Origin of the sequence: Vibrio sp. 10N.222.54.E6, from assembly GCF_041473955.1 — a bacterium.
GTDB classification, from domain to species: Bacteria; Pseudomonadota; Gammaproteobacteria; order Enterobacterales; family Vibrionaceae; genus Vibrio; species Vibrio tasmaniensis_A.
In genome coordinates this window covers 1-57,671 of record NZ_JBFRTD010000031.1, presented here as the reverse complement: position 1 = coordinate 57,671, position 57,671 = coordinate 1, and the positions used below count along the sequence as shown (strand labels likewise).

The window sequence follows — 57,671 nt, the reverse complement described above, 5'->3', positions numbered from 1 at the left end:
CAAACGGTGTTAGATACTGTGGATCCGTTTACAAATGCTGCTTATCTAGTTGCTTCTGGCTCACCTGTTCTGCCTATTTATATGGGGCAAGTACAAGGTGATAATACAGTACCAAACACAGTGGCAAACGCTCCGTTCGCAGGAACGACACCGTTAGCAACTAAGCTTGGCCTAACAGTCGTTGATTCGAGTAACACGACCCCTGACGGTGCGAAGGACTTTGTTAAGTTCAGTGATGTTGCTGCACACAGTACGTTTGTAATACCGCAAGATACCACTACACCAACACCTTTGGACGCAGGTCATCATGTAAGCATGCAGACACAAGCTGTAGACTTCTTGATCGACAACGCGTTAACTTCAGCATCTATTACTGCTTCTTTCTTGGAATAAGAATAGTTGCAACTAAACAAATGCCAGCCTTACCGCTGGCATTTTTGTTTCTACCCCCAACCAACTATCCCTAGTTAACCGTTTGCATAAAACGTTAAAACACAAATGGTTGATCTCGGCTAAAATTAATCAAGACAGAATACCGTACGACCTCTTTCTTTATTGTAAATAAAGTGGATAATAGCCCCGGTAATTAATACCTAATAAATGTGAGTCCATTATGTCTTCTGAAGCTACTATGCTAGAACGCTGCCAATCTAAATGTGAACTATGTGGTTCTGATTCTTCTCTTACTGCGTACGCAGTACCGCCACACAGCCACGTAACAGTGGATCACGGCATCATGGTATGTGACAAATGCCTTGGTGAGATTGACGAGCCTAAAGATATCAACCACTGGCGCTGCCTAAGCGACAGCATGTGGAGTCAAGAGGCACCAGTTCAAGTAACGGCATGGCGTCAACTTACTCGTCTGAACACTGAAAGCTGGGCTCAAGACGCACTAGACATGATGTACCTTGAAGAAGAAACATCAGTTTGGGCACAAATCGGCATGTCTGCTGATGATAAGCCTCTTGATGTGAACGGCGTTGAGCTTAAAAAAGGTGACGACGTAACAGTAATCAAAGACCTGCCAATCAAAGGCACTAACCAAGTGATTAAGCAAGGTACTGTTATCCGTGGCATCAGCGTTGGTGACGATCCTAAGCTTGTTTCTGGTAAAACAAATGGCGGTCAATCAATGTACGTAATCGCTGAGTTCTGCCGTAAGAAGTAATTCTTCTCTTAGCTGAACAAAATCTCAAAGGCGCTAATGAATAATTAGCGCCTTTTTAATATCTCAAATTTTCACGACTTAAAACTATCAATAAGTTGCTCGCGGTACTCTTTAATAACAGACACCAAAGAGCCTTTGATACCACTGACTTGCTTCGAGTGCGGGCACCACAAAGCGAATCCAAATTTGAATCCTTCCACCATTTGCGCAGAATGAATGGGCTCAATTGAATGTTTTGAAAACTCAGAGTCGGTAAAAAAAGCCTTAGGAAGAAGTGCCCATCCAAAACCCTCTTCAAGCATTTTGATCATTAACGAAAGCTGATCGATCTCTTCATAGTCAGAGCTCACGATAATCTTTTCAGACATACCTTCGTCAATCAGAGACTTCAATACGAACTGTTTAGAGTTCCTAAGTGCGACTAATACTTCGTCTTTATCGATATGTGAGAGTTCTCCCCCTTTTTGTCCGAATGGATAGAACTCAAAATGCCCAAGGAAAGTAGAATCAAAACTATGCATCGCTCGGCTATTGTGAGCATTCACAAGTCCAAAGTGATATTCCCCACTTTGTATTCCTTGTTTAATTTCGTTCTTATTCCTAACCAGAAAGTTCACTCGCATCATTGGGAAATCGTGTTTAAGTCGTTTTCGTATATCGACCAAAACACGTTGTGGAACGAAACTAGAATACGCGATTGTTATTTTCTCTAACCCACCATAAGAGAGGCTCAACGCCACTTTGTCAAAAGTACGAGCTTGCTCAATCGTCTGTTTTGCATAGTGATAAAGGAGGTGCCCGTCCTCCGTTGGTTCAACAGAGCGCCCGACCCTTTCAAAAAAATTCACTGCAAGGTGATCTTCCAAGTTTGTAATCACCTGACCCACGGTCGTTCTGTGCTTGTTAAGCTTTACCGCCGCCTTGCTAAATGACCGCTGTTCATAGACAGTCACAAACGCGAGAAGTTGTTCAATACTAAAGTTCATTTTAATGTACTTACTTTCTTGGTCATGCATACGAGATAGAAAAATATCTACTGCATCAGAATTAATAATGATAAAAAGACTGAACAAACGTGAATACTGATTTGTACCTTTGCTGCCTATCCTTCCTAGTATATACCTAAACCTGTCTGTATTTGATGGATCTGATCCTCTATATACGATTATTAACATCACCGCATTTCCTTTATCGTTACCTTCTTAAAACGATAGAGATAGACCCATGAACACAATGCCACATGAACTCGTGTGGGGTGAGATCTACTTCCCTCCTTTGCTATTGGTTATCGCGTTAGCTTATGTATTGACGATATTGACTGGCTCAATCGCGACAAAACTTGGGCTACATAAATATGTCGCTTTTCCTGCAATTGCCGAATTAAGCCTAATCGTGATTTTCGTCGGCGTTATCGGTCAATTCATTACCATCTTCTGAGGCATTCACCTTGATTAAACGTTATCTCATCACGCTACTACTGGTCGTTGCCGCAAGCTCTGTGGTTTATAGCTATTACCAATCTTATTCGAGTAATCCCTGGACTAGAGATGGTCAGGTCAGCGCATACATAGTTTCTATTACCCCTCGAGTCACCGGGCAAGTAACTAAAGTCCATATTGAAGACAACTCACAGGTAGTTAAAGGGGATCTCCTGTTTGAGATCGACCCAAGTATTTATCAAGCGGCCTACAATAAAGCACTCGCGACACAGAAACAGGCTCGCGCGCTCTTAGCAAAAGCTAAAAACGAAGAGCAACGCGCGTTGAACTTAGAAAAAAGAACGCCTGGCGCGCTGCCAGTGCTGACCTTGAATAACCTGAACAACGCGGTTGAGACGAATGCAGCTAACGTTGCACTAGCAAAGGCCAATGTTGAAGAGGCACATTTAAATCTCAAATACACCAAGGTTTACGCTCCAACGAATGGCTTCATCACGAACTTAAACCTACGAGAAGGCTCTCAAGTTGTCGCCAATACACCGGTAGTTGCATTGATCGATCAAGACAGTTTCTGGATCGAAGGCTATTTCAAAGAAACTGATCTGGTGAATGTTGGCCCTAACGACAAAGCGCTTGTCACTCTTATGATGCACAACAATATTCAATTGGAAGGCCATATCAAAAGCATTGGCTTTGGTATTGCAACACAAGACGGCAGCACAGGTAATGATCTTCTTCCTAACGTGAACCCAAACTTTCAATGGATTCGCCTCGCTCAGCGTATACCAATTAAAGTAGTACTCGATAACGTGCCTGAAGACTTGCAACTTCGTGTCGGCATGACAGCTTCAATCAAAATAATCAAATAGTTGGATGGCATTTATGTTCAGTGTATCGACCAAAGAAGCAATTAAGGCTTCTCTCGCGATTGTTATCTCTATCTGCCTTACTTTGTGGTTTCAGTGGGAAAAACCTTATTGGGCGGCAATTGCGGTTGCTGTCATGGCATTGAACGAGAGTTTTGCCCATTCAATAAACAAAGGCCATAACCGATTAATGGGAACCTTGTTAGGGACTGGTTATGCCTTTTTCTTGATTGCGATGTTTTCTCAGGACCGCTTTCTATTTCTGATGTTTTTCACCTTATTTCTCGGTACATGCATCTTCATGTCGAGTGATGAAAAATACGGTTATGTCTTTTCAATAGGCTTTGCGGTTTGCTCCATCATCTCTTGTATGGGTGGATTCGATAACCAAATTACATTCTATTTTGCAGTGCTTCGAATACAAGAAACTCTATTAGGTGTTATCACCTTCTCGATTGTTTATCGTCTGATCTGGCCTGTAAACACTGAGCAGAACTTTGTACAACGATTTGAAACAAGCAGAGAAACGCTGATAACAGCAATGAGCGATACCAACAACCTTTATATAGAAGCCTTAGAGTCCAATACCGCTAATATTGAAAAGCTCTATCAACTGTTGGATTTGCCGCTCGCTGGGAGTTATCACCTAAAAGAAAATATTCACGCATGGCGTTTACGAATCAACGAAATGGCGCATATTCAAGAGCGTCTGCTTGAACTCGCCTCGGATGAACTTACTCAACCTATTGATTGGCCAATTCTCACAGAAAAACTGGAAAAACTAGAGTTAATGGCGCCACACTTGTCATTGATTAATGATGTGCCGTTTGTGAAGAGTGAGAAGAAAAACGTTCCTTGGCACCATGAGCACCGTACCTTTGTTCAACACCTGGATGAAGATGGGAGAAAAGTCTTACAAGGAGTCTCGATGTTCGTAACGTCGCTACTGGTTTGGATATATCTACCTGTGCCGGGTGGTTTTATTTTTCCGATGATTGCAGGCGTATTTTCTTCCATGTTGCCGACGATGCCACCAAGTGTAATCAAAGATGCATTTTTCGGGTTGATAGGCACAGGTACCATTATTTTACTTCAATACATCTTTATCATGCCGATGATGACTGAGTTGTGGCAATTGGCATTGTTCTATTTCATTAATAGCATGGTGATATGGAAAGTGTTCGCAACGCCTAAACTTATGGTGCACCGAATACTTGGCATTAACCTGCTGGTCGTACTGACGTCTGGCGCGCTTAATCTAACACCGGTTTATCAGATTCAAACACCATTACTGATGTTAACCACACTGCTCATCATTTTGATGATCGGCAAATTATTTACTGACCTCTTTAGAGTCAAGAGTGTCGTTTAATCTCGTTACGCGGATTCGCTAAACTGGGCTAAAAACAAAAAAGGCGCAATTAAGCGCCTTTAGAAATTCTATTTTTACTGACTCAATATCAGTTATTTCTCAACCAAACATCTTGGTTTTTAGGTGCTTTCTTCTTTTTCTTCTTGCCTGTGCCAGCCGGTGGCGCAACGGGTTTTAGTGCAGCAACAAGTTCAGCCGTAGCTTCTGCATCCACTTCAAAACCTTCAATTTGCTCACGCTCAAGACGGATTTTGTTCTTCTTCTCAATGATTGTGAAGTGATGGTAATCTTCGTGGTCGATCAAAGATAGCGCTAGACCAACCTCACCCGCACGACCACTTCGGCCAATACGGTGCATGTAGTCTGATGGGCTACGTGGTAAATCAAAGTTGATTACTACAGGAAGCTTTTCAATATCCAGACCACGAGCTGCGATGTCTGTCGCGATCAGAACGTCAATCTCGCCAGATTTAAAATCTTCTAGGATACGAGTACGTGAACCCTGACCTTTATCACCGTGGAATACTTCCGCAATGATACCGCGCTTGTATAACTTATCAGCCAAATGCTCACAGCTGTTCTTCGCATTCACGAAAATCAGGGCTTGGCGCCATTCGTGTTGTTGAATCAGGTGCGCTAACAAAGCTGTCTTACGGCCTTTTTCGACTTCGAATACTCGCTGAACTAGCGTGCTTGCATTAGCACTTTGAAGTTGGACTTCAATTGGGTCGTTCAGTAATTCGTGAGTCAACGTTTTAACTTGCTCAGGGAAAGTCGCAGAGAACAACAGAGTTTGCTTCTTGCTTGGCAGCAGCTTCAAGATCGCGTCAAGCTCTTCGGTAAAACCAAGGCTCAACATTCGGTCAGCTTCATCAAGCACTAACGTTTTTACTTTATCGAGTTTGATAGCGTTGCTTGAGATCAGATCAAGCAAACGACCCGGTGTTGCCACCAAGATGTCTGTGCCGCCACGTAGTGCTTGCATCTGAGTGTTCACCGATACACCACCGAATACACAAACAGTTTTAATTGCACCGTTGAAATGTACTGCGTAAGACTTAACGCTATCGGCAACTTGCTTAGCAAGCTCACGTGTAGGAACCAAGATAAGGCCAGAAACATAGTTACCTTTGCCCGAACGACGGTCTAAAGGTGCATCTTCATGGATCTTCTGTAACAGTGGAAGTGCAAATGCTGCGGTTTTACCTGAACCTGTATTTGCGCCTGCAATTAGGTCGCGTTCTGCTAACACACTCGGAATAACTTGCGCTTGGATAGGCGTTGGCTGTTGGTATTCAAGCTCGGTAAGACGAGCCATCAAAGGAGAGATTAAGCCAAGATCAGAGAAGTTGGTTGGTGTTGTGGTGTTAGTCATTAATTGCAGGAACTCAAAGCTAAAATAATAGCGCGCTATATTAACGTATTTCAGCAGTATTACGTAACTAAATCGCCCCTTTCTCTCGTGTTTTAGCAATGAGCCCCCACTACAACACATCCAGTATCAAGTTATCGCAAGTTTAATTCAGCCACCCTGCTACCGTTTGTTCCGGTGTATACGAGTTAGGTTCGGTTAACCACACGGCTACAGCATCTGGCGTGGCGACTAATGGATCAAAATCGACATTAAATTGCCATTCAGACTCACTACGTCGATAGCCGTCATAAACCACGACAAAATCGTGCTCAAGTTTCTTACCTCTGTTCTCGCCCGCTTTAACGCTGGTGACTTCGTTCATCGCCAACAAGGCAATATGAGCGACATAATCACCTTTGCCTTCGTAATGCACGCTGAACGTATCGCCTTTATGGTTCACTGTTAATTTAGGATTAATTTGTTGTTGGAGCGATGGCAAGGTTCTGTCGAGCCAATTAAAGTAACCGCGCCACTCTTTTCCATCGACGACAAAGCCCGGAGTATAAACGCCACTTGTTACTCCATAAGCTTTGTACAAGCGTTGCTTTTGACTGAATGCCTTGCTAGCGAACTTGTCTCCCCACCCTAGGTAATCCCAGTAATCGACGTGATAGGCGAGCGGAATGACTTGTGTCCAAAGATTAGGGTGGTCTTCAAAAGTACTAAGGTAGGCATCAGCAGGCGGACAACTTGAACAACCTTCAGAGGTGAACAGTTCGATAACCTGCGCAGGTTGACCTTCATTACTCCAGGTTTGTGCCATCGACACAGAAGAGTAAAAGCCGATCGGTAAGGCAAGTAAACAGAGTTTAATCAATGATGAGTTGCGGCTGGCGTGTGACATACCGTGATCCTTGTACGAAGAGAATTTACTGGCGCTCAAATACAGACCGTTATGCCTAAGTCTTTCTTTCAGGTGATGAGTTTTCAGGTGCTTAGTTTATTTCAAATGCTTAGTTTCTTTGAGATACACAGCTTATTGCAGATACAAAAACGCCAGCTTCAGAAGCTGGCGTTTTCTTAAAATTCTATATTTTTACATGTTAACGCAGAGATTAACGGTTGATACCGATATCGCGTTGCATGTGACCAGATAGGTCGCTTGAGTAGTAACTACGTGGAGAGTTGTCTACAAAAAGAATATCGAAAATGTGTGCAATCAATCCTTTGAAGTTAACCGAGTAGGTCTTCTTATCCATAGAGTTAGGAACAGCGATAGTATTCATTTGCATTGCTTGAGCCATGATTGCCTCTCTATAAATTTGTTTATGTGGTTCGTTCTGATGACAAGAATAATAGGTGATCTTTTGCAGGTTAAAAAATGACTAAAATTAGATATTCGAATTAGTTTTTCTAATAAAACAAACCATTAACAACACGCTGAAATACATATTCACAAATGGTGACTATAAATTCGCAATGGCGTTAAAATCATGCATTTAGTACAAATACCATTCAAATCAAAGTGGCCAATGTCACAGAAATTTTACATAAATAAATTCCCCACTTCATCGACCACGTACCGATTATAAACTTTTCGATAAGTTATATTTGTTTCTAATTCACTTGTTCAATGTCTGGCTTCTTCGCATAAATCGACGCTATAACCGCAACCGTCATGGTAGAAATCAGCACCGCCAACGACCAATACGTCGGGATAGCCCATTCGCTATCAACCAGTAGCATTTTTACACCAATAAAGACCATGATGAATGCCAGTGCAGGCTTCAAATAAATGAACTTATCCATCATGCCTTGCAGTACAAAGTACAAAGAACGGAGACCAAGTAGCGCAAATACGTTTGCAGCAAGTACCAGGAACGGTTCTTGCGTCACAGCAAAGATAGCTGGGATAGAATCCAATGCAAACATCACATCCATAACTGCAATCGCACCGATCACCAACATCATTGGAGTGAATGCCCATTTTGCACCCTGTTTAACCATTAATGCAGGACCATGAAAATCCTCTGTTACCGGCATCACTTTACGAAGTAACTTCTCTGGTAATGTATTTACACTTTCCTCTTCGCCCTTGTCTAACGCCAGTTTAATACCAGTACCAATCAAGAACGCAGCAAACACGTAAAGCACCCAGTGGTATTCAGCCAACAGCTGTGCGCCTAGTGCGATCATAATTGCACGAAGTACCAGTGCACCAATTACGCCCCATAGAAGCGCACGTGGTCTTAGGTGCTCAGGAACTTGGTATTGAGCAAAGATCATCGCGAAAACAAATAGGTTGTCTACACTGAGTGATTTTTCTAGCAAGTAGCCCGTAATGAATGACACGGTTGCTTTTTGCGCTGTGTAGTCACTATTTGGCGCATAAATGTCCCAGAATAAGTAAATAGAACCAGCAAACAAAAATGCAAGTACAAACCAAAAAACGCTCCAGATTGCCGCTTTTTTAATTGTGACGTTCCCACCACGAGTCTGATAGATATCAATAGAGACGAGAATCACTGTTAGCAGGAAAAAACCCGCATAAGTCGTCATGATTGGCGATGATAAAAAGGATTCACTATTTGTAGATAATAGAGATTGAGTTGAGTTCATTATTCCTCCGGGCGGAAGAACTTTACAAAGACCTTCCGCAAACAAAACATATCAAGTTCCACGACGGATCTTGATTGTGATTGCGTTGGTCTCGTTGAAGTGAAATATGGGATTTCACCTTTACATACCGGATAGGCTCTTAGCCTAACGAGATGACGACATGTAAACTTGCGCTAACTACTCCCCAAACGCGTGGATAATATTCCCCTATTTGTGTTTCGTCTATTAAAATTTGCACTAGAAATACAAAAAAGGAGCAAATGCTCCTTTTTGATTGATGCCACCCTATCAAATAGACACTCGAATTGATTCTAAGAATAAATCTGCTAACCAAATTCACGATGGCACTGCGTAGTTACACTGCAAAACGATCAAGTTATAACTCTGCGCAAATTACAATCTTGCGTAAATTACAATCCTGCCGTCGGTATCAAATACACTAACGCAGACCAAACCGATACCCAACCAACCACCGCTACTGCATCTAACCAATCTTTCTTATCCATGCTTATCTCCACAAGAAGTGTGACCTGCAGGAATAAAGCATAAACAGTGCCAAATTTATAAACAGCTATAACTAATAATGTTAAGTGCAATCATTGATGCTGATTATCTAAAACACTCCATGCAATTCAGCGGTTCATTGTGTTTAAGAGACTCTGGGTATTCTTGTAGAAACTCGATAAAACAGTCTGCCATAGAATCGGTCGTCACCACGCCATCACCTATCATATCTAAGACGGCGTTATAGCCCTCTTTTCCTTTCATGGTGTAGGCTGACGACGCGCCTCGGTAAATTCGGTCACGAGAAACTGGCTGCCAACCGGATGTTTCAGAGTGTATTTCTAAATGGTGAATCCTATGCCCTATAGGCGCTTCTTTGTGGTAGCAGAACCTTAGATTATGAGTATAAGGAAAGCTGCCGGAACCTGTGCCCACGACACCATTATCGATCGCGTTATTGATTGCACCTTCAAGCATGCCAGCGATCGTTTCACCTTTTACTTCATACACACCAATGGGTACGGCAAACGGTAGTAGTTTTCCGGCAATATCGGCAACGGATACATCACCACTATTGAGTGAATTTCGCACTCCACCAGAGTTGTGAATCGCAAATTCAACCTGATGCCCTTTTTTGTTCATTAGGTAGTGAAATGATTGAGCAACCAAGGGCGCAAGCTGACTTGGACCTTTCTCATCCGGGATCCGAATATGGCGCAGTGTTGTGTCTGCATGAGCAATCACTTGTTGCTGAAGCTTTCGAACTCTCGGCTGGTATTTATCCGTCAGAATACTCTGCAGCTCAGGATCTTTTTTACACACTGCAATATTAGGGTGATTATTTAAAAACTCACATGCCATGTCGTGGGCATCGTCTTGCCCTACTTCACTCAATTTCGCGTCTATAAACAGTCGACGGCCTAACAGCAGTTCGTTCTTACCGTTGAAGTGAGTCACTTTGCCTTCAGCATCGAACTCGATTTCGCAGTGTCCTAGGCTCATGGCGTGGAAACCCGCTTGCACAACATAGGTGTCATCGACTTTCACTCCGTAATCATCATCTTTAACTAAGCCAATATCAGAGAAATCACCTTGTAAGCGATGACTATGACCACCAACAATGACACCAATACCTGTTACGTTGGCTGCTAACTCTAAATCAGCTTCGTAACCAAGATGACTAAGTAACACAATCTTGTTGATACCAGCTTTATGAATCTGCTCAATGGTCGCTTTTGCTGTTTCTAAAGCATTTTCAAATGGTGTATCGATATCTGGATTGGCAATGCCTGCCATTTTGTCGATGCTTAAGCCGAATATTGCAACCTTCTCGCCATCAAACTCTTTCGTTATAAAAGAGGCACTTCGCGTTACAGTCAGATAGGGTTTAACAATTTCGTTGTCCGCTAAGGTATGAGTTTTATTGATATCCTCATTCGATAGATTCCAGTTACCGGCCAACAGTGGGAATTTGATTCTTTTCGCGAAAATCGCAACGGGCTCATTACCCATATCTAGCTCGTGATTGCCAAGCGTCATGGCATCTATATTAAGGGCATTCAACAAATCGGCGTTGGCTTTTCCCTTGAATAAAGAAAAGTACAAAGTCCCCTGGAAGCAGTCACCAGCATGCAGGAACAGGGTTCCAACCTTCTGACGCTGGGCATCTTGTTCTATTTGTTTGAAGCGTGTTGAAATTCGAGCAAAGCCACCAGTACTGACATAAGGTTCAATGATGTGGTTGTTCATTTTAAGTGATAGCTGTAACGAGGTTGGTTCAAAGTATGAGTGGGTGTCGTTGATGTGTGCCAACACTATTTTTGTCGGCTTATTCTTTTTAGTCATATTTTCTTCTCTCTTTGTCCCTTCATACTAGGTCGAGAATCATGACAGAATCGTGAATTTTATGAAACTGCACTGCAAAAAAATACTCGAGATAGATCGAAAATCTCATTTTGCACCGTATAAATAACAACGGGTTTTGTGACAGGTGAGCATACCAGATTTGTGTTTTTCGATTATGATTAAAGATATCTGTTAGCTTTCAAACAATTAGCAGAGCCTTCCGTTAGGAGTAAGCCTATGCAACTAGAAAGAATCGAGATTTCTGGCTTTCGAGGTATTAAGCGCATGTCTCTTGCGTTTGATGAGCTAACCACGCTTATTGGTGAAAATACTTGGGGTAAGTCTTCATTATTGGATGCCCTTTCCGTCGTTCTCCCTTCAGACGGAGTTCCATATCACTTCGAAATGACCGATTTCCATGTCGATTACTCAGTTTCACATCCACAGTCTCAACACCTTCAAATTGTTCTCGCATTAAAAGCCAACGATAAAAGTGAGCTAAATGCAGGACGTTATCGCAAACTCAAACCGGTGTGGGTTCAAGACGAGTTTGGTGTTTTTCGTATCTATTATCGAATCAGTGCCACGTTAGAGCAATATGAAACGACCACACACTATGCATTTTTGGGGTTGGACGGAAACCCTCTCAAGCTTCATCACTCAGAAAAGCTCGCTCAAGAATTAATGACGTTACACCCTGTAATTCGTTTGAGAGACGCAAGGCACTTCGATCGCCCTTTCAACGGCAATTCACTTAACCACAATGCTCATCTACCGGGTAATGTTCACACTAACACCGTTCATGCTAGTAACGGGCACGCTAATAATGTGAGTGGAAATGGTAACGGCCAGAGTCAAACAACCAATGGTAATGGCAGCAATGGAAACGGAAATGGGCGTCAGGCAAGGATAGAAAAACGCATCGACAACACCTGCCGTCGCCTTATGGCGATACCCGGACATGTTAATAAAGGTGAAATGCGCAGTAGTCTTGAGTCGATGCAAAGCTTAATAGAACACTACTTCTCATTTAAGAGTGTCTCACGTAAAAATCCGAGAAAACCGCGTGATGGGTTACTTTACTCAGCAGGTGCGAACGACAAGAGCATTCATCAATTGGTCGAAGAGACCAAAAACAAACAAACTCGCTTATTATTCATGGGGTTACTTAATGCCTATTTGCAAGCAAAAGGGCCAAATGACTTAAGAAGATGTGCTCGCCCTCTTTTGATCCTTGAAGATCCAGAAGGTCGATTGCACCCAACGCACTTGGCAAGGGCTTGGAGCTTGATGCAAAAGCTGCCCATGCAAAAAATCCTGACCACCAACAGTGGCGATCTACTTGCTGCTGTGCCGCTTCAATCGATTCGTCGTTTGGTACGTCAGTCAGATAAAACCATAGCCAACCAGCTCAATGTGAACCACTTCAGCAAAGATGAACTTCGTCGAATTGGTTTTCATATTCGTTTTCACCGGTCCGGCGCTCTGTACGCTCGCTGCTGGTTGTTGGTAGAAGGTGAAACCGAAGTCTGGTTGTTTAACGAGTTAGCCAACCAATGTGGGTATAACCTTGCTGCGGAAGGCGTTCAAATTATTGAGTTCGCGCAGTCTGGTCTTAAAGCGCTCATTAAAGTAGCGCAAGAGTTTGGCATCGATTGGCACGTGGTGACTGACGGAGACGCTGCTGGTAAGAAGTATGCGGCGACTGTGCTATCTAAACTCGGTAATGATCAAGAACGACATCGCCTCACAGAACTGCCTGATAGAGACATAGAGCACTACTTGTACATGAATGGGTTTGAGAACTTTTTCAGAGACATGGTTAAGATTCCTTATGATCACCCTATTCCAGCGAAGAAAGTTGTGGCGAAAGTTCTAAAGAAACACGCAAAACCAGACCTGGCTTTAGCGATCGTGTCTCATTGTGAGAATCAAGGACAAGACTGTATTCCATTGTTGTTGAGATGGACTTTGAAACGCGTGATCACCATGGCAAACGGAAATACCTAGCTTCTTGCTTATCTGATAAGTGCTATTAGTTCTTCTGTTGATAATTTCTTGAATTGATTAAGAAACCAAAAAAGGCACACCAAGTGGTGTGCCTGTATAAATCGATATACAAATTAATTGGGGGTTATCTTGCAAGAGTTCACAGTGACTAAACTAAGGTTAGGTTAACGAATTAAGGCTAGGTTAACGAATTAAGCCTTCGCTTGCTTAGCGTGTGGTTCAACCGCTTCCGAAGATTGAGTCGATTTTTCGTGAAGCCAAAGCCCCGTTGCTTTCATCAAGTATCCAAAGACACCACCAAGCAGTAAAGATGGCACGACAAGTTGCCAATCGCCGCCTGCTGCAAACGTCGCGCAGCAACCAATAAAGGTCCCTGGGATATAACCTAGCCACGCTTGTTTGGCTTGAATACACATAAAGAAAGCGACAATAGCGGTAATCATATAGCCTAAAATCTCTAACCCTGCGAAGGTCGAGCTTTCGATAATCACCATTGCCCAGAATACGCCAGTCATGTTGGTCAATAAGCTACCTGCTAGTCCTTTAACGCCGCCTGTTGGCGAAGCAAAATAACTGGTGCAACCTAAGAAACCGGCCCATGACAGCAAGCCGAAAGAGATAGCTATCCATCCCCATAGACCTGACAAAATACCTGTTGTTAATGAAATCGCGACTAATGTACTCATACTATTTCTAAAGCCTAATTACGAAATTCATCGCACCGGATTTAGCCTCACTTAAAATCAAGTAAGCATATTATGGGAAGAACGCCTTCTTTTAGCCGATCATGATCACATTAATAATGTACGTTAATGTGCATTTATCACCAGATAGAGACCGAAATCGCTTATTCAACATATTAGGTTATCAGCATATTATCAAATTACCGTTATAGAACTGACGGTTTGCCTTTCATCATGCGCTTGCCTTCTCGCTTAATACATTCAGCAAGTGGGTTTTCTGCCATATCCGCACGCCAAATAAACGAAAGCGTACGTTCCATTTCAAGCTCAGGAACATTCAAAGTAACGAGCTGGCCAGATTCAACAAACTGCTCGACATCGAGATAAGGTAAACACGTTAAATATGGGCCGTTTGCTACCAAACTTCTTAAAACAGGAACGTGTTCATATTCTCGCCAAACATCAAGATCACCAATTAAATGATGAATAGAGCTATCAAAAACTTTGCGAGTACCTGAACCATGTTCACGCAATACCCACTTCGCTTGTTCTAGTTGCGCCAAACTGACACGTTCACGCTTTGCAAATGGGTGATGAGCCGATGCAACCACCGTTAAATGGTCGGTACACCACACTTCTTGATGAACTCGGTTATCGTCACAGCGACCTTCGATAACGCCAAGGTCATATTGGTAATCTAATACGCCATCTATAACCGCATCGGTACTTTGTACACCAAGCGAGATTCGCATCTCAGGAAAGTCGTTATCAATAATACTGATGAGGTCTGGAACCAGGTGTTCTGCCGGGGTTTGGCTCGCACCGAGTTTGAGCTCTCCACTCAATAAATGCTGCTCGTAAAAACCCATTTCAATTTGCTGTGCATCTTGCAGTAAACGCTTCGCTTTTGGCCTAAGCCACATGCCCCAATGAGTGAGCGCCATTTGCTTGCCCTGCCTTTCAAACAAAGGCCTGCCGAGCATTTTTTCCAATTGTGCAAGAGACATACTTGTCGCCGACTGAGTCAATGCAAGCCTATCAGCTGCCTGACTTACGCTTCCCGAATCTGCTACCGCGTCAAAGACGGCGAGTTGCTTTAATGAATAACGCAAAATCTATCCTTAATTCTTTTAATAACTTATGTCCTGCTGCTCGTTTTTGTTAAGCCGATGAGCAATCAATTTCATTCTACGCCTAACCAAATCTATATCAATATTTTTGATGTGGTTTCTAAAAATTATCAATTTTACCTCTACCCCTCAACCCCCTAATCTGGAATGGCAGGACACAACGAGCCCTGCAAAACATTACTGATTAACCATGATTAACCATTACGGATTAACCAAGTCATTAACACTAGGAATTACACATGACGGATTGTTCAAGGGGGGGATATGGCAACCAGCACTTCTGAAAATCAGCAACTGTTCTCGCCAACAGAAATGATGGCGGAAGCCGAGAAATTTGCATTAAGCAAAGCAAATAAAACCAGCAGCATGACATTGAGTTTGGCAATCATGGCTGGCGCATTCATCGGGCTTGCTTTTTTATTCTACATCACGGTGACCACAGGTAGCGCTGATGCAGGATGGGGATTAAGTCGCTTAGCCGGTGGTCTTGCATTCAGCATGGGGTTAATCCTGATTGTTATTTGTGGTGGCGAGCTATTTACCAGTTCGGTGTTATCAAGCATTTCATGGGCTAATAAGCAGATAACCTTCACCAAGATGCTGTCTATCTGGGGCAAGGTATATGTAGGCAACTTTATCGGTGCAATGTTCCTACTGGCTTTGGTAAGTGCAGCAGGCTTATATCAACTGGATGGCGGGCAATGGGGCTTAAACGCTCTAAACATTGCTCAACACAAGCTACACCACAGCCCTGTTCAAGCTTTCGCTTTGGGTGTGCTTTGTAACTTACTAGTGTGTTTAGCAATTTGGTTAACGTTCAGCTCAGCTAACGCCATGACTAAAGCAATGATGACCGTATTACCCGTTGCAATGTTCGTTAGCTCAGGCTTTGAACACTGTGTGGCGAATATGTTTATGGTTCCATTAGGCATCACAATTCAAGCATTCGCACCAGAGAGTTTTTGGATGCAAATTGGCGCAACATCAGCCCAGTATGCAGACCTGAACATCATGAAATTTGTCACTGCAAACTTAATACCAGTGACATTCGGCAACATTGTAGGTGGTGCGGTATTGGTCGGCTTAGCCAATTGGAGTATCTACCGTCGCCCGCAGCTTAAAGCGGCAAAAATTACAGCAATAACTCAAACAACAGAAATTACGTCAGTTAAGGAAACCACTATGAACACTACAACTACTATCAAGCAAATCATGAACACTCAACCAATTACACTGAGCGTAGAAATGCCTACTTCAGTGGCGATTGATTCACTTTTAGATGCTCAACTTGTTAGCGCTCCTGTTTGCGATGTTGAAGGCCGCCTAGTAGGTATCCTCTCTGTTCACGACGTAATGGTTGACCTTTGGTGCCAAGACTACATTCCGACTAAAGGTCAGAAAGTGGTAGACCTAATGAGCCGTGACGTAGTGGCTATTGATGCAAACGACAAACTGGTCGATGTTGCTGAGTTCCTATGTATCGATAAAGAACAACTGTACCCGACAACAAGCATGGGCTATGCCACTCGCCTGACCTCTCTTTCTTTAGAAGAGCGTGCAAAAGCGATGAAAGTAAGCCAACCACATATGCTTCCAGTGCTAGAAAATGGCGTAATGGTCGGTGTGATGACTCGTACTGAAGTTATGCAAGCACTACGTCCAATCTATGGCGACCGCCTAAACGTGGTTCCAAAGGCTGAACTAGAAACGGCTTAACTAGCGACTGTTTACAAAGCAAGCGTTTCATTAGAAACAAAGTAACGAATCGTAGGCTGAACTATTAGGGATTAGTCGTTCAGCTAGATAACTCAGTCATTGCAACGTTGACTGGCAGAGGTAAATGGTGGCTTAAGACGCAGTAAAAGGTTTGACACAAAACAGACCTAAACGCGTGGCCATTTACCTCAATAAAAAAGGCGCAAAGTGAAAACTTTGCGCCTTTCTCTATATTCTAGCTGCTTTGCTACTTTCCATATGACTAAATAACCGGCTAACAGCCGACCTATCTCGTATCGACTAGGATTTTGATCTTTCTAAATATGTTGATAGCGATTATTGATAGCTAGATTACTTCTTTACACCTTCAACATGCAGATCCATGTCGACATAGCTTGAAGCGCCCATTACTGGGATATTGAAGTCAGCAAGCTCTAGACGAGTTGTACCAACAAAACCAGCACGCTCACCGCCCCATGGGTCTTGACCAGCACCGATGAATTCAGCTTCGATAACGATAGGCTTGGTTACACCGTGAAGTTTAAGGTCACCCATAACTTCAAGTTTGCCGTCGCCTTTATCAACCACTTTTGTGCTGTTGAATGTCGCATCAGAAAACTTACCAGCATTGATGAAATCACCACTACGGATGTGCTTATCACGCTCTGCGTGGTTTGAGTCAAGGCTAGTTGTATCAACCGTTACGCTGATTTTAGACGCTTCAACGTTGCTCTCATCAAATGAGAAGTCACCTGAGAATGTGTTAAAACGACCTTGGATAAAGCTGTAACCTAGGTGGCTAACTTTGAAGTTAACTGAAGCATGCGCACCTTTTGTATCAATCACGTAATCAGCGGCGTTCGCAGCGAAAGGCATTGCCATAGCAAATGCTAATCCTGTAGCGATAATTGACTTTTTCATTTTGAAGCTCCTATCATTTTTCGTAGCGTATCGTCTTTGTCGATAACGTGGTGTTTTATCGCCGCTAAGGCGTGCACTGATGCCATAATGATCAGTACCCATGCAGCATAGTAGTGAACCGTTCCTGCGAGATCAGATTGGTTTGCAAATAGTTCACCCATACTTGGTACAGTGAACCAATTGAATACCTCGATCCCACGGCCATCTGATGTCGAAATCAAATAACCTGAAATAAATAAAACCGCTAAGTTAATGTACATAAATCCATGAGCGATCTTCGCCGCTACAACTTCATAGCTTTTACCTTCCACATTAGGTGACGCGGTAACTAGCTTCCAAAGCAAGCGGATAATGGTAACGGCAGCCAAAAGAATGCCTACCGAACGGTGGTAGTCTGGTGCTGTTTTGTACCACTCACTGTAGTAAGAAAGATCAACCATCCATAGGCCTACACCAAATAGGCCAAATATTGCGAGTGCTGAGATCCAATGCATTGCTCTTGCTAAAGGATTGTAATTTTTGACGTTGTTGTTCATGCATCTCTTCCGAATGTTAACGTGTCGTGTAGTTTTGAAAAGCGTACCCTACACCAAGTTTGCGTAACATATTATTTACCAAGTTTTACATTAGTTACATCATTTCAAATTAAACGAGTTATTCAAAAATTTTGAACAAGTTGCTTTATGGACAAATTTCTTTGTCGAACAATCGCTTGCTGAGTTATATTTCAACGATTTGTTCAATTTCATAGAGCTCATCTGATATGTCTAACATCTTACGTTCCATCACTTTTTGAGCGTCTTCTATCCCCTTGTTGTAATACACGGCTCCAAACTTTTTACTGATGAAGTCGACTAAGAATTCAGTGTCGAACTGACCAAGCTCTACATCGAGCTCATCTTGTAGGTACTTTTGAAGTGTATGAGTGAGTTCGGATTTTTGCTTTGAATCTAATTGAATGGTCATGGGTGTTTCCAAATAAAGAGTATGTAGAACAATTGTGATTAGCCGACTAAGCTATAATTTCGTTAGCTCACTGCAACTCTGCCAATCAGTTCAAGTTTTCTAACTAGCTATAATTCCTCATAATTTAGTTTACAGACCAGTAGAGTGCCAGTGCTATCCATAAAATCGCTCAGTAATGGTTAATTTTGATAGAGGGATCAAGAACTCGCACTTTGACAATAGGTAATGGCGCCGAAATTACCGTACTATTGCCCATCAATAAGATAGCAACCGTGTATAAGAGGCTTCATTGTTATTAGATCTGGTGATTAAAAGCGTCAATCAGTTTCAAGACGATTGCTTGAAACTTTGTGAGCGTCATTACCCTACCGTACACAATCAAGGGATCAGTGAACATCACATAGGCAAAGCGTTTGCGAGACGAATGGAGCACACTTTCGTTAGCTTCAATCATGCAAGCAACGTAAGCCCACTAGAAATGCTCTCTTCTGGTGAAACGCCACGACATTTCCGAATCTCTTCTGAAATTGGTACCGTTTGGATGATTAGCCACCATATGGTGAGCGCAGGAAAGACTTGTCGTAAAAAGTTGATGCTGGACATTCATAACTGGCAGCAAGAGTACGGATTTGCCATTCAACCCAATGACCTATTGATTATTGTCTCCGACCATTGGATAAGTCGAAGCAAAAACAGTGGTGAACTCTTGCATTGGTGGATGGGGGAACTCCCAGACCAGATTAGCGACTACAGCCTACAAGGTATCACGCTAAGAGAGAGTGATACTCAATTCGCAGATGATTTAAATAGTAACTTCAAAATCAGTCCGTGTTTTATCCGATTCGCTCACCCGCTAAAACGCTCTGGAAATCAACAACTAGTTCGTAAATACCTGCAACTTTATGCGGTAATACAATGGCAGTAAAATACAAGCCAATTTTCAATTTGATATATAACGTAAATAATTATACCTACACTTTTATTTTATAAAATAACACCTATATTCTACACATTTATTATCCGGGTTCTCCAGTTTACTAATTAATAACTTAACAACCTCAATATTAATTTTGAGAGACAGACATCATTTTTGTGTAACCACGAAGATCTATTTATTTTATTATTTTGATACTCCCCCAGAATGTAAGCCTTTAACCATATTTATTTCAGGTGTATAAGTGTTAAGGCTTTATATTGATAGGGTTGATATGATATAGGTTACTCAGACATCAAATTCACTGAACCTATAAAAAAAGCTAATCAATATATATCATTGATGCATAATGACCTTTATCATCCTGATTTTTCGCTGACTTTAATTATTTAGATGTTACCGTGACAAATTAATTTTTATTAATTGACAATTTATCAACACCTGTCAATATTATGACAACTGTGATGTATATTCTCGTCACTGAATAAACACCTTTTATTAGCGATTATGATTTTATCAGACAGAAGTGAATTTATTAGTTGTATATCTGTGAATGCCGATATGCAGTTTATTGCGAAATACCAAGACTTAACACTTACAAGTGTCTACCAACCTATATTTGATTCTTCTTTGACTCAGATAGGCGTAGAGGCTTTGGTTCGTATTTCCAATTGTAAAGGTGATGTCGTTCGCCCAGATCACTTCTTCCATTCAGACGAAACCTCATACACAGACAAAATCAACGTAGAGAGGCTGAGCCGAGCCATTCACATCCGTAACTTCGCACAATCGACGGTCCGTCACTTAAACCTTTTTTTGAACGTTCTTCCAAACGTTGGTGAGTTGTTTGCATCAGAAAAAGTAAAAGACACTCTGTTAGCTAAACGTCTTCACGAGCTTAACTTATCGTGCGAACAAATCGTCATGGAGTTGGTCGAACTTAATGTAGAAAGTGAAGAACGTTTAAAAAACGCGGCCCACTCACTTGCAGATAATGGTTTTCAAATCGCGGTTGATGACTTTGGAGCACAGGCGTCAACAGAGCAACGTGTTCGTCATATCACTCCTCATATCATCAAAATCGATCGCTCTGTGATGTTGGATTTTGAAAACGGTGATACTCAAAAAATGGAGTTAGTAGTTAAGCTTGCCAACCAAATCGGTGCAAAGACGGTCATCGAAGGGATAGAAACCCAACAGCAACTGACTGCGATGCAAAGTTTAGGCTTCGATATGTATCAAGGCTATCACTTAGCCATGCCAAAGCCGATTGAGTTGGATATCCGCCTAGCAATCTAGAGTCTGGCCCCTATTCTCTAATATACCGGAAGCCGCTTTACCATTGCCTAACGACTTTTGTAATACCTATCTTTTAAAACGCTCCTTGTTAAGGCACGCATTGCTATCGCAACGTCCTCTTAGTTCGGACCTATCTTCGTCTTGTTTTATCAAACCATATCCGTAAAAAAGCCCAGTCAAAATTGACTGGGCTGGCTTAAAAGAATCTGTTTTATATCAATCCCTAATAACCCGCAGTGGACGGTTTGATTCTATATAGAATGGCGAACATCACTGGTACTACTATTAGCGTTAGTACTGTAGCAAAGCCTAAGCCTGCCATGATGGTAATCGCCATCGAGCCGAAAAATGCATCGAATACCAAGGGAATCATGCCCAAGATAGTCGTTAGTGCTGCCATAGATACCGGTCGTACACGACTGATCGCGCTGTCGACAACCGCTAAATATGGGTCTTTACCTGTTTGTAGCTCACTGTTGATCTGGTCAAGCAGTACGATACCGTTCTTCAAAATCATGCCACTTAAGCTCAGTAAGCCTAGGAAAGCCGTGAAACTGAATGGCATATTGGTACCTAACAGACCAATCGAAACACCAATGATAGAAAGTGGTACCGTAAACCAAATCACAAGCGGCTTACGAACCGAGTTAAACAAAAGCATGGTAATAATAAACATCAGCAAGTAACCCATTGGTAGTGAACCAAATAGAGATTCTTGTGCATCTTTAGAGCTTTCGTATTCGCCGCCCCAACTGATGCTGTAACCTTCTGGTAGAGCCAATGCTTCTACTTGTGGTTTCACACGAGCAAACAAACTCGCGGGTGTTTCATCACCCAATACATCGTGGTCAGCCAATACGGTTAGCGTACGCTTTCTGTCACGACGTTGAATCAGTGGCTCAGACCATTGAAGCTCAACCCCATCGATCACTTGTTCTACGGGAATGTAGGTTTGCAGTGATGGGCTCCAGATCTTCACATTGTTCAGTGATTCAAAGTCAAAACGCTCTTCTTCAGGCAGGCGTGCCACGATAGGTAACATGTGCGTACCATCGCGCAGTAAACCGATGTTGTAGCCACCAAACGCCATTTGTAACGTCTCAGACAAATCAGTTTTTGAAATACCAAGGCGACGTGCCTTTGATTCGTTAAACAGTGGCACGAGCTCTTTGGTGCGTTCACGCCAATCGTGACGCACATTTCGAGAACCAGGATCCGCCAACAAGATATCTTCTACCTCAACAGCTATGCTGCGAAGGATCTGCGGGTCTGCACCGCTAATACGAGCTTCGATTTTTGACGCTGGCGACGGGCCAAACTCAATCAATTTAAATTGGAACGTAGGTTGTTCAAATTTATTGGCCAAGTCCTTGTCTAGCCCTTCTAGGACTTTAAACATGGTGTCTCGGTCAGTCGTTCGTACCTGCAGTTGACTGTACGCTTCGTAACTTTTCTCGGGTTGGTATGTCAGCGCAAAACGTTGCATGCCTTGGCCAACTGTTGTAGTTACAAACTCAACGTCATCTTGCTGGCGAATGTAGCTTTCAACTTTTTCTGTCTGCTTAATCGTTTCACGTACATCGGTACCTTCCGGCATCCACATATCGACGTAAAACATTGGCGTATTTGATGGCGGGAAGAACTGCTGCTTCACCATACCAAAACCAACCACAGAAACTGCTAATAGCGCGACCATACTTACTACGGTAAGCCACCTAAATCGAAGTGCTACTTTCAGACACGCGCCGAATACAACGAACAGAATACCTTTGTATGGGTCTTCGTTCTCATCGACCTTGTCTTCTTCTTTCAGCATCATTTCTGCAAGGAACGGAGTCAGCGTTAGCGCTGTAACCCAGCTCAAGAACAATGAAAAACACAAAACCCAGAACAGTGAGCCCATGAATTCACCTGTCGCGTCTTTCGACAAACCGATTGGTGCAAAGGCCGTGATAGCAATAATGGTCGCACCCAATAGTGGCCATTGTGTTTGTGTCACGATGTCTTTCGCTGCTTGAAGCTTGGTTTTGCCTTTCTTCAAGCCAACCAAAATACCTTCAACGACAACAATCGCATTATCCACCAGCATACCGAGAGCGATGATAAGTGCACCCAGTGAGATACGGTGCAGTTCGACATCGTTGTAATCCATCAGGATGAAGGTTCCAAATACCGTCAATAGAAGCACTAGACCGATGATCAAACCACTGCGTAAACCCATTGCCAAAAGCAGTACGATGATAACAATAGCAACGGCTTCTACTAGGCTGATTAAAAAGTCAGCCACTGATTTGTCTACTTCTTGCGCTTGGTTGTAGAAGTAGTTCAGCTCTACACCGGCAGGCTTAATGCTTTCTAAACGATCCAGTTCGGCATCTAACGCGTTACCAATTTCGACGACGTTTACGCCTGAAGAGAACGCAATACCTAGGTTGATCGCTGGTTTGCCATTGTAAGTTAATACGTTACCTGGCTTTTCTTGGATACCGCGAGTCACTTCAGCGACATCTTTCAAGCGAATGAGGTTGCCCGTATCACGACCATGAATGATCAGGTTTTCTAACTCTTCAACCGTGCTCAAAGTGCCGTTAGGCTTGATCGTTAGGCTTTGACCATTCAGCATCACCTCTCCAGCCGAAACCACACTGTTTTGTTGTGCTAACAGTGACGTTACCATCGACATATCTAGGTTCAACGCCGCTAAACGCTCAAGTGACATCTCAACAAACAATTGCTCTTGTTGGTCACCCGCAATACTCACTTTGCCAACACCGTCAACCAATTCGATTTCACGCGTTAGGTAATCTGCGTACTGTTTTAGCTCGACATAATCGTAACCATCACCGGTCAGCATGATCATCACACCAAATACGTCACCAAAATCATCAATAATCTGAACTGAATTAACACCACTGGGTAGTGTTGGCTGTAGATCGTTGATTTTACGACGCATTTCATCCCAAATTTGGGGCAACTCGTCTGGACCGTAGTCCATCTTCATGCTGACCATAATTTGAGACATACCATTCGACGACGTTGAAGTGATCTTGTCGATATAAGGCAGTTGTCGTATCTCTTTTTCAAGTGGATACGTTAACTCTTCTTCAACTTCCATAGACGTAGCGCCAGGGTAAGTTGAAATAATCATTGCATCTTTAATGGTAAAAGCTGGGTCTTCTAAACGGGATAGGTTGCCAAAAGACGACACACCGCCAATGGCCAAAATGACTAGAAACAGCCAGCTGATTACTTTGTTTTTAATTGAATATTCTGCGATGTTCATTCTGCTTTTCCTGACAATTCGATTCCGTCACGGAGTTTTCTTAGATTCGAGTTTACGAGTCGATCACCTTGCTCAACACCATGAGCGATTAATGCGCCTTGGCCACTGATTTTGTCGACTTCTACTTCGCTTTTGAATGCTTGTCCGTCTTCCATTTTCCACACATAGAACTGATTAGCTTCAGAGCCCGCTTCTAGCGTTGTCATTGGTAACTGGTAACCTTGAACATCACTCAGACCCGCTTTCGCCATATCCACATTGACCGTAACGCTCGTGCCCGGCAGAATTTCACTTTCAGGCTGCTGCATCTGCATCCAAAACTCGTAGGTACGTGATTGTGGGTGCAATTCGCTAGTGTGCTCTAGATACGTCAAAGGATATTCCCCCGAGTGACCTCCAAAAGTTGCTTGGGGGCGGTAACTGCTCGAACGCATGTCTGGGCTGATCGACGCCAAAATAGAATCTGACACTTGAATTCGCACATACACCTTATCGTTCTGGTACACACTCAGGAGTGTTTCTCCAGGAGTCGTGTTTTCGAATCGTTGCTTATCGACGGTTGAAACTGTTCCTGAGAATGGCGCTAAAAGCTCTGTGTAACTTAACTTGCGTTTTGCTGCCGCCAAATTCGCCGATGCTAGTTTGTAGTTAGCCGTCAGTTGGTCGTGTTCTGATTGCGATAACATCTTGCTGCCAAACATCTCCGTACCACGGGCCAACTGTTTGCTCGCCAGTTTGAATTGAGATTTAGCATCAGTTAGATCTTGAAGGTACGTTGCGTTATCTAAGGTGGCTAATAACTGCCCTTTTTCGACTTTGTCACCGGCTTCCACCAATACTTGTTGAATTTCGCCTGCAAGCTTAAATGCCAACGGTGTAAGTTCTGCAGGCATCACCTGTCCATTAAAACTTCTGAACTGATCAGTCAGCGGCGCGCCAACGTCAAAGGTAGAAACCAATAAAGGCGGTTGTTCACGGTGTACAGCTTCATTGTTACAGGCTTGAAGTAACAAAACCGACGCGACAACAACTGATGATTTTAAAAGGTTCATTAAATACCCCCCTCACGAAGCCAAGCTTTTACTTGCTGTCCGTCAGATAACACATCCACACCGGCTTCAACGATAAGATCACCAGAAGAAAGACCTTCTATAACTTTACCTTGCTCATCAAGCAGGACTTGTACTTTAGAAATCGATCGAGAGTCTGGGTTATAGCGCCATAGCTCGCCATGGTCAGCTTGTTTGGTTAGCCAAGCTGAATCAACAATGCCAATACCGTAGTATGACTTACTCTTCTGAACTTCAACTTGCGCTGTCATTCCAGAAAGTAGATTGATGCCTACCGGCTTGTCGATAGATACAACCGCTTGGTAGCTGTTGGTGTCTTCATCTGGTTGTGTAGAGATCTCTTTAAAACGCGTTGGGATACGAATACCGCGGTGGCTATCCATTACAACCCACATGTTTGAGCTCGTTAGGTCTTGAATAGAACGGTCTTCAAGCTTAGATACCGGAATAGAGAACGTCACATCCATTTCACTGTGATTCAAAATATTAAGAACTGGCTGCTTTTCAGCAATTAACTGATATTGCTTACCAAACACCATCGATACCACGCCATCGAATGGAGCAACTAATGTGGTGTAACCAAGGTTTGTTTTTGCTTGTTCCAACTCAACGTCAGCGGCAGTAAAGGTGTTGACGGCTTGGTCGTAGTAATCGGTACTGACTAACTTTTTCGAATACAGCTCAGAAGCTTGCTTGTATTGACTGTTCGCCAAGTCAAATTTAGCTTGAGCTGCATCAACGGCAATACGGTAATCCGTCGCGTCTAATGCGGCTAGCACCTGACCTTTCTTAACTTCTTGTCCCATACGAACATCAAAAACTTCGATATCGCCACCCACTTGAAATGAAAGCGCAGCACGGTCGGTTGCATCCACTTTTGCGATAAAACTATCAAGCTCGATATCTGCCCGCAGAGGAATCTCAAATAACTTTACAGGCTTGATTACCTGCTCATTTTCCTCTGACTGAACTTTGTTACATCCAGTTAGAGAGCCGGCGAGCAATAGTGCGGCAATAACCACGCCCGTACGCTTGGTCGGTATCGCTTTGATAGACAAATTGGATTGCATGATGCTTCTCCATTTAATTATTATGATTTATTACACAGGTGGGCAGTATATTTATTATTAAAGAATTCTCAAGCTTTACTTTCCACCTGTGCAGTATTTTTTATTTCAAGGAAAACAGTGTAGAATGTGGTAATCAGGTAAATGTAGAAATGAAGATGACTGAAAAGAAACAAGGCAGAAGAAGCGCGAAAGACGCTGAAGAAACGAGATTTTTGATCATGGGTGTAGCTGCGGATATGTTCTGTGAGCATGGTTATGACAGTGTTTCTCTTCGTAACATCAGTGAGAAAGCAGGCGTATCTCATAGCCTTATTCGCCACCATTTTGGTAGCAAAGAGAAAATCTGGCATGCGATAAGTGATTGTTTACATGATTATTTTCAGTCATACATTGCTAAAATCGTAGAAGAGTTACCAAAAGGCGTCGCGCCAAATATTACTATCTATTTATTCAGTATGCGCCTCTTTAGCAACATGATTCACTCACGCAAACCGATGCAACTTATCACCGACTCTGTTCGCCAAAAAGACAACTTGGTCGATTACTTTATCGACAATGTTGGTGATATCGAAAAACAAATTAATATGTTGGCAGATGAATATAATGATGCGAATCCAGATAATTTGATCAACATTTATGAAATTAAATGGCAAATGATCATGTATGCGCACGGAGCGGTATGCCTTACTCCTTTCATGGAAAGCACATGGAATGAAGGCGACATGCAATCGACACCTGAAGAAGCATTGTTAAATCATTGGCAATTGTTCAACAAGCAAATGATCAGTACGTTCAATATCAGTGATGAATGGGTATTGAATACGAGTTCGATTGAAGAGCTTATTTATGAAGTCCCTTGTGTGTGGAAATGCGAACACTAGCAAAACAAACACTAAAATCGCGGCTTTAAGTTTCATGCTTAGTGCTTAGTGCTTAAAACGAAAACGAAAACGAAAACGAAAATGCCCCGCTACTGACATATATCAGTAGCGGGGCATTTTTATGTCGGAGTGAGTCTGCTTATGTTTTAAACGATTCAACCAGTAGCAGGTTTAGCGACGCGCTTTACCGCGATTTTGGTGAATCTTAAGTTTCGCTTTCATCTTACGTTTTTCTGATGAACGACTTTTACTGCGACCACCTCGATCGGGGGCTATATCTTTTTCTAGGCTTGGTTCAAAACCCTCTAGCCACTCTTGAGGCAAGCGAGTATCAAGTAAGCGTTCAATGTCACCCAGAAGATAAGCTTCATCTTGGCTCATCAAAGAGATCGCTAAACCACTGTTGCCAGCACGGCCAGTACGACCAATACGGTGAACGTAGTCTTCCGCTTTGAATGGCATATCGTAATTCACAACTTGTTCTAGCTGCTGGATATCAATACCTCGAGCTGCCACGTCGGTTGCAATTAGCGCGCGTATTTTGCCTGATTTGAAATCATCCAGTGCTTTTTGGCGCGCACCTTGGCTCTTATCACCATTGATTGATGCCGCTTTAATGCCATCTAGCTTAAGCTCTTTAACTAGAGCATCGGTACCCTGCTTAGTCTTAGTGAACACCAACACTTGTTGCCAGTTCTTTGAGCCAATCAAATAAGCCAATAATTCACTCTTGCGCGATTTATCAACGGGATAAACCATCTGGGTAACGGTGTCAGCGGTGCTGTTTTTTGGCGTCACTTGAATTTCGCTTGGCGACTGCATCATTCGATGTGCCAGAGCTTTAATTTTGTTATCAAACGTCGCAGAGAAGAACAGAGTCTGTCGCACCTCATTCATACGAGAAAGAATGCGTTTGATATCAGGCATGAAACCCATGTCTAGCATGCGGTCTGCTTCATCCAGTACCAACACTTCAGAGTGGCTCAACATGATGTTCTTAGTGAACATATGGTCGATAAGACGGCCCGGAGTCGCGACAAGAATATCAGCTCCCCCGCGTAGGTTTTCAGTTTGAACCTTCATACTAACGCCGCCGTAAGCCACCACGACTTTGATGTCGGTGCCCTTTGCGTAGCTGGTTACGTTATCGAAAACCTGTTGCGCTAGTTCACGTGTTGGTACCAACACAAGCGCACGAACTAGCTTCGGGTTTGGAATAACGTTGTCTTTTGTCTCGATTAATCTTTGGATAATGGGCAAACCAAATGCGGCCGTTTTACCTGTACCCGTTTGAGCACCAGCCAATACATCTTTGCCTTCTAATACCAATGGAATCGCTTGTTCTTGAACACTGGTAGGAGCCGTAAAGTTAAGCTCTGATAGCGTAGCAAGAAGATGCTCAGATAATCCTAGTTGGTTAAAAGATTTTGTAGATTCAGACATAGTATGATGCTCAAAGATTAAATAGGCGCGGATTGTAGCAAACCAGCATTACGCTGTTTACCTTTCCTTTTGATTTTTCTTCATTTGAAGCGAATTAAACTGCTTCGCTTCTTCTAAAACACTAGGATAAAGCTCATTAAAGTGACACTGCAACGTGTTGTAGTGCTGTTCTAGGTCGTGATAGCAAGACTTAAGCATCCCAAGCTTTGGCCGTCTCAAAGCCATGCGTTGCAATACCACCTCAATGGAAGACATGTCTTGATAACTTAGCAACCAACGTTGTTCTGCCATTTTCTGGTGAACAGTAATGAAGTGCTCAGGCCAATGAGGCTCTTGGTGTTCAAAGATCTGTTGATGGCTGTCTACGCAAAAGCGCTCAAGTGATTGCGTTGAGAACTGAGCCCAATGATTGGCTAAGCAGTGATCCCAAAATACATCGAGTGCGATAGGTGCAAAGCGTCGTGTTTGGTGTGAGAAAAGCGATTTTGCAGAACGAGACACATCATGATGATCAGTATAGCTATCAACGAATCGATGAAGTCTTATTCCGTCTGAAAGTGAGTTTGAATAATATTTACTAGGATCGCCTTTAACGAAGTCACCTAACAGATTACCCGCTAAGTTACTTTTACAATGCTTGGCGATGTGGAGGTGTGCGAGAAAGTTCATTGAACCTCATTAAAGTATCGAGAACTAAGTAACATGGTAAACGTACTCGTTTATCTTCGCGAACTTTAATGAGGATAGTTTTGTTATGACGCGTGAGCGAATGAGATTTGCTCAGTTTAAAAATTGTTTAATTTGAGAACGTTGAACTACAGAAACCTTTAGTTCAGTAAAACCTAATTAAAGATCTTAAAAACTTAGTTCGAAGACTTGAAAAGCTCTTCTGCTAATTGTTTAACCGTCTGTTCATAGTCAGATAAATCGATACCAATTTCCATAGCATCTAACAACTCTAGACTTTCGTCATTATAAGATTGGTCACTCATAGTGCCCCCTCTATTCCTTGGTGTGGACATGTTGTCCGATTAACTAGTGCACCATCTTGGACTTAAATTATGTCACTTTGATGAACGCACTCTACTCTACCCATTCCATATTTATAGCTTGAAGCTACTCGCGATCATTAGCGCTTGTTTACGCTAAAGGGGCATACGCGAACGACATATGTACTGCCACCTTACACCAATTACAACAAATTACCCTATAAATTTTGAAGCAAATCACACTCAAACGTTTGCTTAAGCATTTTTAATTCCTTACGCACCAATCACTGTACACATTTATATACAGTGGATATTTTTAATTACATTAAACATTGCATTTGGAATTAAACTCAATCAAGATACTTAAAAATCGAGATATTCTTTGGGTTTATTCTCTTAGACCAGAAGAAATACAACGAAAACCCACCCTAACGTAAAGAATTATATACAATGAATAAATCAAAGGTTTTTGGTAGTACTTTGATCATTGCAGGCACAACCATTGGTGCCGGCATGCTCGCTCTTCCACTCGCATCTGCAGGAATTGGCTTTTCAACCTCACTATTTCTAATGCTTGGCTTATGGGCTCTAATGGCCTTCACCGCATTATTAATGGTAGAGCTTCATCAATTCGCTGAATCGGACGCAACTCTACACACGTTAGCTCACACGATTTTGGGAACGAAAGGAAAGTGGATCGCAAGCTTCGCCGTGATGTTTCTTTTCTACGCTTTGTGTGCCGCATACATTGCAGGTGGCGGTGCGCAGTTTAACCAACGTATCTCGGATATCGCAGGGATTGAACTCAATGGTCAAGTCACCACACTCCTATTTACACTCTTAGTTGCGGGAGTTGTGACGATTGGTACACACAGTGTTGATAAAGTTAACCGCGTTTTATTCGGGCTTAAACTGATTGCGATGGTACTGGTACTCAGTTTCCTTGCACCAAACATCACCTCTCAATACCTAATGAGCATGCCTTTGCAGCAAGGCCTGATTGTTGCTGCGATACCGGTTGTGTTTACCTCTTTTGGTTTCCACGGCAGCATCCCTTCAATTGTTCGATACCTGGATGGTGACGTTCGCTCATTACGTAAGGTGATGATTATTGGCTCTGCACTGCCTTTGGTCATCTATGTTTTCTGGCAGAGTGTTACGTTGGGTGTGATTAGCCAAGAGCAATTATTGTCTGATACTAGCTTGGGTGCGCTTCTAGTCTCACTATCGAAAACTGTTCATCAATCAAACTTAAGCTTGATCGTGGGTGTCTTTGCTGACCTTGCACTTCTTACTTCTTTTATTGGCGTGAGCTTGGGGTTATTTGAATTCATGGGGGACTCTCTAAGCAAGAAACTAGGCAATGCTAAACGCGTTAAGACGGCCGCTATCACTTTTTTACCACCATTAGGTTTTGCCTTGTTCTACCCACAAGGTTTTATCATGGCTTTGGGTTACGCTGCCATTGCACTTTCAGTGCTCGCAATTCTGCTGCCGACAGTAATGGTATACAAAGTTCGTTACACAGATTTATTAGTAAAACCTCACGCTACAGAATCAACTTACCAAGTGTTAGGTGGAAGCAAAGCGCTGTTTTTAGCGGGTAGCGTTGGCGTGTTTATCATTGCAATTCAAATCCTTATTTCAGTAGGGTTATTACCATCATTAGGCTAATAAACCCATCGAGAGCAAAAATACTTGATTGATGTCTCATTAACGATATATTGCTGTCATGAATTTTCATAATTAATCGATCGGAATCACATTTTTATTAAGGTCGGTTATTTAGAGTCCACGGTAAAGGATTTACCGTGGAGTTTTTATGAAAGAAGTACAATTTAGAACGATAGACAAACTGTTTATTAAAATGTCTATTAACGACAAGTTTTGGGTCATTTTCTTGATCTTTTTCGCCGCTGTAGCAAGCCTCGCTGGCTTCAACTATGTCAACAAGCTAGAACAAATTGACGCAAGTGCAAAACAGCAGGTTGAGTTTCAATTGCAAGGCATTTTATCAGCGTCAGATTCCCCAGCTTCGGTTCGTTCTGTTAGCCAACAAACACGCCTTCAAGAAACCACTATTTCAAACACGGGTTCGGTGACTGCTACGGCACTGGCACAAGATGGCAACTACTACTCTCTTACCGTTTCAACTACTGATACACAGAACCAAAAGCAGCAAGCTCTGTACACATTATTACTCAGTCTTTTATGGTGTTTGCCTTTTGGTCTTTTCTGTTACTGGGTTGCAACCTTCCTAGGAGGCGCACTTTGGGTTCTTTACTCAACCACTCAAAAGATTGGTGATGGTGATTTAACATCTCGCCTTGGCTTCCATCCAGGCCGAGATGAGTTTGGTACGATTGGTTGCGCCCTTGACCGTTCAATGGATACGCTAAGTGAACTAGTCAATAACGTAAACCAAAACGCAGCGACACTGAGTGAAACGTCAGCTTCTTTCGAAAAAGAGATGAAGCGTAGTGAAACACAGATTATGAGCCAGAATTCATCTCTAGACTCTGTTGCAACGGCAATGGATCAGATGACGGCATCAGCGAATGAAGTATCTAATATCTCTGCGCGCTCTACAGAGCAAGCGGAGCAAGATGCTCAACAAATCAATGATAGCCATGCTATGGTTCAGCAAGCAATCTCAGAGATAACCACCCTTTCTTCTTTGATTGAGCAAACCTCGTCTTCTGTTACGAGCTTGAATGTAAATACAAGCCAAATCAACGAAGTCATCACCACGATCAACGCAATTTCTGAGCAAACCAACTTACTTGCGCTAAATGCCGCGATTGAAGCAGCTCGTGCGGGTGAACAAGGTCGTGGTTTCGCCGTTGTTGCTGATGAAGTAAGAACGCTTGCTAGCAGAACTCAATCCGCTACAGTTGAGATCCAAACGATGATTGAACGCTTACAGCAAGAGAGTCAAAATATTGCTAAGATCACGGTGCAAACGGTTGATCAAGCGCAAACCAGTAGCCAACTCATTTCACATATCGGTGATGACGTAAACTCGATTGCAGATTCCGCACAAGCGCTAATGGACATGAGTCTACAAATAGCAACGTCAGCTGATGAACAAAGCAACGTAGCGAATACCATCGCTGCTGAGCTTAATGATATACGAGGCCAATCAGACGTAATCAAAGATGTCGCTCAAAACTCTTCAAAGGGCGTATCTAAGCTGACTGAAGCATCGGTTTCTCTGTCTCAAACTTTGGCAAGATACCGCACTTAGCACTTAGCTATCAGCTATTTGCACTTAATGTTTGATGCTTAATGCTTAATGCTTAATGCTTAATGCTCAGAATTAAGAACAAACCTAAGAAGGACTCATATAGAGTCCTTCTTTTATTGGTGTCGATTAATAACCATGGCAAATCCATACTCCTCAGTTATTAACATGAAGTAAGTCGCAAAGGAGGGATTAAGAGGAGCCAAAACTGTCTAATAATCGAGCTTAGGGGTAATCTATTTGAACGGGTCTTATTTTCGCTTACCCTTTTGCTGCAGGTGACACATAATGAATAAAACAGATGCACCATACACCGACGACATCACATGCCCTTTATGCCAACATGACGAATATCTACTTTCAGAAAGTGGAGAGAAGTTCACTTGTGCTGCATGTGGTTTCCACACAACACAATTAAGCAAAGTAGTCAGCCTTCAATTAGGCTCTACCCCACCAAAGCTCCAGAGTGCGGTATACCACCACTTGAGCAGCGCTTGCCATTAATCCAAATCGATATTTCTTCCAAACTGTAAATATCCTGAGCCGCTAGCTCTGCTATGTCGGCTTCGGTATTATCACTCAATGAACCTTCAAACGTTGGTCGCAATCTAAAAGATTGAATACCCGCACGAACCCCTGCTTCAATGCCTTTCACCGTGTCATCAACATAAATACATTCGTTTGGTAAAAAGCCCATATTCATTGCGGTATACATGATCAGGTCGGGCTCAGGTTTCCAGCTATTGGCATCAAAAGCTGAAAATACTTTGCCTTTGAAGTCGTCGAGCATTCCTGTCATAGCCAATGAGGATTCAACTCGAGATTTAGGCGCATTGGAAGCGATACAAAACTCAATGTCTTGTTGCTTGAGGAATTCAATAAGCTCAATAGCACCATCCATCGGTTTTAAATGGCGTTGGAACAAGGCTTCTAATTCAGTGCGATAAATCGGCTCGAGTGTATCGATGGAGATAGATAGCCCTAAACGTGCTTGCGTATCCATTAAGATGTCAGCTAGCTTCCCACCTTGAAAGTGCACATAGCAGTCATTAACGCTTAACTTAGCCCCAAAGCCAGAAAACACATTCACTAAGGCTTGGCAACACAGCTTCTCGCTATCGATGAGTGTTCCATCACAATCGAAAATTACACATTTAGTTTGTTCTAACCGCATAGCTCTCTCACTCGCATTGAATTCAAGTTTTATCCTATAGTGTTCTTTCAATACGCGTGATGATTAAGGTAACACTTTACCTATCGCCCCTTATTTCTCTACGCGAAATATGCAGTGGATCACTTTATGCCTAACCATAAGCAACAGTACTCATTAAATTAATATACTTTGAGCGTCACCAATCACGACTTTATTTGCCAATAAACCGTTAATTCACGGCCAATTCTTCAATAACAATAGGTTTATCCGTTAATTCAATGCGACATTCCGCGGTGATGGTATCTGGATACGAATCACGAATAGCAACAAACTCGGGTAAGTGGCTCAGTAGTAACTGAGTAAGCTCAGGGTCGAACTGACAGCCGCATTCTCTCTCGAACAAATCGATAACCATCTCTAATGGCCACGGCTCTTTGTAACAACGGGCACTGAGTAGTGCATCAAACACATCCGCGACGGCCGTAATACGGGCAAACAAGTGAATTTCGTCACCCACTTTGCCATTAGGATATCCAGCCCCATCCCAACGTTCATGATGCTCGTTGGCAATGATAGCAGCCAGATTGGTAATATCACCGGCTCCACTCTTCAATAAGTTATAGCCTGCCGTTGTGTGAAGCTTCATCACTTCCCACTCTTGCTCGGTCAATTTACCTGGTTTATCCAAGATTGATTCTGGGACTGAAATTTTACCCACATCATGCATCGGACTAATGATCTCTATCATCTCGACCTCGCGATGGCTCAAGCCACGATACTTAGCAAGCAACGCAGACAACTTGGCGACACGCTTAACGTGATTTCCGGTTTCGCCAGAGCGAGTTTCAATCGCCTCTCCGAGAACATGAATCATATCTTTTTGAATATTCAGTGTTTGCTTCTGAAGTTTTAAGATTCGTTTGCTCTTTTTAGCCAGTTCTTTCTTTTGGCGTAGAGTGACAAATTGCATCAAAATAATCAGGCTCAAACCTGCAATGACCATCGACAAACCCAATAGCAACTGAAAGTTTTTACGAATAAAGGATGAAGGCTCATTAATGAATACAGCCTCATCAGGTAGCGCACTCTCACGGATACCGAACTTTTTCATCGCTGGATAATTGAAAACAAAACGTTTGTTATCACCTGGCGTTAAAGGTTCGCTGAAACCAAGAGGTAGGTACTTATCGAGCGCCTTAACCGTCTCTTCCCCCATGCTTTGAGAGTGATTCACATAGCCACCAAGTACATCTCCCGAAATATAGAACTGCCACAAAGCAAACACTGGAGCAGCACTTGCTTTAGACAAAGTATCCGAAACCTCTTGATAAGTATGATACACGCCTCGATTCAATTCGGTATTGTAATGACTGAGCAAAACCGCGTCATCAGCGGAGATACCTTCCAAAAACTGACGGGTACGCACTAACGATAGATCGCGTATTTCAACCAATGTGATATTAGGGAACTCAGTCATCACGCGATTCATCTCTTTGCGAATCAACTCAGAAGTGACACTGTAATCATTGATGAAATACAGTATTTTTAGGTTAGGTCTTAACTTCGAAATTAGATCAATATTGACGTCTATCTGATCGTTCTCATAAAGCACGGTTGCTCTATCAGACACCGAATACATGTCGGTACTGAAATCGTTAATACCGGCAGCAACGACAGGTGTGGAGCGATCGATCAAACTAGGCAGAGATTCAAGGAAGTTAGCCGCGTTGTCGTCAGTCGCGATTACACCATCAAACTTATAATCTGCATATTTGGTACGTAAGTAGTTCGCGATAGAATCGTAGTACTCAGGGCTATGGACGCGCTTTGAATCCAAATACTCGATTGAGAGTTTAACTTCGGCTTGAGATTGGCTGAACGCACTGTCTATCCCTTTTTGGAAGTCAGCGGTCCACTGATAAGAAGGTTCGTATGAGTGTAAAACTAGGATGCGTTTGATATCCCAGTCATTAGCAAAACTGAGTGAAGAATAAGCGCTAACACACAATACAGCGATTGAGAACAATAGCTTGTACATACAATACCCTTTAAATAAGACGGGGTATTTTACTTAGATTAACGCTTTCTCAAAGAACCTTTAGTTCTCGACCCACACTTTATCGCGAGAAGCATGATCTTGTGCCCAAAAATCAAGGATCTGCTTAGCAAAAGCGTTGATACTTTGACCACCTCCAACCACAACATCTGAGATTAGCAGAGAATCCTCCGCTTCTGTAACGATAGCGCTCGCTGCTACATCACCATTTTGAGTCCCTATGTATAAGACATGTTCGTCAGATAACATAATCTGACTCAAAAACTCTAACATGTGCGCCCTTTCGGTTTCATCTTGGTAAGCGCTGGCTTGGTTAAGTGAAAAAAGTACGGTCAGTTTATGGAAGTCGACTTTATGCAGTTCATCAATTTGGGAAGGTGTTTGATCTTGGGTGAGGAGTTGGTATGTCTTGGACGGGAGTTTGCTTTGATAAAGTTCTCGGCCTAGCAGGCTCTCTTTTGCGGGGTAGGCAATATCGAGTTGACTAAACAGCCATTGGTTTTTCTTCTGTACAATTTCAGGTATTTCGTTATTCATTCTTTTAGTACCTACGGTTAGTATCCCCAAATGTCACAGCTATTTGGAAGACATATATTCGACTGAGGTGCCGAGCTACAAGCACAGAGCATACAGAGCATGACCAAGGCCAACAAGTACTTTAAATGCTTCATATTTTCCATTATCCAACAACATCCTTTAAGAACTTAACGAAAAGCTCTACACTCGTATTCAAGCTTTCAATATCCTTATAGTAAACAGAACTCTATAAATAAAAAGGACTTCTTATGAAAAAAGCCTTAATAGCAGCGGGTATCATCACAATGTTGGCTGGCTGTTCGGACAACGAGGTTGGCGACGTCTCTCTTGGATTCTTCACAATGAAGGATATCAAAATGTCTTCTTTAGATGATGATAAAATCGCAGGTGTGACTTGTCATATCGCTTCAATCGAAGCAAACCTTAGCCTTTCCGATCCAAGCGATAGCTCTATCTCTTGTCGTCAAACCGGTGAAATTACATCAGAAATGATTGCTAAAATAGACAAAAGCAAATCTGGTGAAGTGGTATTCAAACAATCAAAAAGTATCTTCTTTAAAACAATGAAGGTTCGTCGTATCTACGATGCAGAGAATCAATCACTGCTTTACTTATCATACACCACCAAAGAAACAGAAGGCAGTTTCAAGCATAGCCTTTCAACCGTTCCCCTATGGGGTACTGAGGCTTACGTTGATCCAGCAACACTCGTCCCAGCGGAATAGGCTCACGTAAATGCCCTCAAGCGAAAAGTAAAACGAGTCACCTGTACAGACATCGTACAGGTGATTCTAAATGTAATAAAAATGAAAGAATCAGAAACAAAATGTGATATCATGCGGCAAAATTTTTTCACTGTATTTTTCATATGAAGTTTCCTGGACAGCGTAAATCTAAACACTACTTTCCAACTCACGCACGTGATCCGTTGGTCAACCAAATGCAACAAACGCCTAAGCTTCACCGCGCAACAATTGTCGGTGTTGGTCAAACGATTGTTGATATCGAAGCCCGTGTTGATAACGCGTTCCTTGAAAAATATGAGCTGAGTAAAGGTCACTCACTGGTATTGGAAGAGAGTAAAGCAGATGCGCTGTACGAAGAGTTAGTTGAGCGCGGTTTGATCACGCATCAATACCCTGGCGATACTATCGGCAACACACTGCACAACTATTCCGTACTTGCAGACAGTAAATCTGTATTGCTTGGCGTTATGTCTAAGAAGATTGAAGTTGGCTCATTTGGTTATCGTTACCTTTGCCGCACTTCTTCTCGTATGAATCTAAATCACCTTCAAACGGTTGATGGTCCTATTGGTCGTTGCTACACGCTTATTTCTGAAGATGGTGAACGTACGTTTGCAATCAACGAAGGCCACATGAACCAACTGCTTCCTGAAAGCGTTCCTGAAAAAGTGTTCGAGAAAGCATCAGCATTGGTTGTGTCGTCATACCTAATGCGCGGCAAACCTGAAGATCCGATGCCAAAAGCGGTACAAAAAGCGATTGAATACGCGAAAGCGCACAATGTGCCAGTTGTACTAACACTTGGTACTAAGTACGTGATCGAAGGTAATGCGGAATGGTGGCAAGAATATCTGAAAGAAAACGTAACCATCGTCGCGATGAACGAAGACGAAGGTGAGGCGTTAACGGGTGAAAAAGATCCGCTTCTAGCTGCTAACAAAGCACTTGAATGGGTTGACCTCGTTCTCTGTACTGCTGGCCCTATCGGTTTATACATGGCTGGCTACACCGACGAGCCTGCGAAACGCGAAACCACTCTGCCATTGTTACCGGGTAACATCCCTGAGTTCAATAAATTCGAGTTCAGCCGTGCTATGCGTAAGCAAGACTGTCAAGACCCGGTAAAAGTATACTCTCACATTGGCCCTTATCTTGGTGGCCCGCGCGAGATTAAAAACACCAATGGTGCTGGTGATGGTGCACTTTCTGCACTTCTACACGACATGGCAGCAAACAGCTACCACCACGTGAATGTTCCAAACTCAGAAAAGCACGAGCACTCGTGTCTAACGTATTCTTCTCTGTCTCAAATTTGTAAGTACGCAAACCGTGTAAGCTATGAAGTGTTGACTCAGCACTCTCCTCGCCTTTCTCGTGCACTACCTGAACGCGAAGATAGCTTAGAAGAAACATACTGGGATCGTTAATCGACCACATTAAGTAGTTAACTCTTAGAGGTTAACGCCAAGCTAGATTACCCATTCCTTGAAGGGCTGCTATATGCAGCCCTTTTTGTATTCAACACCAATATAGCCGTAACTGAAGGTAATCAGATCGAATATTTTGCTCGTTTAAGATTTGATCTCGCGCAATGACTCTTTAGATCTGTTATCTTCCAGCACATAATTGATGTGGTTTGCCTTTACTTGGCAAATTTATACAGTACTATCGCCACGCAAACGTTTACGTACCACCTTTCGGTTCTGATATAAGGATCAAATATGCTGTCTGATATTGATATTTGTCGCTCTACTCCCCTTAAAAACATCAGTGAGGTTGCCAAGCAAGCTGGCCTGCACCACAACGAACATCAGCCATTAGGGCAATACAAATCTAAAGTGTCTCTCACATCACTTGAACGCCTCGCTAGCCAACAAGATGGTAAATTAGTCGTGGTTACGGCCATCACACCGACGCCTCTTGGTGAGGGCAAAACCGTCACCACTATCGGATTAGCGCAAGGCCTAGCAAAGATTAACCAATCCGCTATAGCCTGCATTCGCCAACCTTCAATGGGCCCGGTATTTGGTGTAAAAGGTGGTGCAGCTGGCGGTGGCTATTCACAAGTTGCCCCAATGGAGCAATTGAACCTTCACCTGACTGGCGACATTCATGCCGTAACAGTCGCTCATAACCTCGCCTCTGCCGCTATTGACGCTCGTTTGTATCATGAGCAACGTGAAGGGTTAGAAGCCTTTGAGGCTCGCTCAGGCTTAAAAGCTCTGGATATCGACCCACGCAGAATAGTATGGCGACGTGTACTTGACCACAATGACCGCGCACTGCGTATGATCACGGTTGGCAAGAACGAAGCAGGCAAAACAATTAATGGCTTTGAGCGCGAGGACGGCTTTGACATCTCAGCCGCTTCAGAGCTGATGGCTATTCTTGCTCTAACTGATGACCTTCAAGATTTAAGAAAGCGCATCGGGCGAGTGGTACTCGCATACAACAACCAAGGCTTGCCATTAACCGCAGATGACTTCAACGTAGCAGGTGCTATGACCGTCACAATGAAAGACTCCATAGAGCCAACATTGATGCAAACCCTTGAAGGGATTCCTACCCTAATTCACGCAGGGCCTTTCGCTAACATCGCACACGGTAACTCTTCTATTATTGCCGATAAGATTGCGTTAAAGCTGAGTGATTTTGTTGTGACTGAAGGCGGTTTCGGCTCAGATATGGGCTTTGAGAAAGCGTGCAACATCAAAGTGAAAGCATCGAACAAAAAGCCAGATTGTGCTGTTATTGTCGCAACATTACGAGGTCTAAAAGCCAACTCAGGTTTATACGATTTGAGACCGGGAACTCCGCTACCAGATTCAATCTTTAATGATGACCAAGACGCGCTCATTGCAGGGCTTGAGAACCTTAAATGGCACATCAACAACGTTAAGCAATACCAAGTGCCTACAGTTGTTGCGATCAATCGATTTCCACAAGACTCAGCTCAAGAGCTCGATGCTTTGAAACAGATGATCACCGACTTCGACCCAAGCGTTAGCGTTGAAGTAAGCGAAGCATTTGGTCAGGGTGGCGAAGGGGCGACTAAATTGGCTCACGCCGTAGTAAAAGCTTGCCAAAAACAGAGTGAATTTAAGCCTTTGTATCACTCAAAGCAAAGCCTAGAAGAAAAGCTGATGGCCGTCGCTGAAGTTGGCTATGGCGCAGCAAGTATCTCGCTATCTCCACTGGCTAAAAAACAACTGGCCGAATTCAAACTGCATGGCTATAACGACCTATCGGTTTGTTTAGCAAAAACACCACTATCGATCTCGACAGAAGCACACGTAAAAGGTGCACCATCTCAGTTTGACGTACCCGTTAGGGAGCTAAAACTGTGTGCTGGTGCTGGCTTTATTTACGCGCTGTGCGGCAATGTAATGACCATGCCAGGCCTACCTGATAAACCGGCTTTTATGTCGTTGGACATTGATAGCAAAGGAAACATCGTTGGTTTAAGTTAATTACGACAAGACATAGGCTAAAAATCCGCTTTATCTAGAATAGCCTGTCCGTACTATGCTCCCCATTATATTTACGGACAGGTCTACTTTCTGATACCTAATTGCTTAATTAACACCCCAAATGCAATAAATTTCATTGAAACCAAAATTATATGCACGCCTGATTATAAGTTTTGGGTCAAGATCACATTAATAGACCTACAAAATATATAGTATTGCGCTGATTTTTCGAGGACAGTGATGAATACGAGTATAAAAAAACTAATCAGCCAATTTCTATGTACCCTGTTTGTCCTAGGATTAGTCCCTGCTCTCTATATAAACTCTGAATTTGAACGGGTTGAAGCTCAGCATGCGCTGAACATCAAACAGTCGAATCAAAACCAAATCGAATACAGCTTTCATCAACTCGCGATTATTGTTGAGCAAATATCAAACGCGGTTCCCTCTATTGCCGCTTCACAGACCCTACTCCGTGCAGTTGCTGAACCTTCGATTGCTAACAAACAGGCACTTCAAGATCTCTGGGTAGTATTAGTAAACGGGCAACGGTACTACTCTCAACTACGTTTCCTAGATCTAGACGCCAACGAAGTCTTCCGCGTCAACTACAAGGATGGTCAAGCAACTATCGTCGCAGACCACAAGTTACAGAACAAATCCTCTCGCGATTACTACAAAGTGCTACAAGAATTATCGATCGGAGAGGTAAGCGCTAAAGGCATTGATCTTGAGGCCGAAAATGGAGAGTTAATTCGCCCCTTTTCGCCGACACTTCGCATTATGACGCCTGTCACTGTAGGGGAGCACATTATTGGCTATTTCATTGCTAACCTAAATATGCGCGAGATCTATGATCGCTTACATTACCAGATAGGTACATCAGCGACAGTTCCGGTCATTCTTAACAAATCGGGTCATGTCATCATGGGGCCCGACCCTGAGGATTCATTTGGGCATATGGTTGAATCACGTTCAGACAAGACGTATGCAAAACTAGCCCCAGGCCTGTGGCAGAATATTCAAAGCGGTACCTCATCCAGCTATTTTGATGGTAAAAACTGGTATTTTCACTCTGACATCAGCCCTAAAATTAAGCAGTTTGAAGGACCAATCTATATGGTTCTTCATATTGAAGAACATCAATTTAACACTCAGTTTCAACAAGAAAATCACGCCATAGTCGTTCAGATAATCATACTCTCGATATTGATTTCAATGATTTCTGCAGGTTTCGTACTGTGGAACAGAAATCATAAAAAGAACAGTATCGAAAGCCAACTCGCCAAAGCAGCAATGAATGGTATGTCTGCCCTATTAATCACAGACAAAAATAACCGAATCATAAAAGTAAACCAAGAGTTCACCCGTGTCAGTGGCTACGAGTTAGAAGATGTAAAAGGTAAACAGCCTTCATTGTTTAACGCTGGCCGCTATAATGAAGAGTTCTACATTAAAATGTGGAGCGTTATTAAAGAGACAGGGATGTGGGAAGGCGAAGTGGTGAACCGACGAAAGGATGGCACCTTCATCACGGAAATTCTTCGAATACAAACCATCAAAGACTCAAAAGATGTGATTCAATTTTATGTTGCATCATTTGTTGATATCAGCAAACGCAAAGAGCTCGAGAATAAACTGAGAAACCTTAGCGAAAAAGATGCACTATCTGGCTGTTGGAATAGACGAAAGTTCGACCTGGAGCTTCGTGACGAGTGTTCTCGCGTTAGTCGTTACCCTACTCGCGAGCAGTCTTGCTTAGCCATATTGGATATTGACCATTTCAAACGCATTAACGATAGGTTTGGACATGATTATGGCGATAAAGCGATTCAAATCGTAGCACAGGTACTGCAACGTGAATGTCGAGATACCGACTTCGTGGCTCGTATTGGTGGAGAAGAGTTTGGGGTTATCTTGCCTCACACGACACCAAAAGAAGCCGACTATGTGCTTAATAGGCTGAGAATCGCGATCAGTATCGAGTTCGACAACGTCGTTACAATAAGTGGCGGAATAACCAACCTAACAAGTGAACCAGCACTCAATTATAAGTGCGCTGATTTAGCACTGTACGAAGCAAAAGCAGTAGGTAGAAACAGTGTATGTTTGTTCCTTGATAGCGAAATGAGCGAAATTGCATAGCAGAAGCCTGAGTCGCACCACCGCCCCGCTAACTTGTTCATTTCACTCTAGAGTCGTTCACTTAACCATCAATTCGGTGCGGGGTAGAACTCAAGCTTATTCCCTTCGACTACCAGAATGCAATCCATATTCGCAGCATGGGCTGCCTGCTTACCAAGGTGAGTATCTTCAAACACAACACACTGCTTTGGCTGCAAACCCATACCCAAACAAGCAGCTAAGAAAGTATCAGGGTTTGGTTTGTGATTCTTCACATCTGTCGCTGTCACTAAGATATCCAACTTACTCAAGATATCCGTTTTATCTAACAGTTGTTCTGCGCTCTTGCGTTGACTGCCCGTTCCAACAGCTATCTTCTTGTCACCGAGATGGTCTATCAAAAGAGAATACGTACAAGGGATAATATCTCCTTTGTCTTCAATAGCTGCAAACGAAGCCATTTTAAACGTAGAAACCGCTTGTGGGTCGAGCGATAAACCGTACTTACTATTTACCTCACCCGCGATCTTATAACTCGGCATTCCACCTAAGCTATGCAGCCAAGACGCTTCGAAATAAAAGCCGAACTCTTCCGCCGTTTGCTGCCATGCTTTTACATGTGCTGGCATTGTATCGATCAACGTACCGTCCATATCAAAGATTAATCCTTCATATGCCGTTAAATCAATTTTCATCACTACTATCACTCTTTAAGAAAGTTACTGATACCATACCCAATATTCAGTATCATGACCCCATATTACTGTTCAAAATGGATGTTTATGTTACAAATATCTAACTCTGTTTCAATTCAAGACTGGGAACTCCAGCTAACCGCGATCAGAGCTCAAGGAGCCGGAGGTCAAAACGTCAATAAAGTATCGAGTGCGATACATTTACGTTTTGACATCAAGCACTCAACCCTACCCGATTTCTATAAAGAAAAACTCCTTGCACATAAAGATGGTCGTATCACTAAAGATGGTGTGATTATCATTAAAGCTCAACAGTACAGAACTCAGGAGCAAAACCGAGACGATGCTTTGGTACGTTTGAAAGAGCTGATCTTAGAAGCAACAAAAGTTCAAAAAGTGAGACGAGCAACCAAGCCAACACGCGGCTCTCAAAAAAGACGTTTAGAAAGTAAAAAGCAAAGAAGCACCACCAAACAACTTCGCGGAAGAGTAGACTAATTGTTTCATGTCCGTAGTGAGCACCTCACCATGAAACAATCATTTTAGCTCTAACTAGCTGGACAAAAGACGATACCTGACATTATTTATTCGTAGACAATTTATTCGAAGACTGGTTGTTTGAGGCTACGTATTTAAAACACTATTGATTAGAAAATATCTATTGGAACAAAACGCTACTTCTGTTTTTTGACCGACAAAATCAGTTTAATCAACAGCATTCGCTCTTCACTGGTTAACAAACGACTAGCAGCAGCTACATCTTCCGCTGCTGCTTCAGACGATCCTACAACGTCGAGTACGACATCCAAGTCCGTCACTTTCAAAGTTCTCGTGATCGAACGATACTGAGACATTTTGATATCAGCCTCTCCGCGCTCAATTCGTTGATAGGTTTTCAAGCTCATTCCTGCGCTAGCCGCTAATTTTTCTTGAGACCAATTGCCTAGCTTCCTACGCTCAATCAGCGCAATGACTATAGGTTCTTGTGACATAAGCACCTCCAGAATAGACAGTTATGACCTAATTTCAGCAAGAAGCAGACCATATTGACTTAGAACAGTTTACATAAGCGATTAAAGGCATATTATTCGGCCGATAAAAACGTTACGTTTCATGGACTTTCACACTTACAACGGCGTTAACTCGCGGGTAGATAAGTTTGAATTATCAGAGCTAGGAAATAAGAAAAATTGCAAATTGCGAATAATGATAGCGTGAAATTGGAAATTGCGAATCTCTATAAATTGGCATTTCCTTGCATACAACAGGCTTTAGAATCAGAAGATACCCGTAATGAAATTATTGCGGTACAGCAGAGATTACTGACTTACAAAGAAGTGCTGTTACACGGAAATATGCTAGAAGATAAAGAATTAAAACAGGCTTTTTCTGCATTGAACCAAAGCGAGAAAGGTGTTGTACAAGGTGGTATTCAAAATATCAACGATGCAATAAAGCAAATGGATGAAATTATCGAAAGGTATAGCAGGAAGGCGAAAATCAATAAGCAGGCTTATCAGCAAGTTTGAATCGATAGTACACCGAAATAACTAAGTCGACGCTGTCGCTTGTTAAAGCGTCGACTTACTCAAAAACAGGGTGTTTAACGTAAAGCTATTTTCTAAAGCGATTAAACGCTCTAAAGCCAGAAAACAACATCAACATACCTAGCAAGCCAAATGATACACTCCCACCACTGCTACCAGAGCTTGTAACGGGCTTCTTCTTCAAGCCGGAGTACGCAGATCTCTTAGCGTGTGTTGAAACAAATTTAGCAGTTTCTGTACCCGCGATCACGCTATCGATCCAATCTTTATAATCGTAGATTTCAGTAAATACGGACGTTACGATAGAACTACCACCACAGGTTGCAGGACCAAAGCTAGTAATACCGACTTGTCGATAATCAGAACCATCTTTCCAGTAAACTGGACCACCAGAGTCTCCTTGGCAGGTACTGCCATATAAACTAGTGAAAATGTTGAAATCACCTGTGAAACAAATTTGTTTACCAGTTAGAGGAGGATTTGGGTTGTCCTTACCTGTAAATGCGTTCTTGCACGTTGTGTTATCTACGTAAGCCAGAGTTACTTTCTGTAATAAGGTGGTTCCGTCAAAGCCTGTACGTGTATTACCATGACCAACGGCCACAAAATCACTCGCCGCATTACGATAAGTTTCATTTGATGGACGCTTCACAACATCGTTGATCGAATCAACATTGAGTGCACTTTCTAGCTTGAGAATAGCAACATCATTGCGCAAAAAGTCGCTGATTTCATCCGAGTAATCACTAGGGTAATAGACCTCAGAAACGCGCGCTTTCTGGATATTACCCTTAGGGAATTGAGAGGTATCTTCTATCTGAGGAACAACGACAGTAAACAACTGTCCTTCCTCATCACCATAAATACAGTGCGCAGCAGTCAAAACATGGCTTGGGTCAAGAATCGTTGCACCACAATATGAGCCCGTTGAGTAAACCCCATCGTAATCAATACGATCGATAAACAAGCTCGCCATTGATGGGAAATTGGTGACTGAAGCGTTGCTACCGTTAACGATATAAGGTGAAACACCGACATTAGGAGCACTTTCGACCGAGTTTTCCGTCGCCATAACACTTGATGTGTAAATCAATGGAGCTAACAGCCCTAAAACGGCTTTACGAACCGGACTCATTGTATGGTTAACATTCATAGATAACTCCTTGTAACCCTTACTACTTATTTACAAAAATGATGAATCGTCACCATAACACGTTACGACTAATATTATAGTAAGCAATTTTAATGATATAGCCATATGTCTCGTTTTAAAAAAACGAACTTTCAGGTCGCCGCGCTTGTAGCGATATAGAAAGTTATACGCTCTTAAAATTAGATACGTTCATAAAAAGGGAGATGGGCTTAAAACCCAAAAGCCTACCGTTGAACTTCTCTACACAGAGAAGCAAACAGTAGGCTTTGTTTAGCTCAATAGTTTCTCTTAAAATAGATTAGCCACGGTAGTAACGTTGAGGTACGAATGGCATTTTTTCTACTGTCATAGGTAATTTCTTACCACGAACTTCAGCGAATACTTCAGTGCCAATTACCGCTAAGTCAGTACGAACATAAGCCATAGAAACAGGCTTGCCTGCGTTAGGGCCAGCAGTACCGCTTGTTACAACGCCAATCTTGTTGTCTTCAGCATCGAACAATTCAGCACCTTCACGTACTGGTGCTTTAGTTTGACCAACAAGACCAACACGCTTACGTTGAACATCTTTCGTTGCGATTTGCTCAAGAATGATATCAGCGCCAGGGAAGCCGCCTGCACGTTCACCGCCTGTACGACGTACTTTTTGAATACCCCATAGAAGGCTAGCTTCTACTGGCGTTGTCGTTGTGTCTAGATCATGACCATATAGACATAGACCACACTCAAGACGAAGTGAGTCACGAGCACCAAGGCCAATCCACTCAACTTCCGCTTCTGAAGTTAGCTTGCGTGCCAATGCTTCAGCGTGATCGTTAGGAACAGAGATCTCGTAGCCATCTTCCCCCGTGTAACCACTGCGGCTCACGATGCATTCAACGCCATCGATATCGACTTTTTGAACGTCCATGAACAACATGTCTGCAACGCTAGGTTGGAAACGAGCAAGAACTTCAGACGCTTTAGGGCCTTGAAGGGCTAATAGAGCGCGGTCATCAATCACTTCCATTTCGACGTCAGCTGGAAGGTGCGCCGTTAGATGGTCGATATCTTGTGTCTTACAAGCTGCATTCACAACAACAAATAGGTGGTCGCCTAAATTAGCAACCATCAGGTCATCCATAATGCCGCCCTGCTCGTTAGTAAAGAACGCATAGCGCTGCTTACCAGAAGGAAGGTCAATAATATCTACAGGAACCAAAGATTCTAAGACAGCAGCTGCGTTTGCACCATGTAGACGAAGTTGCCCCATGTGAGAAACATCAAAAAGACCAGCTGCATCACGAGTATGTAAATGCTCTTTCTTTACACCAAGTGGGTACTGGACTGGCATATCGTAGCCAGCGAAAGGAACCATCTTTGCACCCTCTTCAACGTGAAGCGCATGCAGTGGTGTTGTTAGTAGGTCTTGATTAGCGTGTTCTTGAGTCATTTTATTCTCCATGAAGCGTTGCAGGCTGTCCAAAATCGAGTCTGCCGCTTATATCTCTATTTAGAGTCGCCTCTAACGATACTGGTTAACGTTAGAAACAGTAGATAGTAAAAAGTGATGTCCTTTATATAGGCTTATATCGTTGGCTCTATAAATTATGAATAACTGTACAAAACCCATACAACTCACTTTCTAAGAATTCACTTCAGTAAACTTCAATCAGCATGAGTAAACCATGTTCACTATAATAAACAAGCCTGCGTCAGTTTTACACCCTTAACAATAGTCAAACAGCTCAAAATGTGACATTTAACAATTTAAAAACAATTGTTCGGTACATACAAAAACGCGATATTGATGATTTTCGCATCAATATCGCGTCTATTAGCTAACGTTCAAAACAAAAGCAAACGTTTGCATCCACTATAAGAAATTCAAAACTTGTTAGCTTATTTTGCAGTGACCTACAGTTATTTTGCAGTCACCCACAGAATGAGCGCATCTTCAGCACTAGTTGAAATCAGCATATGACCCATATTCGCATCGTAATACATGCTATCGCCTTCACTCATTGGCACGGGTTCGTAGAATTCTGAGTAGAACATCACATCACCCGAGATGATCATTAAGAACTCTTCACCATCGTGGCGCACCCAATCGTTATACTCTTCAAAAGTACGAGCTCTCACCCGACTCTTAAACGGCATCATCTTCTTATTAGAGAGCTCTGTGGCAAGCAATTCGTGTTCATAAGTGGGTGTTGGGTGTGGTTTACCTTGGCCTACTTTGGTTAAATCACGACGTCCTGTAGCGACTTTTTTTCTTGGTGGCTCAAAGAGTTGCGGCATATCTATCTGCAACCCCATAGCCAATTTCTGCATCGCTTGAAAGGTCGGAGAGATCTGTTCGTTCTCTATTTTACTGAGCGTAGAACGCGCCAAGCCTGTTCTTTGGCTTGCCTCTTCTAGCGTGATCCCTAGCTTACCGCGAATGTCTTTAATGCGCTGGCCAAGCCTAAGTGGTTCAATATTCTGGTCTAACGTTTCCTTCGCCAACGTTAGAGATGGGTACTCATCATAAATGTCTTCTGACATAGGTCCCTCACTAATTTTTTACTTCCTGTCTATTAATTTCATTGTTGCATAAAGCGCTTTGTTGATTAAAGAGCACACAGAGAAATAAAGCGTGCTCCCCGTAGCAAAACAAGAAAATCTGTTTCCTATTGGAAATTTTTGTTGAAAATTGATTTTAACGGAGCTATGTTATCGACTTGTTAGATGAAGAGATGCTACTTCGGCTTGCCGCAAATGATAGATTTAACATTTGTGAGAGCTGTTTTTTACCCGATTTTTTGGGAACCAATTCGTGCTGCATTGACCCTACAACGATCGCTTAGATGCTGTAAGAGTATATTTAATACGCAATCAACGTATGTCTGTACCTATATAGCGCAAACGATACCGATGCAGAAATCAACGTAAGACCTAATGGACTATAAAAACAATCACCATTAGCTTAATGAAAGGTCTCGACAATGAACGCTTACCAAAACCACAGCTTAGACAGTTTTTTCTCTACGAACCTATCAGGTACTGACGACGCCGTATTTGCTGGAATCCAAGCAGAGAACACTCGTCAAAACGAACAAATCGAACTTATTGCTTCTGAGAACATCGTTTCTAAAGCAGTAATGCAAGCTCAAGGCACTTGCCTAACCAACAAATACGCAGAAGGCTACCCAGGCCGTCGCTACTACGGTGGTTGTGAGCACGTAGATACCGTTGAAGCTATCGCAATTGAACGTGCTAAACAGCTGTTTAAATGTGAATACGTAAACGTGCAGCCTCACTCTGGCGCTCAAGCAAACGGTGCAGTAAAACTTGCCCTACTTCAACCCGGCGATACAATCCTTGGTATGTCTTTAGATGCTGGTGGTCACCTCACACACGGTGCACGTCCTGCAATGTCTGGTAAGTGGTTCAACGCAGTTCAATATGGCGTAGACCGCGACACACTTGAAATCGATTACGAAGCAGTTCGCGCTTTAGCTGTCGAAAGTCAACCTAAAATGATTATTGCAGGTGGTAGTGCTATCCCACGCGTTATTGATTTCGCTAAGTTCCGCGAAATTGCTGACGAAGTTGGCGCTTTCCTAATGGTCGATATGGCACACATCGCAGGTCTTATCGCGACAGGTGCTCACCCTAGCCCACTACCACATGCACACGTTGTTACCACAACAACGCACAAAACACTTCGTGGCCCACGCGGCGGTATGATTCTGACGAACCACGAAGACATCAACAAAAAGATCAACTCTGCAGTGTTCCCTGGCCTTCAAGGCGGCCCACTAATGCACGTTATCGCGGCTAAAGCAGTGGCGTTTGGCGAAGCACTTGGCCCAGAATTTAATACTTATATTGATTCAGTGATCGACAACGCAAAAGTTCTTGCTGAAGTGTTGCAAACTCGCGGTTGTGACATTGTGACTGGCGGTACAGACACACATCTAATGCTGGTTGACCTTCGCCCTAAAGGCTTGAAAGGTAACGTAACTGAAGAAGCATTAGAGCGTGCAGGGATCACATGTAACAAAAATGGCATACCATTCGATACAGAGAAGCCTATGATTACTTCTGGTATCCGTTTAGGCACGCCAGCTGGAACCAGTCGTGGTTTTGGCACTGAAGAATTCAAACTTATCGGTGAATGGATCGGCGATGTACTTGATGGCTTAGTTGAAAGCCCTGAAGGCAATGCTGAAGTTGAGCAACGTGTTCGCAAGCAAGTTAAAGAGCTTTGCAAACGCTTCCCTCTTTACCGTTAAACCAATTTTTAGATTTAAATTAAAACCTCATAAATTTTTGGAGAATAAGCAATGGACAATACACTAAAGTTTGCAGACAGCCACGAGTGGGTTAAAGACAACGGTGACGGTACTGTAACTATTGGTATTTCTGAGCACGCTCAAGAGCTACTAGGTGACGTTGTGTTTGTTGACCTGCCAGACACTGAAGACGAAATTGAAGCTGGCGAAAGCTTCTCTCTGGTTGAATCAGTAAAAGCAGCTTCTGATATCTACGCACCAATCTCTGGCGAAATTGTAGAAATCAACGAAGAATTAGAAGATAGCCCAGAGCTAATCAACGAAGAACCTTATGAAGGTGGTTGGATTGTTAAAGTGAAGATGTCTGATGCGTCTGAACTAAACAACCTTAAAGATGCGGAAGAATACCTAAGCTCTGTAGAAGAAGACTAATAGGTAACCTCATTACGATAAAGCTGCTCTTTGGAGCAGCTTAATTTTAGGGGCTAGCTCACGGCTCCAGAGAGAAAGTAGAACATATCATGACTGAATTACTTCAAAGCCAATTACTGAAAGACTTGGGTACGCAAAACGAGTTTGTTGCTCGTCATAACGGCCCTAATAAAGCAGACCAGCAAAAAATGCTTGAAGCGATCAACGCGACTAGCCTTGACGCACTGATCGACGAAACGGTTCCTGCACAAATCCGTCTTGAAAAACCAATGACACTTGCTGCGCCACTGAGCGAAATGGACATGCTGACCTCTCTTAAAGAGATCGCTAACCTAAACCAAGTTAAACGTACTTTCATTGGCCAAGGCTATTACAACACATTCACTCCAAACGTTATTTTACGTAACGTTCTAGAGAACCCAGGCTGGTACACAGCTTACACCCCATACCAACCAGAGATTTCTCAAGGTCGCCTTGAAGCTCTACTGAATTACCAACAAATGGTAATGGACTTAACTGGTATGGAAATCGCGAACGCGTCTCTTCTTGATGAAGCGACAGCGGCTGGCGAAGCCATGACACTGTGTAAGCGTGCTGGTAAAAGCAAGAGCAAAGTATTCTTCGTTGCCGACGATGTTCATCCTCAAACACTAGAAGTTGTTAAAACTCGTGCTGAGTACATCGGTTTTGAAGTAATGGTTGGTGCTCTTGAAACACTTCCAGAGCAAGACGTATTTGGTGCGTTAGTTCAATACCCTGGTACAACAGGCGAAGTTCGTGATCTAACAGACATCATTGCGAAAGCTCAAGCAAACAAGACTCTTGTAACGGTTGCAACTGACCTACTTGCTTCTGCTCTACTTAAGCCAGCTGGCGAAATGGGCGCAGACGTAGTAATCGGCAGCGCGCAACGTTTCGGTGTTCCTATGGGTTACGGCGGTCCACACGCTGCATTCATGGGTACTCGTGAAAAGCATAAGCGTACAATGCCAGGTCGTGTAATCGGTGTTTCAATCGATACTCACGGTAACCAAGCACTACGTATGGCAATGCAAACTCGTGAGCAACACATCCGCCGCGAGAAAGCGACATCGAACATCTGTACAGCTCAAGCACTTCTAGCAAACATGGCGTCTTTCTACGCGGTTTACCACGGTGCAGAAGGCCTTCGTACTATTGCTCGTCGTACACACCACATGACAGCTATCCTAGCGGCTGGCCTGACTAAAGCGGGTTACGAGCTAACGAACAACAGCTTCTTTGATACCATCACGCTGAACACAGAAGACAAGACAGATGCACTGTACGCAAAAGCGCAAGCCGCAGACATCAACCTTCGCCTTCTTAAGGGTAAGATCGGTATCAGCTTAGATGAAACAACAACAATCGACGACGTGAACGCACTGTTTGCAATCTTCGACGTGAAAGAAGACGTTCAAGCACTATCTTCTGACATTGCATCAAACGAGTTTGCAGCAATTCCAGAAAACTGCCGTCGTGAATCAGAGTTCCTAACTCACCCAGTATTCAATACGCACCACAGCGAAACGCAAATGATGCGTTACCTAAAACAGCTTGAGAACAAAGACTTCTCACTAACGCACGGCATGATCCCACTGGGCAGCTGTACGATGAAGCTGAACGCTGCTGCTGAGATGATCCCAGTAACATGGCCTGAGTTTGGTTCTATTCACCCATTCGCACCTCTTGATCAAGCAGCAGGTTACACAGCGCTAGCGAAAGATCTTAAAGAGAAGCTTTGTGAAATTACCGGTTACGACGATTTCTCACTACAGCCTAACTCTGGTGCATCTGGCGAATACGCAGGTCTAATCGCGATTCAACGCTACCACGCAAGCCGCGGTGAAGCTCACCGTAACGTTTGTCTGATTCCAAGCTCTGCGCACGGTACTAACCCTGCAACAGCATCAATGGTGTCAATGAAGGTTGTGGTTGTTAAGTGTGATGAAGATGGCAACATCGACATGACAGACCTAGCAGCAAAAATCGAGAAGCACAAAGACAACCTATCAAGCATCATGATCACTTACCCTTCTACGCACGGCGTATACGAAGAGCAAGTGAAAGAAGTGTGTGAACAAGTACACGCAGCGGGCGGTCAGGTTTACCTAGACGGCGCGAACATGAACGCTCAAGTAGGTCTAACTTCACCTGGCTTCATCGGTTCAGACGTATCTCACTTGAACCTACACAAAACATTCTGTATCCCACATGGTGGTGGCGGTCCGGGTATGGGTCCTATCGGCGTTAAATCGCACCTAGCACCTTTCCTACCAGGTCACATCGAAAACGGTGTACAAGGTTCTGACTATGCGGTATCAGCAGCAGATCTAGGTAGTGCTTCAATTCTACCTATCTCTTGGGCTTACATTGCAATGATGGGCGAACCTGGCCTAACAGACGCAACGAAAGTAGCAATTCTGAACGCAAACTACGTGATGGAGAAACTACGCCCTCACTACCCTGTTCTTTACCGTGGCACTAACGGCCGCGTAGCGCACGAATGTATTATCGATATTCGTCCACTTAAAGAAGACACAGGCATCAGCGAAGAAGATATCGCTAAGCGTCTAATGGACTTCGGTTTCCACGCGCCTACTATGTCTTTCCCAGTAGCTGGCACACTAATGGTAGAGCCAACTGAATCTGAAGATTTAGAAGAGTTAGACCGTTTCTGTGAAGCGATGATCGCAATCCGTCACGAAATGGCAGCAGTGAAAGCGGGTGAATGGCCACTAGATAACAACCCTCTAGTGAACGCACCGCACACACAAGTTGACCTTTCAGGCGCAGAATGGGATCGCCCTTACTCTCGCGAACTGGCTTGCTTCCCATCGAAAGCAACCAAGAACTCGAAGTACTGGCCAACTGTTAACCGTGTAGACAACGTATACGGTGACCGTAACCTAATCTGTTCTTGCCCAAGTATCGATAACTACGAAGACTAATTTTTGTAGATTTTAGATAAACAAAAGCGAACCACTTGGTTCGCTTTTTTGTTTTTGTAGTTATTTGGTTGCTAGTGCAATTTACTTAATAAAGTGACTTCGGACTTGTTTTACACTCGGGATTTAACGTTGGCTAGGCAACGCTCAATCATTATTTGTTATACGCGTATTGGATTAGTTTCGTGATAATTTAGACTTGGTTAGTAATATGAATTGTTCAGGGTCTATGTACCCTTTAAATATTGGAGGTTCTGTTGTGTATCCCCCCATCCAACGATCGGGACCAGTTTCTGGGTATTCCATACGTGACCCCATTCTTATTGAAAAATGTATATGGGCATTTACACCAATGCCAAAATCCTCTGAAGGGTCAGCTATATAACCAAGCAAATCCCCTTTTTTAATTGCCCCTTTTGAGACTAACCAGCTTTTTAATGACAGATGACCGTACAATGAATAAAGGTTTTCTTTTGGGTGATCAATAATCACAACGCCAGGATAACCGTTCATGTAACCAGAATAACTTACAACACCATCAGCAATAGCGTATACCGGCTCTCCAACTTCAGCGAAATAGTCTATGGCAGCATGATATAAATGAGGAAATCGAGAAGCAGTATTAAATGAGGCAAAACCCTGTAATTCTGAACGTGAATCCAGAGGAAATCTATATGGCTCTTTTAAATTTTCAGCAATCCCCTCTAATATCGGACGGACAAGATTAAGTTCTTCATCAACCAGCCGCTGTTTCGTGTCCGTGAGTACTTTTGAACCTAAAAATACTAAAGGCAAAATAGTAAGGGTAATGATTACAATAACTTTCTTTGATATTTCCATCGATTTCCCTTCCATTGACATCGAAGCGTATACGCTGCATTAAGTTGTGAGCGGCGCTTAGCTATACTTTGAGCAAAGCGAAAACGCCAAGCGTTGCGAATCACTCTCAAATGCTTGTTATACGCCTGTGCGTTAAAAATCACAGCGCTTTTCAATTGATGGTATGTGTTTACTTCTAGACCTTCTATCAAGAACCAAATACTTACCATGGTTAATAAGGACTTCATATTGAATGTTCTTGCGGCCGCCACCAAGGTGTTTTTCTGGCCAACTCGGCCAAGACTTATATACGCGACCTGTGAACTTAAGCACTTCCCTATCAGCAAGTGGCTCCATATAAGAGCTAAAATCACGGTCTACAACAAAACCCAAAATTTCATTATCCAGCAAGAAGTCGTCACCCGCATTCTTTCCAATAATTTTCCATACCTGAGGCTCACTTGTTCCAAAATAATCGGTTGCCAATATAGAGAACGATTGAAAGCAGCCATTTTGTATTTCTTGTTTTCGGCTACAACTGTAAATCAAGAGAGTTATACATCCTAAAACACAAATCCATTTGTAAATCATATATCTATCACTCATTGGCTAGCGATGTATGACGGCCGCTTATGTGGTGAGCAACGTAATACGGCGTACGGCAACTAGCACCGCGTTAAGCAGTGGGTAAACGTTGACCACCAAACCTAAACCATCGTGCCGTAAACACTAAATTCAAAGCAATCCGAAAATGCCAAGCGTTGGGAATCCGTCTTAAACGTCGTTTTGTTAAAACTACGCTTTCCTAATTGGTTGACATATAAACCACAAAAAACAACACGCAAACGTTAATCCTGCGGCATTTAACTCGTTAAGTCCGAATTGATTGACGAAAAGGGAACTACCCGAAGCTGCAACAAAAAAGGTAGCATAATAATAGACCTTGAACAGCTTTAACTCATGAGAACACTTTTTGCATTTTATTAGTTTGCCAGGGATGAATTTAAACTTATCCCTCACAGTCAAGGGCTCTGCGCAGTTTGGGCACTTGAACATATCCACTCCTAATTGGCATTGTAAAGCCAATAGGCTAAGAGCAACTAGTTTACTATGCAAAACAGTAAGAATTTACTTCGAGGGAGTTCAAAAATGCCACGTAGCTATATTTCCTAATTATGTCGCCTTTGAGCGTATGAAAGAACGACTCCACCTCCGCATTATCAGTACAATGACCTGGACGATTCATACTCGGGACAATTCCATTTTTTGATAGTAAAGCTTGAACTTCATGGGCTCGATATTCAGAGCCTCTGTCGGTATGAAACAATAATCGCTCTTGTGGCTTTCGATTTCTAATTGCCATTCTCAACGAACTCATCGTTAGCTGTGTACTCTTCTTGCTACCAAGCGACCAACCGACGATTTTACGCGAGTAAAGATCGATAACGACCGCTAGATACATCCAACGTTTACCTTGCTTTATATACGTTAGATCTCCAGACCATTGTTGATTAACTGCCGTTGGTTTTGGTGTATCTTTTTCAATATTCTTAATCGATTGATAGAACCGATGTAGCTTGGCCATCTTTAGGTAAATCCGATAACTTCGCGCTCGTAGGCCTTGCTCTCTCATGATCCGAGCCACACGCTTGCGGCTAACCAAAACTCCTTGGCGCCTAAGCTCTGCATGAACCCTTGGACTACCGTAGGTCTCTTGACTCTGAGAAAACACTTTAATTATTCGCTTCTTCAAAGCCTGCTCTTCTTGAGCATAGCGACTTGGCTCTCTGCCAAGCCATGCGTAGTAACCCGACTTAGAAACAGATAGAAAACGGCACATCAATACTATGGAATAACGTGTTTTGTAATGGGCTATGAATCGGAATTTTGTCGATTTTCTTGGGCAACGAATCGTTGCCATTTTTTTAACAAGTCATTCTCGAGCTTAAGTTGTTCGTTCTGACGTTCAAGCTCTGCAATCCGACTAGACTCAGTTTTCTGGCTCGGGATCTGAGTCCTTTTCTTGCGTTTATCTTCCATAATACCCCCTTCTCGATAGTCCTTTCGCCATTTAGAAAGCATATAAGGGTGGATATCTAATGATAGCGCCACGCTTTTAACTGTAGCTCCTTCTCGAAGCGAAAATCGGATGGCAATTACCTTAAATTCCGTGGGATATTGTTGAGTTTTTTACCTGATTTATAAGCTGGCATAAACACCTCCAATTACAATTGAAGGTGTCCAGTAGATCGGGTCAACTACAGAATCTGTCTTAAACAGGTTGTTGAACGAAGCCGCTGCGCGGCAGAGTAAAACAAGTGCAAGCCATACTCTTGTCACACCATCACCCTGATGGTCGTTGACAGGAGTAACTTATGAATCCCACCGACTTAAAACGCTACAACACCCTTTATGAACAACACCTTACCAACCTAAAGCTGCAAGGTAAACGACCCGCGACCATTGATGCCTATTCTCGTCCTGTTCGTCGGATCACCGCTCATTTCGATCACGTTCCTGACACATTAACCACGGCCGATCTCAAACAGTTCTTTGCGTCTCTTATCCAAACCCACTCGTGGAGCACCATTAAACTCGATCGTAATGGCTTGCAGTTTTTCTATCGCTACACACTGGGTAAACAGTGGAAGTGGCTCAATATCGTCAAGCCGCCACAGGTAAAACGACTGCCTGACATACTCACACCGCAACAAATCAGCTCGCTGATTAACCACACGCGACAAGCCCGTTATCAAGTGTTCTTCTTAACTCTTTACAGCATGGGATTACGCCTTGGTGAAGGACTCAACCTTACGGTTCACGATATCGACAGCCAAACGATGCGGGTTCACATACGCGAAGGAAAAGGCGGCAAAGACCGAATGGTGCCGCTTCCTCTGCGAAC

49 protein-coding genes and 1 pseudogene (1 of these 50 running past the window's edge) are annotated in these 57,671 nt (G+C 43.0%); 22 read left to right on the top strand and 28 right to left on the bottom strand.

Annotation, left to right across the window (positions count from 1 at the left end; all coding sequences use genetic code 11):
- Together AB4513_RS17700 and AB4513_RS17695 are read left to right on the top strand one after the other, a co-directional pair.
- On the top strand, positions 1 to 393 hold the 3' end of the coding sequence (locus tag AB4513_RS17700) for a VolA/Pla-1 family phospholipase (RefSeq protein ID WP_102257720.1). It extends 2,046 nt beyond the left edge of the window; only the last 393 of its 2,439 coding nucleotides appear in the window; the start codon falls outside the window, past its left edge; the stop codon is at positions 391 to 393.
- A 220-nt stretch (positions 394 to 613) separates the two neighbouring features.
- Entirely contained in the window at positions 614 to 1,171 is a 558-nt protein-coding gene (locus AB4513_RS17695; RefSeq protein WP_009845316.1) for a PhnA domain-containing protein, read from the top strand.
- Positions 1,172 to 1,242: 71 nt separating this feature from the next.
- On the opposite strand, the gene AB4513_RS17690 is transcribed toward AB4513_RS17695, so the two are convergent.
- A complete protein-coding gene (locus tag AB4513_RS17690; RefSeq protein WP_102257728.1) occupies positions 1,243 to 2,157 on the bottom strand; it encodes a LysR family transcriptional regulator in 915 nt (304 codons plus the stop codon).
- 238 nt (positions 2,158 to 2,395) lie between these two features.
- Between AB4513_RS17690 and AB4513_RS17685 the strand changes: the two genes are divergently transcribed.
- Genes AB4513_RS17685 through AB4513_RS17675 form a run of 3 tightly spaced genes read left to right on the top strand, consistent with a single transcriptional unit; the run spans position 2,396 to position 4,848 of the window.
- Positions 2,396 to 2,608 carry a DUF1656 domain-containing protein gene (locus AB4513_RS17685; protein WP_004730923.1) on the top strand — a complete coding sequence of 71 codons (213 nt, stop codon included), beginning with the start codon at positions 2,396 to 2,398 and terminating at the stop codon, positions 2,606 to 2,608.
- Between the two features lie 10 nt (positions 2,609 to 2,618).
- On the top strand, positions 2,619 to 3,479 hold the full coding sequence (locus tag AB4513_RS17680; RefSeq protein ID WP_009845314.1) for an HlyD family secretion protein: 861 nt from the start codon (positions 2,619 to 2,621) through the stop codon (positions 3,477 to 3,479).
- Between the two features lie 13 nt (positions 3,480 to 3,492).
- Complete coding sequence (locus AB4513_RS17675) at positions 3,493 to 4,848, top strand: FUSC family protein (protein WP_102257719.1); 1,356 nt, start codon at positions 3,493 to 3,495, stop codon at positions 4,846 to 4,848.
- An 88-nt stretch (positions 4,849 to 4,936) separates the two neighbouring features.
- Here AB4513_RS17675 and AB4513_RS17670 read toward each other — a convergent pair whose 3' ends face one another.
- The 5 genes from AB4513_RS17670 to AB4513_RS17650 all read right to left on the bottom strand — a co-directional run bounded on the left by AB4513_RS17670 (position 4,937) and on the right by AB4513_RS17650 (position 11,170).
- A complete protein-coding gene (locus AB4513_RS17670) occupies positions 4,937 to 6,223 on the bottom strand; it encodes a DEAD/DEAH box helicase (RefSeq protein ID WP_009845312.1) in 1,287 nt (428 codons plus the stop codon).
- 142 nt (positions 6,224 to 6,365) lie between these two features.
- Positions 6,366 to 7,106 (bottom strand): DUF1223 domain-containing protein, encoded by a 741-nt coding sequence (locus tag AB4513_RS17665; RefSeq protein ID WP_009845311.1) that lies wholly within the window; start codon positions 7,104 to 7,106, stop codon positions 6,366 to 6,368.
- Positions 7,107 to 7,317: 211 nt separating this feature from the next.
- Entirely contained in the window at positions 7,318 to 7,506 is a 189-nt protein-coding gene (locus AB4513_RS17660; RefSeq protein WP_009845310.1) for a hypothetical protein, read from the bottom strand.
- A 313-nt stretch (positions 7,507 to 7,819) separates the two neighbouring features.
- Entirely contained in the window at positions 7,820 to 8,821 is a 1,002-nt protein-coding gene (locus AB4513_RS17655) for a TerC/Alx family metal homeostasis membrane protein (protein WP_009845309.1), read from the bottom strand.
- Between the two features lie 609 nt (positions 8,822 to 9,430).
- Positions 9,431 to 11,170 (bottom strand): bifunctional UDP-sugar hydrolase/5'-nucleotidase, encoded by a 1,740-nt coding sequence (locus AB4513_RS17650; protein ID WP_009845307.1) that lies wholly within the window; start codon positions 11,168 to 11,170, stop codon positions 9,431 to 9,433.
- 237 nt (positions 11,171 to 11,407) lie between these two features.
- On the opposite strand from AB4513_RS17650, the gene AB4513_RS17645 reads away from it, so the two are divergent.
- Positions 11,408 to 13,180 carry an ATP-dependent endonuclease gene (locus AB4513_RS17645; RefSeq protein ID WP_009845306.1) on the top strand — a complete coding sequence of 591 codons (1,773 nt, stop codon included), beginning with the start codon at positions 11,408 to 11,410 and terminating at the stop codon, positions 13,178 to 13,180.
- Between the two features lie 191 nt (positions 13,181 to 13,371).
- On the opposite strand, the gene AB4513_RS17640 is transcribed toward AB4513_RS17645, so the two are convergent.
- The gene (locus AB4513_RS17640; RefSeq protein ID WP_009845305.1) at positions 13,372 to 13,866 is read right to left on the bottom strand and encodes a DUF1097 domain-containing protein; all 495 of its coding nucleotides are present in this window, start codon (positions 13,864 to 13,866) and stop codon (positions 13,372 to 13,374) included.
- A gap of 203 nt (positions 13,867 to 14,069) precedes the next feature.
- Positions 14,070 to 14,975: a LysR substrate-binding domain-containing protein gene (locus AB4513_RS17635; protein WP_009845304.1), complete on the bottom strand. Its 906-nt coding sequence runs from the start codon at positions 14,973 to 14,975 to the stop codon at positions 14,070 to 14,072.
- 282 nt (positions 14,976 to 15,257) lie between these two features.
- Here AB4513_RS17635 and focA point away from each other — a divergent pair, with 282 nt between their 5' ends.
- On the top strand, positions 15,258 to 16,709 hold the full coding sequence (gene focA, locus AB4513_RS17630) for a formate transporter FocA (RefSeq protein WP_009845303.1): 1,452 nt from the start codon (positions 15,258 to 15,260) through the stop codon (positions 16,707 to 16,709).
- 351 nt (positions 16,710 to 17,060) lie between these two features.
- On the opposite strand, the gene AB4513_RS17625 is transcribed toward focA, so the two are convergent.
- From AB4513_RS17625 to AB4513_RS17615, 3 genes are all read right to left on the bottom strand, one after another.
- Complete coding sequence (locus tag AB4513_RS17625) at positions 17,061 to 17,630, bottom strand: YceI family protein (protein ID WP_102250470.1); 570 nt, start codon at positions 17,628 to 17,630, stop codon at positions 17,061 to 17,063.
- Positions 17,627 to 18,166, bottom strand: a complete 540-nt coding sequence (locus AB4513_RS17620) for a cytochrome b (protein ID WP_102250471.1) — start codon at positions 18,164 to 18,166, stop codon at positions 17,627 to 17,629. The genes AB4513_RS17625 and AB4513_RS17620 overlap by 4 nt, the downstream gene beginning before the upstream one ends.
- Positions 18,167 to 18,350: 184 nt before the next feature.
- Complete coding sequence (locus AB4513_RS17615) at positions 18,351 to 18,596, bottom strand: DUF2164 domain-containing protein (protein ID WP_017059821.1); 246 nt, start codon at positions 18,594 to 18,596, stop codon at positions 18,351 to 18,353.
- Positions 18,597 to 18,885: 289 nt separating this feature from the next.
- Between AB4513_RS17615 and AB4513_RS17610 the strand changes: the two genes are divergently transcribed.
- Both AB4513_RS17610 and AB4513_RS17605 read left to right on the top strand, forming a co-directional pair.
- The gene (locus AB4513_RS17610; RefSeq protein WP_009845296.1) at positions 18,886 to 19,521 is read left to right on the top strand and encodes a hypothetical protein; all 636 of its coding nucleotides are present in this window, start codon (positions 18,886 to 18,888) and stop codon (positions 19,519 to 19,521) included.
- Between the two features lie 570 nt (positions 19,522 to 20,091).
- Complete coding sequence (locus AB4513_RS17605; protein WP_050395113.1) at positions 20,092 to 20,829, top strand: EAL domain-containing protein; 738 nt, start codon at positions 20,092 to 20,094, stop codon at positions 20,827 to 20,829.
- 223 nt (positions 20,830 to 21,052) lie between these two features.
- On the opposite strand, the gene AB4513_RS17600 is transcribed toward AB4513_RS17605, so the two are convergent.
- Genes AB4513_RS17600 through AB4513_RS17590 form a run of 3 tightly spaced genes read right to left on the bottom strand, consistent with a single transcriptional unit; the run spans position 21,053 to position 26,252 of the window.
- Positions 21,053 to 24,112 carry an efflux RND transporter permease subunit gene (locus tag AB4513_RS17600; RefSeq protein WP_102257718.1) on the bottom strand — a complete coding sequence of 1,020 codons (3,060 nt, stop codon included), beginning with the start codon at positions 24,110 to 24,112 and terminating at the stop codon, positions 21,053 to 21,055.
- Entirely contained in the window at positions 24,109 to 25,164 is a 1,056-nt protein-coding gene (locus AB4513_RS17595) for an efflux RND transporter periplasmic adaptor subunit (RefSeq protein WP_032555044.1), read from the bottom strand. Before AB4513_RS17595 ends, AB4513_RS17600 begins: the two co-directional genes overlap by 4 nt.
- Positions 25,164 to 26,252, bottom strand: coding sequence for an efflux RND transporter periplasmic adaptor subunit (locus AB4513_RS17590; protein ID WP_032555043.1), 1,089 nt, complete (start codon positions 26,250 to 26,252; stop codon positions 25,164 to 25,166). Before AB4513_RS17590 ends, AB4513_RS17595 begins: the two co-directional genes overlap by 1 nt.
- A gap of 149 nt (positions 26,253 to 26,401) precedes the next feature.
- On the opposite strand from AB4513_RS17590, the gene AB4513_RS17585 reads away from it, so the two are divergent.
- Positions 26,402 to 27,133: a TetR/AcrR family transcriptional regulator gene (locus tag AB4513_RS17585; RefSeq protein ID WP_009845253.1), complete on the top strand. Its 732-nt coding sequence runs from the start codon at positions 26,402 to 26,404 to the stop codon at positions 27,131 to 27,133.
- 171 nt (positions 27,134 to 27,304) lie between these two features.
- On the opposite strand, the gene AB4513_RS17580 is transcribed toward AB4513_RS17585, so the two are convergent.
- The 3 genes from AB4513_RS17580 to AB4513_RS17570 form a co-directional block, all read right to left on the bottom strand.
- Entirely contained in the window at positions 27,305 to 28,576 is a 1,272-nt protein-coding gene (locus tag AB4513_RS17580; protein WP_032555042.1) for a DEAD/DEAH box helicase, read from the bottom strand.
- Between the two features lie 57 nt (positions 28,577 to 28,633).
- Positions 28,634 to 29,245, bottom strand: coding sequence for an ACP phosphodiesterase (locus AB4513_RS17575; RefSeq protein ID WP_032555041.1), 612 nt, complete (start codon positions 29,243 to 29,245; stop codon positions 28,634 to 28,636).
- A gap of 194 nt (positions 29,246 to 29,439) precedes the next feature.
- A complete protein-coding gene (locus AB4513_RS17570; protein WP_017059831.1) occupies positions 29,440 to 29,568 on the bottom strand; it encodes a hypothetical protein in 129 nt (42 codons plus the stop codon).
- A gap of 447 nt (positions 29,569 to 30,015) precedes the next feature.
- Here AB4513_RS17570 and AB4513_RS17565 point away from each other — a divergent pair, with 447 nt between their 5' ends.
- Together AB4513_RS17565 and AB4513_RS17560 are read left to right on the top strand one after the other, a co-directional pair.
- Entirely contained in the window at positions 30,016 to 31,239 is a 1,224-nt protein-coding gene (locus AB4513_RS17565; RefSeq protein ID WP_009845232.1) for an aromatic amino acid transport family protein, read from the top strand.
- 148 nt (positions 31,240 to 31,387) lie between these two features.
- Entirely contained in the window at positions 31,388 to 32,812 is a 1,425-nt protein-coding gene (locus AB4513_RS17560) for a methyl-accepting chemotaxis protein (RefSeq protein WP_009845230.1), read from the top strand.
- A 442-nt stretch (positions 32,813 to 33,254) separates the two neighbouring features.
- Here AB4513_RS17560 and AB4513_RS17555 read toward each other — a convergent pair whose 3' ends face one another.
- The 3 genes from AB4513_RS17555 to AB4513_RS17545 all read right to left on the bottom strand — a co-directional run bounded on the left by AB4513_RS17555 (position 33,255) and on the right by AB4513_RS17545 (position 36,555).
- Positions 33,255 to 33,983 carry an HAD-IA family hydrolase gene (locus AB4513_RS17555; RefSeq protein WP_032555040.1) on the bottom strand — a complete coding sequence of 243 codons (729 nt, stop codon included), beginning with the start codon at positions 33,981 to 33,983 and terminating at the stop codon, positions 33,255 to 33,257.
- Between the two features lie 208 nt (positions 33,984 to 34,191).
- The gene (locus tag AB4513_RS17550; RefSeq protein ID WP_102257717.1) at positions 34,192 to 36,000 is read right to left on the bottom strand and encodes an HD domain-containing phosphohydrolase; all 1,809 of its coding nucleotides are present in this window, start codon (positions 35,998 to 36,000) and stop codon (positions 34,192 to 34,194) included.
- 60 nt (positions 36,001 to 36,060) lie between these two features.
- Positions 36,061 to 36,555 carry a hypothetical protein gene (locus tag AB4513_RS17545; RefSeq protein ID WP_009845198.1) on the bottom strand — a complete coding sequence of 165 codons (495 nt, stop codon included), beginning with the start codon at positions 36,553 to 36,555 and terminating at the stop codon, positions 36,061 to 36,063.
- A 248-nt stretch (positions 36,556 to 36,803) separates the two neighbouring features.
- Here AB4513_RS17545 and AB4513_RS17540 point away from each other — a divergent pair, with 248 nt between their 5' ends.
- The 4 genes from AB4513_RS17540 to AB4513_RS17525 all read left to right on the top strand — a co-directional run bounded on the left by AB4513_RS17540 (position 36,804) and on the right by AB4513_RS17525 (position 42,916).
- Positions 36,804 to 37,280 (top strand): CreA family protein, encoded by a 477-nt coding sequence (locus tag AB4513_RS17540; protein ID WP_009845193.1) that lies wholly within the window; start codon positions 36,804 to 36,806, stop codon positions 37,278 to 37,280.
- Positions 37,281 to 37,423: 143 nt separating this feature from the next.
- The gene (locus tag AB4513_RS17535; protein WP_009845192.1) at positions 37,424 to 38,728 is read left to right on the top strand and encodes an inosine/guanosine kinase; all 1,305 of its coding nucleotides are present in this window, start codon (positions 37,424 to 37,426) and stop codon (positions 38,726 to 38,728) included.
- 294 nt (positions 38,729 to 39,022) lie between these two features.
- Complete coding sequence (locus AB4513_RS17530; protein WP_102257716.1) at positions 39,023 to 40,771, top strand: formate--tetrahydrofolate ligase; 1,749 nt, start codon at positions 39,023 to 39,025, stop codon at positions 40,769 to 40,771.
- Positions 40,772 to 41,011: 240 nt separating this feature from the next.
- Entirely contained in the window at positions 41,012 to 42,916 is a 1,905-nt protein-coding gene (locus tag AB4513_RS17525; RefSeq protein ID WP_102257715.1) for a diguanylate cyclase, read from the top strand.
- Between the two features lie 68 nt (positions 42,917 to 42,984).
- On the opposite strand, the gene AB4513_RS17520 is transcribed toward AB4513_RS17525, so the two are convergent.
- A complete protein-coding gene (locus AB4513_RS17520) occupies positions 42,985 to 43,590 on the bottom strand; it encodes a beta-phosphoglucomutase family hydrolase (RefSeq protein ID WP_102257714.1) in 606 nt (201 codons plus the stop codon).
- Between the two features lie 87 nt (positions 43,591 to 43,677).
- Between AB4513_RS17520 and arfB the strand changes: the two genes are divergently transcribed.
- Positions 43,678 to 44,088 (top strand): alternative ribosome rescue aminoacyl-tRNA hydrolase ArfB, encoded by a 411-nt coding sequence (gene arfB, locus AB4513_RS17515; protein ID WP_012600691.1) that lies wholly within the window; start codon positions 43,678 to 43,680, stop codon positions 44,086 to 44,088.
- Positions 44,089 to 44,264: 176 nt separating this feature from the next.
- Here arfB and AB4513_RS17510 read toward each other — a convergent pair whose 3' ends face one another.
- Positions 44,265 to 44,582 carry a helix-turn-helix domain-containing protein gene (locus AB4513_RS17510; protein WP_102257713.1) on the bottom strand — a complete coding sequence of 106 codons (318 nt, stop codon included), beginning with the start codon at positions 44,580 to 44,582 and terminating at the stop codon, positions 44,265 to 44,267.
- 198 nt (positions 44,583 to 44,780) lie between these two features.
- Here AB4513_RS17510 and AB4513_RS17505 point away from each other — a divergent pair, with 198 nt between their 5' ends.
- Positions 44,781 to 45,119 carry a hypothetical protein gene (locus AB4513_RS17505; RefSeq protein ID WP_102257712.1) on the top strand — a complete coding sequence of 113 codons (339 nt, stop codon included), beginning with the start codon at positions 44,781 to 44,783 and terminating at the stop codon, positions 45,117 to 45,119.
- Between the two features lie 85 nt (positions 45,120 to 45,204).
- Here AB4513_RS17505 and AB4513_RS17500 read toward each other — a convergent pair whose 3' ends face one another.
- The 3 genes from AB4513_RS17500 to AB4513_RS17490 form a co-directional block, all read right to left on the bottom strand.
- On the bottom strand, positions 45,205 to 46,290 hold the full coding sequence (locus AB4513_RS17500) for a trypsin-like serine protease (RefSeq protein ID WP_102257711.1): 1,086 nt from the start codon (positions 46,288 to 46,290) through the stop codon (positions 45,205 to 45,207).
- Positions 46,291 to 46,588: 298 nt separating this feature from the next.
- The gene (gene gcvT / locus AB4513_RS17495; RefSeq protein WP_102257710.1) at positions 46,589 to 47,722 is read right to left on the bottom strand and encodes a glycine cleavage system aminomethyltransferase GcvT; all 1,134 of its coding nucleotides are present in this window, start codon (positions 47,720 to 47,722) and stop codon (positions 46,589 to 46,591) included.
- Between the two features lie 470 nt (positions 47,723 to 48,192).
- Positions 48,193 to 48,816, bottom strand: a complete 624-nt coding sequence (locus AB4513_RS17490) for a helix-turn-helix domain-containing protein (RefSeq protein ID WP_012600696.1) — start codon at positions 48,814 to 48,816, stop codon at positions 48,193 to 48,195.
- Between the two features lie 440 nt (positions 48,817 to 49,256).
- On the opposite strand from AB4513_RS17490, the gene AB4513_RS17485 reads away from it, so the two are divergent.
- The 3 genes from AB4513_RS17485 to gcvP all read left to right on the top strand — a co-directional run bounded on the left by AB4513_RS17485 (position 49,257) and on the right by gcvP (position 53,950).
- Entirely contained in the window at positions 49,257 to 50,549 is a 1,293-nt protein-coding gene (locus AB4513_RS17485) for a serine hydroxymethyltransferase (protein WP_102257709.1), read from the top strand.
- A 51-nt stretch (positions 50,550 to 50,600) separates the two neighbouring features.
- The gene (gcvH, locus tag AB4513_RS17480) at positions 50,601 to 50,981 is read left to right on the top strand and encodes a glycine cleavage system protein GcvH (RefSeq protein WP_009845137.1); all 381 of its coding nucleotides are present in this window, start codon (positions 50,601 to 50,603) and stop codon (positions 50,979 to 50,981) included.
- An 89-nt stretch (positions 50,982 to 51,070) separates the two neighbouring features.
- Positions 51,071 to 53,950 (top strand): aminomethyl-transferring glycine dehydrogenase, encoded by a 2,880-nt coding sequence (gene gcvP, locus AB4513_RS17475; protein WP_102257708.1) that lies wholly within the window; start codon positions 51,071 to 51,073, stop codon positions 53,948 to 53,950.
- A gap of 174 nt (positions 53,951 to 54,124) precedes the next feature.
- Here gcvP and AB4513_RS17470 read toward each other — a convergent pair whose 3' ends face one another.
- From AB4513_RS17470 to AB4513_RS17460, 3 genes and pseudogenes are all read right to left on the bottom strand, one after another.
- Positions 54,125 to 54,787 (bottom strand): M23 family metallopeptidase, encoded by a 663-nt coding sequence (locus AB4513_RS17470; protein WP_029223951.1) that lies wholly within the window; start codon positions 54,785 to 54,787, stop codon positions 54,125 to 54,127.
- A 132-nt stretch (positions 54,788 to 54,919) separates the two neighbouring features.
- On the bottom strand, positions 54,920 to 55,357 hold the full coding sequence (locus AB4513_RS17465) for a hypothetical protein (RefSeq protein WP_017097967.1): 438 nt from the start codon (positions 55,355 to 55,357) through the stop codon (positions 54,920 to 54,922).
- 565 nt (positions 55,358 to 55,922) lie between these two features.
- Positions 55,923 to 56,979 (bottom strand): annotated as a pseudogene (locus AB4513_RS17460) (IS3 family transposase); the annotation flags it as partial.
- A gap of 162 nt (positions 56,980 to 57,141) precedes the next feature.
- Here AB4513_RS17460 and AB4513_RS17455 point away from each other — a divergent pair.
- On the top strand, positions 57,142 to 57,671 hold a 530-nt coding region (locus AB4513_RS17455; RefSeq protein WP_372193214.1), incomplete at its 3' end, for a tyrosine-type recombinase/integrase.

Bases quoted from the DNA above. Each gene is read 5' to 3' on its own strand.
- AB4513_RS17510 (WP_102257713.1), bottom strand. From the start codon at position 44,582: ATGTCACAAGAACCTATAGTCATTGCGCTGATTGAGCGTAGGAAGCTA.
- AB4513_RS17665 (WP_009845311.1), bottom strand. From the start codon at position 7,106: ATGTCACACGCCAGCCGCAACTCATCATTGATTAAACTCTGTTTACTT.
- AB4513_RS17500 (WP_102257711.1), bottom strand. From the start codon at position 46,290: ATGAATGTTAACCATACAATGAGTCCGGTTCGTAAAGCCGTTTTAGGG.
- AB4513_RS17640 (WP_009845305.1), bottom strand. From the start codon at position 13,866: ATGAGTACATTAGTCGCGATTTCATTAACAACAGGTATTTTGTCAGGT.
- AB4513_RS17685 (WP_004730923.1), top strand. From the start codon at position 2,396: ATGAACACAATGCCACATGAACTCGTGTGGGGTGAGATCTACTTCCCT.
- gcvH (WP_009845137.1), top strand. From the start codon at position 50,601: ATGGACAATACACTAAAGTTTGCAGACAGCCACGAGTGGGTTAAAGAC.
- gcvT (WP_102257710.1), bottom strand. From the start codon at position 47,722: ATGACTCAAGAACACGCTAATCAAGACCTACTAACAACACCACTGCAT.
- AB4513_RS17600 (WP_102257718.1), bottom strand. From the start codon at position 24,112: ATGAACATCGCAGAATATTCAATTAAAAACAAAGTAATCAGCTGGCTG.
- AB4513_RS17655 (WP_009845309.1), bottom strand. From the start codon at position 8,821: ATGAACTCAACTCAATCTCTATTATCTACAAATAGTGAATCCTTTTTA.
- arfB (WP_012600691.1), top strand. From the start codon at position 43,678: ATGTTACAAATATCTAACTCTGTTTCAATTCAAGACTGGGAACTCCAG.
- AB4513_RS17660 (WP_009845310.1), bottom strand. From the start codon at position 7,506: ATGGCTCAAGCAATGCAAATGAATACTATCGCTGTTCCTAACTCTATG.
- AB4513_RS17465 (WP_017097967.1), bottom strand. From the start codon at position 55,357: ATGATTTACAAATGGATTTGTGTTTTAGGATGTATAACTCTCTTGATT.
- AB4513_RS17535 (WP_009845192.1), top strand. From the start codon at position 37,424: ATGAAGTTTCCTGGACAGCGTAAATCTAAACACTACTTTCCAACTCAC.
- AB4513_RS17555 (WP_032555040.1), bottom strand. From the start codon at position 33,983: ATGCGGTTAGAACAAACTAAATGTGTAATTTTCGATTGTGATGGAACA.
- AB4513_RS17670 (WP_009845312.1), bottom strand. From the start codon at position 6,223: ATGACTAACACCACAACACCAACCAACTTCTCTGATCTTGGCTTAATC.
- AB4513_RS17540 (WP_009845193.1), top strand. From the start codon at position 36,804: ATGAAAAAAGCCTTAATAGCAGCGGGTATCATCACAATGTTGGCTGGC.
- AB4513_RS17580 (WP_032555042.1), bottom strand. From the start codon at position 28,576: ATGTCTGAATCTACAAAATCTTTTAACCAACTAGGATTATCTGAGCAT.
- AB4513_RS17565 (WP_009845232.1), top strand. From the start codon at position 30,016: ATGAATAAATCAAAGGTTTTTGGTAGTACTTTGATCATTGCAGGCACA.
- AB4513_RS17690 (WP_102257728.1), bottom strand. From the start codon at position 2,157: ATGAACTTTAGTATTGAACAACTTCTCGCGTTTGTGACTGTCTATGAA.
- AB4513_RS17560 (WP_009845230.1), top strand. From the start codon at position 31,388: ATGAAAGAAGTACAATTTAGAACGATAGACAAACTGTTTATTAAAATG.
- AB4513_RS17590 (WP_032555043.1), bottom strand. From the start codon at position 26,252: ATGCAATCCAATTTGTCTATCAAAGCGATACCGACCAAGCGTACGGGC.
- gcvP (WP_102257708.1), top strand. From the start codon at position 51,071: ATGACTGAATTACTTCAAAGCCAATTACTGAAAGACTTGGGTACGCAA.
- AB4513_RS17525 (WP_102257715.1), top strand. From the start codon at position 41,012: ATGAATACGAGTATAAAAAAACTAATCAGCCAATTTCTATGTACCCTG.
- AB4513_RS17470 (WP_029223951.1), bottom strand. From the start codon at position 54,787: ATGGAAATATCAAAGAAAGTTATTGTAATCATTACCCTTACTATTTTG.
- AB4513_RS17550 (WP_102257717.1), bottom strand. From the start codon at position 36,000: ATGTACAAGCTATTGTTCTCAATCGCTGTATTGTGTGTTAGCGCTTAT.
- AB4513_RS17530 (WP_102257716.1), top strand. From the start codon at position 39,023: ATGCTGTCTGATATTGATATTTGTCGCTCTACTCCCCTTAAAAACATC.
- AB4513_RS17615 (WP_017059821.1), bottom strand. From the start codon at position 18,596: ATGACCATTCAATTAGATTCAAAGCAAAAATCCGAACTCACTCATACA.
- AB4513_RS17675 (WP_102257719.1), top strand. From the start codon at position 3,493: ATGTTCAGTGTATCGACCAAAGAAGCAATTAAGGCTTCTCTCGCGATT.
- AB4513_RS17575 (WP_032555041.1), bottom strand. From the start codon at position 29,245: ATGAACTTTCTCGCACACCTCCACATCGCCAAGCATTGTAAAAGTAAC.
- AB4513_RS17650 (WP_009845307.1), bottom strand. From the start codon at position 11,170: ATGACTAAAAAGAATAAGCCGACAAAAATAGTGTTGGCACACATCAAC.
- AB4513_RS17490 (WP_012600696.1), bottom strand. From the start codon at position 48,816: ATGTCAGAAGACATTTATGATGAGTACCCATCTCTAACGTTGGCGAAG.
- AB4513_RS17570 (WP_017059831.1), bottom strand. From the start codon at position 29,568: ATGAGTGACCAATCTTATAATGACGAAAGTCTAGAGTTGTTAGATGCT.
- AB4513_RS17595 (WP_032555044.1), bottom strand. From the start codon at position 25,164: ATGAACCTTTTAAAATCATCAGTTGTTGTCGCGTCGGTTTTGTTACTT.
- AB4513_RS17695 (WP_009845316.1), top strand. From the start codon at position 614: ATGTCTTCTGAAGCTACTATGCTAGAACGCTGCCAATCTAAATGTGAA.
- AB4513_RS17605 (WP_050395113.1), top strand. From the start codon at position 20,092: ATGCAGTTTATTGCGAAATACCAAGACTTAACACTTACAAGTGTCTAC.
- AB4513_RS17645 (WP_009845306.1), top strand. From the start codon at position 11,408: ATGCAACTAGAAAGAATCGAGATTTCTGGCTTTCGAGGTATTAAGCGC.
- AB4513_RS17585 (WP_009845253.1), top strand. From the start codon at position 26,402: ATGAAGATGACTGAAAAGAAACAAGGCAGAAGAAGCGCGAAAGACGCT.
- focA (WP_009845303.1), top strand. From the start codon at position 15,258: ATGGCAACCAGCACTTCTGAAAATCAGCAACTGTTCTCGCCAACAGAA.
- AB4513_RS17625 (WP_102250470.1), bottom strand. From the start codon at position 17,630: ATGAAAAAGTCAATTATCGCTACAGGATTAGCATTTGCTATGGCAATG.
- AB4513_RS17520 (WP_102257714.1), bottom strand. From the start codon at position 43,590: ATGAAAATTGATTTAACGGCATATGAAGGATTAATCTTTGATATGGAC.
- AB4513_RS17485 (WP_102257709.1), top strand. From the start codon at position 49,257: ATGAACGCTTACCAAAACCACAGCTTAGACAGTTTTTTCTCTACGAAC.
- AB4513_RS17545 (WP_009845198.1), bottom strand. From the start codon at position 36,555: ATGAATAACGAAATACCTGAAATTGTACAGAAGAAAAACCAATGGCTG.
- AB4513_RS17620 (WP_102250471.1), bottom strand. From the start codon at position 18,166: ATGAACAACAACGTCAAAAATTACAATCCTTTAGCAAGAGCAATGCAT.